A 57671-nucleotide genomic window follows, 5' to 3' on the forward strand; every position below is an offset into this window, starting at 1 on the left:
CCGTGTTCGGGGCGGCGTCTTCTGTGATGCTGGCGCTGTCGTTCACCGCCACTGGGCTGCTGTCGGTAGCTATTTCAGCAGCATCTTCCTGATTAATCACATCTGCAAAACTATTGCCCGACACCGCCGTATCACCAGGCGTCACAGAACCAAACTCATAAGCAAATCTAAAATTGTTAAGGTCATCGTTAATTCTGACGAGGTCAACAAAGCTAAAACCATAACTATTAGAAGATCCACCAGGACCTGCGGCAGTCTCCTCTAACACCTCACTAATATCTTTACCGTCTTCTATCGCTTTAACAACAGTATCTATCGTCGCAACATCCACCGAAGCATCTAACGAAGCAGGAATAAATGCATCTACAAGTTCATCAGCAAAAGCAATTAACTGCTCAGCGCCAATGTGGATCACCTGACCATTGGCTAACTGCAAATCAACCTCAACACCAGCACCTGTTTTGATCGTGTCTGCAGTCTGAATGTTGTCACCTAGTTTCAAATCACGTTGATTACCATTATTTGAAATCAATGACGCTGTACCTGTCATTGCGATGATTTTGCCGATTAATGCCATGTTAATATCCTAAGAAATATTAGATGTTACGGTTAAACTTTTATGAATTACTTAGCATTAAATACCCTAATATAATTAAAGCATATTGTACTGATGGCCAATAAAGCGTTAATCGGGCTAGAACAGTATTAAGCCACCTATAAATTTTCAAAAATCGAGTTTAGTTAAGGTATGATATTTCAGGGCATTAATGTCAATATGACATTAAATTTTGGAGCATGAGTGGCAACTATCCTTAACAAAACATTGAACACACAAAAGTTGCGATTATGCACCCTTGTGATCATGATGTTTTTGTCATTATTTTTTAGCTATCTCGCAGCAGAAGGCTATGACGCTAACAAACTAGCAACATTAGCCAAACAGAAATATGGGGATGAAGCACATAATGACTTCCTCGAGCTTCAACAACTCATCACAAATCTAAAAAACTCAACCGACTCAGAGAAACTGTCGCAAATTAATAGTTTCTTCAACCAAAAAGTCATGTTTGCAGACGACATTCATGTTTGGGGCCAATCAGACTACTGGGCAACACCACTTGAACTGATAGGCTTACACGCCGGAGACTGTGAAGACTTTAGTATTGCTAAATATGTATTTTTGAAGGCAGTTAATATTCCCAATGATAAGTTAAGACTCACCTATGTAAGGGCAGAGCTTTTAGAAAACAATAGAAAAGTCATTAAAGCGCACATGGTGCTGAGCTATTATGCGACACCTCAATCAGAACCACTTATTTTGGATAACCTGATACCTCAGATATCACCAGCATCTAGCAGAAGAGATTTGTCACCGGTATTTAGCTTTAACGATAAGGGGCTTTGGGTTGGTAATAGCACTAAACCAAAATCTGACTCACTATCAAACCTATCAAGATGGCGTGATGTATTGGCACGTATGCGTGCGGATGGAATTGAATAAATGAAAGTAAGGATGAATTTATGTCACTAATTAAGCAATTATGGTTAGCTATTATTCTAATTCTAGCGTTGGCTTCTAGCGGTAGTTTTATTTTAAGTACCTTGTCTGGCAAGCAATATCTAGAAAAACAATTGCAGATGAAAAACAATGATAATGCAGTGACGCTTGCTTTATCGATGACTCAATTACCTAAAGACCCAGTGACACTAGACTTATTGCTCTCAGCGCAATTTGATTCTGGTTATTACCAACACATCGCACTAACAGACACCAATGGAAAAGTACTCAGTGAGCGTATTAACAAATCCAACAAAACCTATGCACCTCAATGGTTTGTCAATGCAATCCCTTTACAAGTAGATGCTGGTGTTGCTGAAATACAGGAAGGCTGGTCACAATTTGGTACCTTAAAAGTTGAAAGCAACACTTCATTTGCCTATAACAAACTCTGGGATGCCACCATACAAATTGCATTATGGGTGTTATTGATTGGCCTCATCAGTTGCTATTTAGCTGGGCAATTATTGAAAAAAATACTCAAACCACTTGATGAGGTGGTAGACCAAGCAAAGGCGATTGGTGACAGTAAGTTCATTATGATTAAAGTACCAAAAACTAAAGAGTTTAAGGCTGTCGTCAATGCAATGAACACACTCTCAAACAGAGTTAAAAAAACAGTCAGTGAAGAGTCTGCAAGACTTGATCAGCTCAGGTTTGATAATAACTTTGATCATGTCACAGGCCTAATGAACCATGATTACTTTGTTAAAAAAGTGAATGCTAGCATCAGCCATGAGGAGTATTTTAATGAAGGTGTGATGGTCATCACCAGAATTCTTAACATTGCAGAAATCGATCAAAAACTAGGCTACAAAGAAACCAATCAACTTCTAAAAACGATAGGTGATATGCTACAACACCTTTGCAATCAAGGCCCGGCGCTTTCTGCTGGCCGACTGAGTGGCGCTGACTTTTCAGTATTTTCTAACCAACCAGCAGACTGCTACAGCCTAGGCACCACCATTAACAGCGCATTTGAAAAAGTAAGCAACATCACTGGACAAGATATTTTAGTCAATTTTCTTACTATATCAACGCGCGTAACCAAGTCAGACACTGCCGAAAACATCATCAACTCAGTACACCACGTACTAGACGACATCGGCAATGAAAGTAGCAACAGTTTACATGTCATTAACTCTGGCGAACTTCATCAATATCAAGATCACAATCTACAAGAGTGGAAGAACTTACTCACTTCAGCTTTAGATCACAATAGAATCAAGCTTGAAAGCTACCCAGTCATTAATCAAGTCGGTGAATTAATCCACTACGAATCCCCAGTAAGGTTACAACTTGCAACTGATGGAAAATGGTTTTGTGCAGGTGAGTTCATTACATGGGCAGATAAGCTAAATTTAATTAATCGTGTAGATGAACTCGTATTACAAACTGCTATCAACTCACTCGCTAATGGTGCAATGCCGATTGGGCTAAACATATCAGCCAGTGCAATTTGCAACCCTGCATTTATTGACATAGCAATGGCAAGTATTAAGAATCAAGCGCAAGTCGCTAATAAACTTTATTTTGAAGTTCCGGAACAAAGTGCTTTTGATCATTTTCCAGAGTTCCGTCAATTCTGCATTGCAGTTAAAGCATTGGGATGCAAAGTGGGTATCGAGCACGTGGGCACACGTATCTCACGCTTAGGCGAGTTACATGATATTGGCTTAGACTATATTAAAATTGACGCTTCAGTTATTCGCGACATCAATAAGAACGAAGCTAATAAAACACTACTCAGAGGCTTATGCATGATTGCACATTCGATAGGAGTAATTGCAATTGCCGAAGGCGTGCAAAATGATGATGAGATTAGTACACTAAAATTAATTGGAATTGATGGAATGACTGGACCAGGTATTTCACTTTAGCCCCATAAAACCTAGACTATCTGACAATAAAACCATTAGCGCTAATTTGTCCAAGAGTATTTAAAGCCCTTAAAAATACGAATTTGAGCAATTAGCGCTTATTGAGCATCAATGCCAACTGCAACCGATCTTTAGCGCCTAAACGCTCAAAGGTTGCAGCTAAATGCGCCTTCACTGTACGTTCTGTAATATTAAGTACTCTTGCCACCTCTTTGTTGCTCAACCCCTTGGCCACCTCGACAGCCACATCTCTTTCTCGGCTCGTTAATTGGGCAAGTAATCCATCCACATAGTCTGGCTGATTACCCGCTAACTTAGTGGATGTTTCTATTAATCGCTGAAGCAACTCTTGCCCCAACCATAAACCACCGTGCCCGATCACTGTTTTAATTTCGTTCAACATTGCAGCTGGTGAATACGCGTGTGCATATCCAACAGCACCAGCGCTTAATGCAGCAAAACAGTCGGCCTGATTAGGTGTATTGGCAAGCACAACAATTTTTGCGAATTTAAACTGATTAATAATATTGGTCACCGTAGCACTTAATCGGCTGGGGTTTTCTTCATTAACATGTAACCAAAATACCAACTCGCCATTGTCAGCAGTAGCGCTATCAAGTTTCTTAGGAATATTTGAAAGGTCTGCGACTATTTTTGATTCTGGAAAAGCATCAACCCAATGACTGAGACGTTCAGGTAAGGTACTAACAAATATATCCTGCATCTATCTCTCACTGAAAGCGTAAGACTTCGCTTTTAAAACTGGTTTTAATAAATAAGAAAGTATGGTTTTTTTACCAGTCATAATATCAACCTGTGCCACCATGCCAGGAATAATCGGCAGCCCTGTACCTAAGTTAGATTTAAGCGTGCGCACACGTACAATATAATAAGCATTACCTTTTTCATCGACAATAGAATCTGGCGCAATATTTTCTACGATGGCATCCAATGCACCATAGACCGTGTAGTCATATGCAGTCAACTTAACAACAGCAGGCTGTAATAAACTAATAAAAGCAATATCTCTAATTTGGATTTTGGTTTCCAATATTAAAGCATCATCAGTCGGCACAACCTCAAGTACCTCTTTACCTGGCTGAATTACGCCACCAACCGTGTTGTAGAAAAGACGGCTTACCTTACCATTGACAGGCGACTTCAACGTGGACTGATTCACTTTGTCTTTCAATGAAACACTCACTTCAGAGACACTATTCAAACGTGCAGTAATGTCGTTTAATTCAGTACGCACTTTACTCTGAAAGGTTTGCTGTACCTCTGAAACTTTACGCCTTGCCTCACCAATAGAGCTCTCGATTCGACTAATCTGAGCACGCGCTTGATCAATATCACCTTTAGCTTTATTAGTTTCTCGCTCTAGTTTCAGTATATCAATCTCAGAGACAGCGCCACTGGATAACAAAGGTTTATTAGCAGCCAGCTCTTTCTTTGCTGATTCATAATTTTTTTCGGCAATTTCTTTTCGAAACTGCACTTCAAGCAGCTCTTTCTCACGCTGAACCACCTGATCACGCGCAATCTCAATTGCGGACTGCAACTCTTCCTTGCTTGAATTATAAAGTGCGTATTCTTGATCGTATGTCTCTGGCACCTCTTTACGCACCTCGTCAGGCGGATTAAAGCTTGTCCCTTCAGCTAAAGCCCTGAGCCGATATTGTTTAGCTAAGTAAGCTAAATATTGTGACTGATTCTCTCTCAATGAAGATATTGCACGTGTCTCATCAATGCGAATCAGCGGGGTTCCCACAGCGACAGACTCACCCTCGCTCACTAGAATCTCTGAAACGATCCCGCCGTCGAGTGATTGAATCACTTGTACCTGTTTAGATGGAATAACACGCCCATCACCACGCACAACTTCATCAACCTTAGCAAAGAAAGCCCATAAGACTAACAACAACATTGTCACTGCAATTGTATACAGCAACAACCTAGCCCTCACTGGCGTTTGCTCAAGAATGACTAAGTCGGATTCTTCATACCATGGCAAATCTTCTTTAGTTTCAGTCGGCGTCCATTTATCCAAAAAGTAATAAATAGGCTTAGTTAACCACGACTGACTTTTAAGAAATTGGTTAATTGTTTCTAGCTTTTTGAACAGATTTTCACTCATAGCGCTTTACCTATCTTGCCATTTCTCAATGCATCTGTCACTTGCTCTTTCGGGCCATCTGCAACAATTCTGCCTGAATCAATCACGATAATTCTATTCACTAAAGCATAAAGAGATGATCTGTGTGAAATTAACAACAATGTTTTGTTTTGGGTATTCTCAACCAAACGAGTCCTAATTGCATCCTCGCCAGAGTGATCCATCGCACTGGTAGGCTCATCTAATAACAATATGGTAGGTTTGTTAATGAAAGCACGCGCGACACCAACGCCTTGACGCTGTCCTCCAGACAATGTTTCACCACGCTCGCCAATCAGCATATCAAAACCTTTGGGGTGTGAGTTTACGAATTCATCAATACCACCAACCCGTGCAGCTGCAATCACAGCAGCATCATCCACATGTGGGGCAGAAATCGTTAAATTATCGCGCATCGAGCCATAAAATAACTGTGTATCTTGCTGCACATAGCCAACACTGCGACGTAATTCTGCAGGGTCAATTTGTCGCGCATCGATACCATCAATCAGTACTGCACCTTCTGTCGGTTGATAAAGGCCAAGAATCAATTTATGTATCGTTGACTTACCTGAACCCATGCGTCCAAGTATCGCAACATGTTCCCCTGCTTTAATTTTAAAAGACACTTTAGTGAGCGCATTGGTCTCAGCGCCAGGGTAACTGAAAGATACTTCTCTAAACTCAATATCTCCGTTAAAAATGGGCCTAGATAGAAACGTACTATCTGCCGGACGCTCCACTGGCCTTTGCATAATTTCATCAAGAGAATTGAGAGACGTTGCTGCATTATGGTACTGCGTCAGTAATCCAGCAGTTTGTGCAATAGGCACTAATGCGCGCGAAGCAAGCATCGTACAAGCAATTAAACCACCCATGGTCAATTCACCGTTAATCACCAGATAAACACCAAGAATCACCAAACTGACAGCAATTAACTGCTGCATCGTGGTTGCACCATTATTAATGGATGACGATAACAAACGTAACTTACTAGAAACCTCTGTCAGAAAATGTGCACTATGCTCCCACTTGCGTTGCATTTGCCCCTCAATACCTAACGCCTTCACCGTTTCTAATCCGACTAAACTCTCAATCAATGTAGCATTTCTGATTGCACTGGCGCGATACATGGTTTCTGACAAATCATGCATTTTGGTTTGCACGCTAAATGAATAGATAAGAATAACTACCGCCCCTAACAACACCGGAATAATCATCGGCCAAGCAATCCATGCAATCACACCAATAAAAATCAGTGCAAACGGAATGTCTATCAGGGTAGTAATGGTTGCTGAAGTAATAAAATCGCGTACCGTTTCAAACGAACGCAAATTGGAAGCAAAAGACCCGACGGAGTTTGGTCGTTGCTCTAAACGAATGCCCAACACCTGCTCCATGATACGTGCGGTGAGCTTGATGTCAATTCTAGTACTCGCCCAATCAAGAAAGTAACCACGCATCGTACGCAGGATTAGATCACCAATAAATATCAAAGACACACCTAGTGATAATACCCACAAGGTTTCTGTTGCCTGATTAGGTAACACGCGATCATAAACATTCATGGTGAACAAAGGCATCGCTAATGCAAACACATTCACAACAAATGCTGCCACCATAATATCTCGGTAAATACGGCTATTTTCGGCTAAAGAACCCCAAAACCAATGCCGCACGGAAACCTCACCAACACTAGGCGCACGCTGGTCAAAAGTAAACCTGAGCTTAGCAACAATAAAGTAGCCCGCACTTCTCGCCATTAAGTCTTCTAATGGCACTGAAACTTCGGCATCACCTAACTCAGGATAAATGACACCAACTAATTTAGCTTCAAGATTAATGTTGGTAATGACGCAAGCTTCATCGTCTTTTAGTAACAAAATCGCCGGTAAGAACTCTTGCCTAGTTTTATCTAGTGATTTTTTTAAAATGGTGGTTGCTAAATGCACACGACTAGCTGACCGTTTGACTAATGCTGGCGTCATTTTTCCATCACGCAATGGCAATCCAGCGACAAGTGCATCACGAGATGTCGCTACGCCATGCAGACGACAAACCAAAAGCAAACTCTCTAATAGAGTATCAACAACATCTTCATTAGCTAACTGGCTCACATCATCCTGACGCATCGATTTACCTTCTTAGAATCAACTTTGACTATATTATGCTATGAATATGCATATGGTACTTAGTATAAGTCGACTACTACAATATAAACAATGTTAAATACTATTAACTTTTGAGGAAATTAGCACCTAGCCATTTGGATGATTGACATTACTATAATATTTATATGATAGAAGTCATAAGTAAAACACTCACGCTACAAAATCTACGTTATCAGCCCACTAACGGCATATTCTCCGACTTTTTCCCTTACAGCCCTCAAACAACCAAGCCTCATCTTTTTCTATGTAATAGGCATCCGCATTAAGCATGACATATCGACTATTATGAATAATTGAGGTTGAAACTAGTAACTCAACACCAGTTTCCCCTGGATTAACTGCTTTATATCCATCATACGCACCAGCTACTGCAACTGAACCAACAGCAAATGCTGTGCTACTGCCATATTTTAATGCATCACGTAGCACCCAGAATCCCGTAACGCCGCCTGTCGCCATTCCAGGTTGATAGCCTAATGTTTTAGGGTCAAAAGATGATCCATGGCGAATCACCTGTGCCTCATAGCCAACTTCAATTGCACCCTCCTTTGTTGCAGAGACAGCATAACCAGCATCAATCAACCCGGCAATCATGTACTTTCGAAATGCGCGACCAAAGTCACTATTGCTATTATCAGAAACGTATAAAGGGCTACCAGCTAAAGGTGCTTGTTTCGCCAATGCTAACTTAGTCCTCTCAACAGCATCGGTAGCAATCATGCCCCAATGTTGCACCGCCATTGCTTTTCTTTGTGCCATAGATTCAAAGTTTTTTGCTTGTGGAATATTTGTAGCACAAGCTGTTAAAAAAACTGATAAAACGATCAAAAACAAACCAGTTAATTTCATATTCTGTCTTTCAAATTTTGTGTTAAGTTCATCATTACCACGCTTGCTCGGTCATTGGCTCCACGACATCTCGGGTAATATCATCAGACTCAGCAGCAGTGCTAATAATATGTGGCGTAATCAGTAGCACCATTTCCGTACGGCTACTCACGTCTTTTTTACCTTTAAAAAGCTCTCCTAACAAAGGGATACTGCTAAATACAGGCACTCTTGTATCAACCTTACTATCACTGTTTTTAATTAACCCACCAATCGCAACAGTCAGTCCATCTTTAGCTGTGACAATCCCATTAATCGTTGCAACATTTAAACCATCAACAAACTGCTGTGTAAGGTTACCTGTCGCATCGGGCACGAGAACCTGAGATAAGTCACGAATGATACTTGTCACAGCTTGATCAATTTCTATTGTTACTGTTTTATCTGCGTTAATCTTTGGTGTAATGGTCAACTTAGGCCCTACATCCTGTAATTCAGTAATAGGAGTAGGTGCGACGGTTACTGGTGAACCATTCGCTGGTGTTACCACTGTGCCTGGATTAAAACCAGTTGTGATTAAGTTCTGTGTACCTACAAACAACTCTGACTTACGGTTATTCGATGCCAACAGAACAGGAGAACTAATTGTTTTTACTTTATTCTTTGTTTCAAGTAACTGTATTTTTGCGCTGATTTTGTCGCTCAAGAATTGGTAAACAAGTGAACCCGCACCAAGCGTTAAATTATTTTGATTGCTTAGCGTACCTATAGGCAAAGTTGGTGTCGCTGTTGAAAAAACACCTGGTCCTTTTGTTGTAGTACCAGCTTGATAATTTAAGTCGAACAACTGCTCAAAACTATCCCCCATTGTTAATTCTAGTATTTTCATTTCCAATAATACTTGGGGTACAGGCCTATCCATTTCCTTAATCAGATGCTCTATATCTTTAATCGCAGCATTATCACTAGTGCGTAAGATAATTAAATTATGCTCACAATTTACACTCAAATAAATTAAAGGATCACTACTACCAACTTTATTTAAATCCTCTGACCTAACAAAATTGGTGCTCCCATTCTCGGTAACCTCCTCAAGCGCTTGCAATTGATCAGGTGTCAACTGTTCATTTACACGGCTAGAAAATTGATTATTTATTCCTTGGTTACGATTATTCTGACCTAAGTTGTTACGGTTAATCTGATTGCCTACACCCCGATTGATTCCACCATTAAATCCCCCTGTAGCGCCTCTATTCCCAACACCAGAAATACCACCCTGGCCGCCAGCAATGCCTGTATTACTGCCGCCTAATTTCCTTACCGCTCCAGCATCACATAACTGTGAAACAATAACGCGTTGGTTATAAATATCACGAATAACAGTTGCAACCTCTGTTGGGTTCGGATGCAATAGATTAAAGATTCTTGTTGTATCCTCTCTATATACAACAACATCCCGCTGATACTCATCAGTAGTCATAATTCTAAATGTCTTGCTAACTTTATCTTGCCTGTACCAAAGGCCACTATTTTTAGTAATAGTATCTAGCGCATCTTTAACTGAGATATTTTGCAAAAACACGGTGACTACTTTTTTTGTTGCAGCTTCAGTAGCCACAATATTCAAACCCGACATATCTGCAAGCGCACGAACTACATCAACAATATTAGCTTGCTTAAATTCAAGCTTACTGATGATGGCATCCTCCCCTGAAGAAGAGCTTTTCTTAGTTGTAGCAACCTTATTGCTAGATTGCACAAGTGAATTAAGTGCTGAAGAGTTCACTGGAACAACCTTCTCAGAATCAGTTAAGGCTAACCCAGTATCATCAGCAGCATACAAATACGACATGTACATCATGCCTAACAACATTGCATTTAAGAGCAAGCTTAAACACCTAATCATCGCAGCCTCTAAAGTTTTATATTGCATTATTTGATTCATACTTATTTTGTCCAAAATTTGGTATATCACTAACGTGCTCATCGAACCAGAATCACTTGATTCACCCGACCGGCTTGGACTCTAACGCCATTAATATCAATTTTAACGACCTTAATGACTGAATTCTGACCAAGTGCCTGTAAACCGATTTCATCACCTTCACTGACTAAGTAGACGCCCGCGCCCTCTACTTCTAGTAATGCAACCATTTTTTTTGCACCTCTATTCATAAAGCCTTTAAGGCGCATTTTGGGTGCAGTCTGCGGACCATACCCAGGCACAAACCCTTGTGCACCGCCTGCACGTTGAGGGTTGCCTACCTCTGAATACATCAAGTCGCTAGTGGTAAATGGATCTCTTTGCGGTAATGCACCTGACTGAGTACTTTCAGGATAATTACTTGTAGCCGCATAAGAAAACGTTATATTCATGGCAGTAAGTAGCGACACTGCTGCAAAAACACATGGTTTGTATAAGTTGTATAAATATGCTCTTAATCGAGATAAGTTATTGTTACCAATTTTCAAAATAAGCTTAGCCTTTCGCCAATGAAAACATTGCTTGAAAAAATGCATAATAGACAAAACCAACAATCCCACCGATAACCAAAATTAGGGCTGGTTCGATCATCGCACTTAAACGTTTAATACCTACCTGCAGCTGCGCCTCGTAAAAAACGCCTAACTCCATTAACACATGATCTAAAGTACCGGTGCGCTCACCAATTGAGACCATTTGCGTGACAAGCTCGGGAATGGCAGGGTTACGGATACTAGATGCCATATCTTTACCCGTTAAAATCATTTCGGAGGCGGATTTTAGTTTCGTAGAAATCAAGCGGTTTGCAATTACATTTGCACTGATTTTTAGGGCATCAAACACTGTTAAACCACTTCGTAGCATCATAGAAAGTGACCAAGTCAATTCAGCAATTGCGCCGCAGGTTAACAACTTACCTATGATGGGAATTCGCAATAAAAACCCGTCAATTTTCAGGCGCCCATTGGGGGTGTTGTAGGTAATAACAATTGCAACCACTAGTGCAACCAATACTCCAATGATGTGTAGACCATATTTCAATGCGAAATTTGAAGCATCGATTAAGAACTGTGTAGATGGTGGCAAAGCGTTACCCTTACCAGCTAAGAATTTTGCAAATGTTGGGATAATTTTAACGACCAAGAATGTCACAACACCCAACGCCACTAGCACTACCACGCCTGGGTAAATTAATGCGTTAATCGTTTGAGATTTTAGTGCCACACGCTTTTCAAGATGGGTTGCTAAACGGTCTGCAATTGCATCGATATCTCCGGTAAATTCTCCAGCCACCATTAAATTGACAGCAATAAGCGGGAACACACCAGGATGCTTACCCATCGCCTGCGATAGCTGACTACCTGTTTCAATATCTGTAATCATTCGGCCAATCACGTTACGTAAGCGCCCAGCAGACACTTGCGTATGCGAAAGTTGCAAGGCTTGCAAAACAGGCAAACCCGCACGTAACATAAAGGATAACTGCTTAAAAAAGAACACCAAATCACGTGTTGGCACAGAACGCAAATCACTTAAACCAGCAAAACTTATTTCCTTAGATAACCCACCAGAGCCAGCAGATGCTGCTGATACGCTTTCATCAATCTTTACTACAAATAAATTTTGTTGCCGTAATTGTGCAATAGCAGAACGAGAGTCAGCCGCTTGTACAGCTCCTTTACTCTCTTTACCTTTTGCATCCACCGCAATATATTTAAACGTAGGCATCGTTAATCTCGTTTAATCGCTACGGTTTGTATTTCAGCTAATGTGGTGGCGCCACTTAAAACCTTAGTACAGCCATCGTTCCACATTGATCTCAAGCGACTTCCTGCGCACGACACCAACTCCTCCTCAGTGCAATTGCGTGAAACCAACTTACTTAACTCTTCGTCAAACCATAAAGTCTCAAATAGACCTAGACGTCCACGATAACCAGTCCCTTGGCAATAAGCACAACCCTTTGGCTCATAGACGTTGACCTTTTTCTCCGTCACGCATAATAAATGGCGCTCTTCTTCAGTTGCTGTCCGCTCTAACCTACAATGTGGACATAAGCGACGCACCAAACGTTGGGCAATTACTGCATTCATGGTTGAACCAATCAAAAATGGCTCGCAACCAATATCAATCAAACGCGCTACCGTGCCAGCAGCAGTATTGGTATGCAATGTTGAAAACACTAAATGTCCTGTCATCGCTGCTTTTAGCGCAACATCAGCAGTTTCTTCATCTCTAATCTCACCTACCATCAATACATCTGGGTCATGACGCAACAGCGAACGCAATGCCCCTGCAAAACTAATCTTAGGTCCCGTTTGTATTTGCGAAACGCCCTCCATGACATACTCGATGGGGTTTTCCACCGTCATAATATTCAGGTCTGGGGAGTTAATTTCTTGCAGTGCTGCAAATAGTGTTGTGGACTTACCGCTACCTGTAGGTCCTGTAAGCAATATCATGCCAAAAGGCTTACGGATTGCTTGGCGAAACATCACCAAGTCATCCGCAGACATTCCTAATTTTTCTAAGGTTAAATTCTGTGCTTCTTGCCCTAAAATACGCATAGTAACGCGCTCACCCAAGCGCGTAGGTGCAGTTGCAACACGTATATTAAACTCACTGTCTATAGGTGGAGGTAAGTAATACGACATGCCGCCATCTTGTGGCTCACGCTGTTCAGCAATATCTAAGTTAGACAGTACTTTAATCCGTGAAATCAAACCATTCGCCACGGTATTATTGCCATCAGTATTTAAGTTATAGTCTTGAAGTGCGCCATCTACACGCAAACGCACACGCAGCCCAAACTCTTCTTGAACGATGTGTACATCAGAGGCACGTCGCAAAAATGCTTCTTTTAACACATCATTCAACAAAGCTACTAAATCCACCTCAGCAGCCTGAGATACTGCAGTGGCTGCTTGACCCTGACTAGTAGCAGCTAAGCTACGGCTAATCATCGCGTTAAGTGTATTAGGATCCGCCACAGCTAAACGTACGTTCCGCCCTAATAAACGTTGGATGCTATCGATGGTTGCTCGATCGTCTGGGTCAGCAACAGCAAGCAATATGCCCTCAGTATTTTCTGATAATGGGAGGATTGCTTTACGTCTCAACAATGCTTGCGGGATTTTTTTTAGTAAATCAGGAGGAGGCGTTGTGCCAGTTGGGTCAACAAATGGCAAACCTCTTAGCTCAGCAACTGCCCTATAAAACGCAGAAACTGGCAGCCGGTAATGTGCAGTGACTGCATCCAGCAAGTCAACACGCTTGCGGCGTGCCTCTGTACGCAAATGCGCCAAAATTTCCGCGTCAATAAGACGCTGCCTAACAGCAGCATCAATCAGTTGTTCAATCGCAATCGACATTTATAATTTCAAAGCGCTAAAATCATGGTAACTAATAGGGGCTGGGGATAACCAGCAGGCGGGGTTTGTGCTGAGAGCTCTACTTGAATTTGTGTCACAGTCACCATTGAAGGCAACTTACCAAGCTCATCAATAAAGCGTTGTAGCTGATAAAAATTCCCCTCCAAACTAACTCTTTGAAATGGTCTTGGTGAATCCAAGTCATTCACTAACCTATAGCTCAATTCTCCTGGCAAAGGTGCAGTGCCCATGACAGCATCAGCACCTACTCCACCAAGCCTTCCACCAGCAGCTTTTCTTGCTGCCTTTTGTGCACGTCTGGTTAAATTAGCCTTTGGTGAGGCTTGGCTTTTTACACCAGCAGCACTAGGGATTACGTAAGGAATATTTTCGCGGATTCTCACGCCAACATTATTGGCTAAATTAGAAATACTTAGCCTGAGCTCTTGAGACTCTTCAGGTGCTAAGCGCTGTTCCAATTGAGTAAACCTTGCGTTCATGGTCTCTAATGTTTTATCTGCATAGGCAATGTCAGCCTCTAATTCCTCTGGGTTATCATTTGGCTCATCTGGAATCACAGCTTTTTTAGTACGCTCTGCCGTTTCTACATTAGTAGCTTGCAACTTGGCAAGCTCTGCTAACGCTGGACGATAACGTAACAACCCATAACCACCGCCAATAAAAACGAGTGCCACCACAAAAATCAGGATTTGTTCGCGTGTGGAAATGTTGCGTAAATTCATTATTTATACCAGTATCTTTATACTTAAGTTATTTTGAGCGACTAAGCACTATGTCTTACCAACAGCCACATCAGTTGCTGTTGGTGCTGGTTGTTTATCTAACCTTAATCTCAAAATATATCCAGTCAGACCAAGCCTACCTACCTGACTGCCAACGCTAACCTCTACGACTTTTAATCCATATGGATCCATTGCAGACTGAAAGCTTTTTACAAACTGTTGTGCAGACTTTTCACTCAATGACCAAGCTGTAAACCTAAATCCATCTCTAGGCGTTTCTTCAATGCGTTCAAGCACCATGTCATCTGGCGTGACACTACTTAGTTCGATTAATAAAGCCTGCAAAAAGGCAGAACGCTTAGGTGCATCTACAGCCAATAAATCAGTGCGTGTTTTTAATAAATCTATCTCATCATTTTTAGCTTTTAAAGACTCTTTTAATTTATTAATTGCATCAATTTGTACCTGTACACGGCCAACTGCCTCATCCATCACTGCAGCCTGCGCTGTTATTTCTTCATGTGCTTGCTCGGCTAAGTTTTGGCGTAATTGCAGTATTGTTTCCGCTGCTCCAACACCTAGCAACAATAACAGCGCGGCTGCAATGGCACGCGCTTCTACACTTTGCCAAATTGGCACTGAAGGACCTAACACAGAAACACCACAACAACGTGCTGCACCTTCCATCTCTAGTAAATGACGCGCAGCCCCTAACATGCCTGGGGTCACTTGACTACTAATCGAACTTAGTTGGTTCACCGGGCGACCCAGCATGCTAGTTAAGCTAATCTCAAGGCCATCAGATTCGCCAATCGCACTACCTAACCAAATCGCTTTGACATCTGGCGGTGTTAATACATGAAAAGCCTCTAAACATGCATCTAAGGTATTTTTTAACGTACTTTGTTGTAGATTAATAGCAGAAACTGAACCCGATACAACCCTAATAGCAGCAACCAATCCAGCATGCGCCTCTATTAATAATTGATCACCTGCTTCACTCGCGGATAGCTCAAATGACGTTGCAGCACACCCAACCAATGGGTAAACACGCTGCAATATAACGTGACTCTCTGCAAAGGCAGCAGACCACTGTTGCATCATGCCTTGATTAATGCCGCACACCAGCCAAGGGTATTGGCCTTCATCAGTAGTTTGTCCTTTTGCAACAGGCTGTGCAGACCAGCCACACGCAATTTCATCTCCACTACCTTGTAGCCATGCCTGACGTGTTAAACACTCTTCCATTTGGCGATGCGTGATGTACCCCATTTCAATCGCCATTTCGCCATAGCGTTTAAAAGAATATACATCTAATGCAGAAGCATCTTCTACGCCTTTACGACCTTGCTGGCGGTCAAGCACCTCTGTTGCTTGTGCTTCAGTGAGATACCCTAACCCCACTAAAATCCTACCAACAGACCATAAGGTCGTATGTTGCATTAGCAGTGGCTCAAGCTCCCAACGCACCAGCTCCAGCATTTGCTCAGGTGGTCGCTTACTATTTGGCGCAACGGGAAGATCAACCAATGTAGAAAGTGCGCCCGGGGTGAGTAAAATGGCTGTTTTTCCCTGCCATCCCTGTGCTTTTACATTAGTCACAATTTCAGCAACAGCATCTTTAAACTCGAGCGCTTCCGAGCGTGACGAATACGACACCACCAAACCATCACCGCTACGGCTGACAATAGCCCCTCGCAACGTAAATCCATCGGTCTCACAGACGAGAACAGAAGATATGCGCCGAGAAAAAGGGAGTAATTGAGCAATACTTTTCAAACTCATTGGATATTCCATTGAATATTAATTGGCGGTGCAAACGCACGTGGTAACAAAGGAAAGTAGAACGGTGAAATATCAACATCACTATCACAGTTACCATCGAAAATATGGCCATCTTCACACACAAGAACGGCAGCCAACTTACCGATAGGTAGTACGCTGGTACCACTCTCATGAGCCACATCAAACACTTGTGCAGGCACGCCTGAAACAGCAGTCATTGCATTACTCACAAACGCTTCAGAGTAACTAGAGGCCGCGTTGCTTTTCATAAAGAAAACATATAAACGCAAGTTAGGAAAATTTTGGTTGAGCAGTCCGTTAATCGTGACTCTAAAAGCAGGATCTATCGCAGAAAAATCAACTTGCCAGTCTTTAGGCTCCACTAAATTTCCAGAAGCTGGGTAATCTTCCTCATACACACTAGTACCTGTCCCGGTAGGACCATCTGATCCATAACTTTTAATACTAAGCGCACTATGGTTGGGTGATGTACCACTGATAGCGACAGCCCAACCAAAATTATCAGTGCCATCGTCATTAGCCCATCCATCACGAAAAGCACGCACAGCGGATGCACCAGCACTTGGCATCACATCAAGGTAAGGGCCACGCCACCCAGCATATACTTCACCAACTGCCGATGCTGAAGAGGTGGCGATAGGGAAACCCTGCCAAACATTAGCACCAGTGGGCAGTTCAACCAACTCGTTAATATTGGTTGGTAAGCGCCCCATATCTATGGCAAACCCGCTTAACACAGGCTCACCATTGAATGTGCGCGATGTATCACCAATAATCGCCGTTCTTATTTGCTGCAAACGTGTGCGTGTTAACTCAAAGCGCTGTTGGTCATCAGTGTTATCTACCATCACCGTTGTAGCAAGTGCCAACATACCAAGCAGAGAGACCACCACCAAAAGTTCCAGCAGTGAAAATCCACCGACAAAAGGCTTTTGCTTATTCAAACACCTAGATTGATTAAACTTAGCTCCAATCAGGGCTCTAGTGTGAGCAAGCAATCCAGCGCCACCCATTGATGACATTAGATTTACATAAGTAGACATAGCACCAAATCATCCTTGCCTGAAGCTGAAGCATCGTTCGCTTTACAAATGTCTACAGGGTCAACAACCGCATGGTCTCCGCCATAAGCGCCATCTGCACCAAAACTGATGATGCGGATATCACTACTAGAGCCTCTCAACACATAGGCGTTACCCCAAGGGTCATTCACAAACACCGTATTACCATCACGCGATAAATACGGCCCATGCCAACCACGCGCAGTGTCTATATTCCAATCTTTACAATGCACATCATAAGTAGGCTCAGCGAGCGTCACTTTTCCAATGTCTGTTGCTTGGCAAGTTCTTAATAAATTTAACTTAGCCGCCTCATATTTCATCTCTTCAATGGGGTCTGGAGTGCCCACGTACTTAATCTCATCATCAGCATCAGGGAAATGTCCAACATCGCGCTTAAACAGCTTTAATGCTTTGCTGATTTCAACCATTTCGCTGCGCGCTACTTGAACAGCCGCAGTATCATCCACATTATCTAGTGACATCACCGCAGCAACCGCCACCACAGACATCAATGCAACCACTACCAACAGCTCAAGCAAAGTAAAACCCCCATTGCGTTGATTCGCATGAATGACTTGCCTACGGTTAACACTTAATTTACCGCAAGCACTAGATAAAAACAGACGTAATACCTTAGAAAAAACACACCCAACCCGATGCGCAAAGCACAAGGCAGCTACTAACATCGTGTGTTTTTTCTGAAATATCACCAACATAAAATCAATCATTAGGCCTAATGTTGAATACACAAAAAGGCAGGGTTCTTAGAACCCTGCCATGCTTTATTACATTAAGATAGTTCTAAAATCTTATTGCGCAGCAGCGATAGCATCATCAATCACTCTGCCATCTGGTGTAATTACAGCTACTAAACGAGCTTTATCTAAGAACCCTTCAGTTGCAGTACCAGCATCATTTGAGCCAGCCACTTGGAATAAACCAATGTAGCGTGCGTAGTCTGTTGCTGGATTTACACTATTAACTCTAGTGTATGTAGGCGCTTGTGAAATAGCCACTTTTGAACTTGTTGTGCTTGCAGCAGCATCACTACCGAAACCTAACGCAACCACTAGGTGGCATTCATCCGCTTCCATAGAATCGTTAAATTTATTTTGAATGGTGTTTGCATCAGACGCAGTTAAAGTACGACTGAATGCGCTAGCCAAAGAAACGCCTGTAGCACCAACTTGGCATGCACCACCAGCACCACCAGATGGAACGATAGAGATAAATGGAACATCCGCTTGCGTATCAACATCACGCTCTGTTGCATCTGGGTTCACACTCTCGTTGTGCGCACGGTTTGGATTAATACCTGGTTGCAAAACAGCTGTCATATATTGAAGCTCATCAATACCTGCTGCTAACAAGGCATTACTTACACCAGCATAAACTGTAGCATCAGCTAAAGACAATGCACCAAAGATACCAGAAGCTGCGCTTGGCAATGTTGAGATTGCAGAACCAGTTGTTGTAGCAAGCACGTCCCATTGGTTTGGATAAACCTTCTCAACTGCACGGTAAGTACGAATCGCGCTATCTAATGTCACGTTTGCATTCGCAGCCGCTGCAGCTTCCGCATTGTCACCCACATCTTCATAAGCCACTAAAGCGCCAACAGCTAACACTGCCAGTAAAGTAATCACCACCAGCAACTCAAGCAAGGTGAAACCTTGTTGTTTTGATTTCATCATAAACATTTAAAACTCCTTGGTTTTGAAATTTAATTTTAAAAAATTTTATTTACTTAATTTAATTAAAAACTTCACGTTACTCCCCATGCTGTATTCAAGTGATCACTTAAACCTAGCTTTTTAACTAACGCTTTTTTCAACTAAACAAAACCTGACTCAATCAATAGCTGCTTTATATATACAGCAACCAATGATTAAGGGCGGGAGGAACAGGCAGTCCCGACACACGGCTGGCCTGGCTCCCAGCGCATACCCCTTGTGTGCGGGTCTATATAAGCAACGAATATGCCAACAAATTGAAAAAAATTGTAACTATATGTAAATTATGAGTAATTCCTGAAATATATCCAGAAAACATCACAACGATTATTAGGATAATTGGTGGTTATTATGAATAGTGGTGGTTGTTAACAACCACCACCTTACTTATTTACACCCAATTATTTTCTACACCACCACTAAGCTAATAGATTTAATTACTTAATAAGAATTTATTATTAGTTGAGGGTTGTTAGCTGGATTTCTTGTCGGCTAGCGCCTGTCTTTTTAGTTTGCCAGCGTTTTGCAGGACCGAAGCAATTAAAGGCATGGTACGTGCATCACCCTGCCTTAATAATTGCACGGCATATTGATTGGCATATTGAGGATATCTGATTAACGCAAGCTTCAGCTGCTGCTGCGCTGCAGGTAATTGCCCGCTCATGGCTAGCAAAGTGGCATGCTGGTAAACTTCTTTATCGCCTGGAATAAACTTAACCACTTGCGAACTTATGGCAAGCTTGTGTGGCAGTATTTCGCTCACATTAGGGAGTATTCTTAGCACGACAAAATCGATATGCGGCGCCAACAGCGATTTGTTGCGAATCACCAGCATTTCATCCAGCATACGATCTACCTCGGCAGGCTTCACCTGCTTAGCCTGACCACGGGTAAACCAATCTTCTAGTTTGTAATAATGCATGCCAATATTCACCAAACTAATTGCACCAAACAAAATGAGCGCACCCATGGCAATTGGCCCAAGCTCCATCTTCCACTCAATAAACTTTTCATCTCCCAAGCCTAAGGCAATTGCAGCAATACCAAGAAAATAAGCATACCAAAGTGGATACTCTAACGAGCTATGAATGGCTAATACTGCAAGCAACGCATATACCAAAAATCGCTCTGGCGTGAGTGAATTACGCCATGCATTCACCAAAAAATAGATGAATCCAGCCAGTATTAATAAAGCACCAACCACACCTGCCTCAACCATTAAATTCATCACGATGTTATGGGTATGGTGATACCAACCCATATGTTGGTCAAAAGACTCTGCTAAGAGAAAGTCTTGCCAGCCAAATTGCGAGAAGCCGATACCCAACCATGGCTGCTGCAAGAATACTTGCCAAGCCTCAGTAATTAATTCCAAACGAATAGAGGAGCCTTGCATACCAACCACTACTTTTTCGGTAGGCATGGCAGGCAGCCCTGAAATAGGCAACATGGGGATAATTAATTGCACAACAACAAAAGCCGGCACCAGTAAAAGCAATACCCACGGACGCAGATATTCTGAATTTTTACTAAACTTTCTAACGGCCCACCAACCGCCAATAGAAAGGATAAGGATATAAAGCCACCCCATACGCTGGCCAGTCATCGCAATTGGGAATAATAATAATATTGCGAATGTCAGCGCAAACTTTGGTTTAATTTTTGCTGTGACATATAAATAAATAAGCGAGCCAAGCGCCAATGCAAGATAATTTGCTAGGTGATTTACTTGGCTAAGATTAGCGCCATTTCTAGCCTGGTTATGTGGAACAATTACATTAGCTAACTCAACGCCAGAAATCTGTAAAACGACTATCAGTATATTAAGCAAACCGCCGATAATAACCGCCCAAGCCATTACAGAGACAACTTTTGGCATACCAAACTCACGCTTAAGCTCCGCGCCAAGCGAAATCAACAGCACAGCCCAAAGTAAGTACAAACCTAGTAAAAAATTCTGTTGCCAATAGTTCACCAAACCCAAGGGCACCTGTATTGCAAATATAGCGATTAAACCCAACGGCACTAAAGCCACTACAGGCAACCTAAATGATTGCCAAGTGATTGGGCGTAACAACAACATTGAAGCTAACAAACCCAATACGGCAGCCGACCATTCACCATAGAAAGTAGTGAGTGGGAATCGATGATGTGGGATTAAAAACGGCACTACGCACATGAGCGCAATCAATAACAAACTAAGATCAGGAAGCCTATAAGACTGAAAATACTTATTTATCATAAAAATCCGAAAGAATATCGAGTGATTTAAGTTGCAAGTAATATAGAAATACTACCCACATGCTTTACTATCAAATTGATAAAAGCTAATGCAAAAAAGATAGGGTGATTAAGTCAAACCATGCTAACCAGTTAGTGTTACGCAAACACAATTTGACCATCACCCATCATTAAAAGATTAAAGTTGTGCTGTACAACGCTCAGTTAAATTGAAGCAAATCTAGACAGCACATTTTTATATATTTCTTTTATTAAGCATCAACCAAAAATTGATTTGCTTATTTGCCAGCACTATTTATGCCACAGATATAAATATAATGAATAACCATTTAAAAACAATAAGATAAAGATTATCAGCATTAATTATTTCAGTTCATTCATATAAAATTGGCTGTAATCAACCAGAAATAAGGCTGATTTAAACCAAAACAACGCTAAGTTCTTTACTCATAAATTTATAATCGTTTTGAAGAATGCTATAATGCGCCCGCCTGTGCCTAGGCAGGTGGCTAAACTGGTTGCCAAAATCAGTGGTCATCTTAGAAAGGAAGTAAAATGAAAAAACTCGCAATGTTATCTATTATTGTTGGCGCATTTGCTGCAACTAACGCTCAAGCGGCAGAGACCGTTTTCCCTAAATCAAAAGCTGGTGTTGAAAAGTGCTTAAGCGCTGCGCTTGCTGCAAAACCTGGCAATGTCGTTAAAGTAGAATACAAACTTGAAGACAAAGTACCTGTTTATGAGTTTGATATTGAAACAGCAGACGGTAAAGCTTGGGATGTTGAGTGCAACAGCAAAACTGGCAAAATCACTGAAATTGAAGAAGAAGTGGCTAATGCAGATGCTGCAGCATTTAAGGCTAAAGTGAAAGTTTCAGAAGCAGATGCTAAGAAAACAGCCCTTGCTGCATTTCCTGGTGAAGTCGTTGAAACAGAATTTGAAATTGAGCCAGATGGTGCAGCTTCATATGAATTCGACATCAAAACTAAAGATGGTGAAATGAAGGTTGAAGTCGATGCTACCAGCGGTAAAATTGTTGAAAGTAGCAAAGAGCTATATCAAATCGGGAAAGAGTAATTAACGCGCTTACCTGTTAATGCAATGCAAAAGCCCTCGGTGATGAGGGCTTTTTTACATCTTAATCAAGCCTAGCCAGCACTCAAAGTTAGCATATTCATAATACAAATATAGAACTTATCAAACAAAGTCCCTTGCCTACATAAACCTAATGATAGTGTGCATTTCTGCAGCACTATCTGCTCCCCCATTGCGGCTAAGCCAATACTAGGCATTACCAAAGAAATAATCAGCCTAATCAAATGATGATGGTGAGAGTCTTGTCTATATATGTTCGACACCCAAACAACATGTTATTTCGTTAATTGTTTGACAAAGTCAGGAGCATAAGTAGCTGTGAATGTTCTCAGACGCCATTATTGAAGCTATTCAAGGATTATCTGAGCGCCATCTTAAAAATTGGCTGTAAACAACCAAGTGGTTCTTTAAAAGCAACCAAATCCACTTTCAATCAAACCATACAGATAAAAATTAAATAATAATCAATGGGTTAATCATAGATTTTGCTTTGGCATAGCTTTTGCTATATTAATTTAGCGCAACTATGCGTTATGGGAGGGTGCTGGACCTAGGCCATGCAAAGTATTGTAAAGATATCAGCATGTTCAGTTGCCCTCCCGCCCAACCATAGGGCTAAAGTGTTTCTTGTCTCGTTGCTTTAGCAATGACAATTTCAAGTAATACGAGTTTAGGTAATACCAATTCAGGTTGAAGTTTGATATGTTGATTGCGAGTTAGCCCGAGGTGTTTTACGCCTCGGGCTTTTTTTATGATCATCAATATAGTGGTTGGCAATATTCAAGAACAATCATTACAAATTGACTGATTGATTAACTACATTAAAACCTAGATCAGTTTAGTGAGAATAAAGCTATCTAATAGAAAGTCGATGGTTAATGAATCACTACCCCCCAAGGTAATTGCCCAACAGGAATGTCTTTAATCAGTTTGTTTTGATCGGTATCAATCACAGAAACACTGTTACTACGGCCATTGGCGACATAAAGCTTTTTACCGTCAGGTGTGATTGCCATATTCCACGGACGCTTACCTACAGGAATTGTTGCAATCACTTTTTGTGTTTTTGCATCAATGACACTCACATTACCATCGCCACCGTTACTCACATAAACACGGCTTCCATCAGCGCTAACTTTTACGCCATTTGAACGCAAACCTACTGGTATTTTTTTAATCACTTTCCAGTCAGCCACATTCACAACCTCTAAGATATTGGCAGCCTCGTTAGCAATGTATGCTAGTTTACTATCTGGTGAGAAGCCGATACCACGAGGGTGCTTGGTAGATTTAATCAGTGCGATTGATGCATGTTTAGCGGTATCAATCACATCCACATCACCGCTTTCTTCATTGCTTGCTAACAGCCATTTACCGTCTGGTGAATAGACACAGTGCTCTGGGTTTTTACCTTGTGTTTTTGCCGTGTGCGTTAATTTAAACGTGGTTAAATCTACAAAAGAAACTGCGTTTTCTTCCTCTAGGCATGCAGCTAATGTTTTGCCATCTGGCGATACGCTAATACCTTCAGGTTCATCACCAACTTGAATACGAAACTGCTCTTTCTTAGAGATTAAATCTATCATAGCGACAGCATTATCATCACGCACGACGACATATAGTTTTTGTCCTGCTGGATCCATGGCAACCGCCTGAATTTTATTACCTAACTTCCCTTTTGCGGGTAAGTTGTACAACACTTTATCTGACTGAGTGTCTATCACAGATACATTGCCGTCCTTCTCGTTTGGTACGTAGGCTAAGGGAGAAGCAATTGCCATTTGGGCAATGCTGCTTAATGTAACGAGCAAAAGACTTGGTGCTGAGATTAACTTAATCATAATTTACCTTTAATAAATTGGGCTTGTAATCGCGTGAACACACGTATTACAGTAATTACGATTTTAGTTTGCACTGGACATATGCCCTATTCCTAAACTCCCGAATAGTATCGGGAGTTATTCCCGTTCATGGCTTTAAGTTAATCGTATAACTAAAAGATTTACGCTCATTATCTAATAACTGAATGTGCACTTGATTCACATTGGTTTGATGATGTGTTGCTGGTAAATCAAAATTAAATGTTAAATGCGGGTTCTCAGCTGTACCCACGTTAAAATCCACCTGCATGACGCTAGACTCTTCAAACATGATGTTAGCGTGCTGTATATAAAATGCTGGCTTTAATTGCTTGGTTTTAGCATCGATTTGCAAGCCTGTGTACATCGGATGCTTGATTTGTAAGGTGGCAGAGGCTGTTTTTTGTGGTTTATAAGGCGGGTTTAGTTGAAATTTAATTTTGCCTGCATTTTCCCTGACAATGGCTTCATCTTCAGCAACAGTGCCAGCACAACCACCACCAGCATTCACTATTGTACTTGCCATCAAAAGTGCACCGCTCTCGGTTTCTGCAATGGCACGAATGTGCGAATCATTCTGCATACGGATTCTGGTACTAAGCGCTAATGTATTAAAACTGAGTGGAAATTGATAGTGAGCAACTATTGGCACTGGGTTAGCATCAACCAGTAAATAAATGCTTTTGATAGGGTCTTGCTGCTGATTGCTAACTTTAAGCATCACTGGCACCTGTGCTGCATTTTCAGCGCCTAATGGTGCAATCACTTGTATTAAATTGGTTGGGTTAATTGGCCGATGATTAAAAAAACGTTCTTTAATCATCGGCCAATTTTGCGCTGATAGCTCAGCATTGACAGTACCAGATAGCAGCACAAGGCTACATAGCAGAACTTTTAAAATCAATGCTTTGATACGCGTAACCATCACGTTGGTAAATAGTCTCTTAAAAAATTGATGTTCTTCACCTAATTTTCTAGGGATTTTTTCAAACCTACCATGGCTGCGTCATAAAGTTCGTTAATTGCTTTATTTGCAGTAGGATTATCTAACCCTGGTGGTGCCTCCATACTGTTCGCTTTGTTATAAAAGCGTGCTGTAATGGTAAGTATTGATTCTTGTGGCGTTGTACCTGCTTTCACTTGCATCACAGTACGATAATTACTCACAGGGATTGTGCTTTCTTTGGATTCCAACATTTTGTAATCAACTTTCATGCTGGCATCATTCACCTCACGCAGTTTTTCTAGGAAACCATTTCCGTTTTTTAGTATTACCTCACGGTGCAATAGCTCTGCTCCTGTTTCTGCATCTGGTCTAGTATCTATTTTCACACTGACAACATCAGGATGCCATTTTCCAATCGCAGCAAAGTCTTTCACTAGGCTCCAAACCTTTGCAGGCTCTGATTTAATGACGATTTCTTTTACTACTTTTTGCGGGCTTGGTCCATGTGCGAAAGCACTCATTGGTATTAAACTCAAACCCACAAATAACAACAAAAACTTTTTCATTGATATATCCTTAACAATCTACAACGCTCAGTTAGCGACTACTGAGCCTCAAGTACTTTTTTTAGATTATGTAGGCCCGTGTCATAAACGCCCTCGATAGCTTTCACAGCGGTAGCGTTATCTTCACCTGCTGGCGCATCCACTTTATTGGCTTTGTTATAAAAACGACCGGTCCATGTGACTGTGGCTTCATCAGCATTAGGGCCTGCTTTGACTTGCATAATTGCACGATAACCACTGACAGGCAGCACACCTTCTACAATTCGGTATTCAATTTTCATCGTGCTATCAGTCACACCAATTAGTTTTTCAAGTAATGTACCGCCACCATTTAGGGTAAGCAAACGATGCTGTGCTTCCGCACCAGCGTCATCTTTACGTGTTTCTAGCTTTGTTTCTGCCACGGCTGGGTGCCATTGATGAATAGCACCAAAATCTTTTACTAGGGTCCAAACTTTTTCTGGACTTGCTTTGATCACTACTTCACGAATCACTTTTTGCTGGCTTGGCGCGTTGGCAGCTGTAGCCGTTAACGGAATCGTGCAGATTGCTAATAACGCTAATAAATATTTCATATTTTTCCTTTAAAATCAAATATCAATATAAAAGCAGAGATGTCTGCCATCTATTGTAAAAAATTAATGTTGTATTACTTTTTGCTCGGTGCTTTTTCAGTTAACAAGTAGGCAATATAGTTAGCTTTCTCTTGTGGTGAGCAATCACTGCCTACGACTTCATTACAATGTTTAGTAAAATTTTTTTCTACATCACGCGTTGATTGGAAACGCTTTTTATTGATATGTGGTGATAGTGGTTTAATCAATTTACCTGTCACAATGTGCTTGCCAGCATCGGCTGGATTTGCTGTATGGCATGACGCGCATGCAATTGCCTTACCTGGCGCGTTGACATCACCCTTGAACTGAATCACCTCACGGTTGAAAAATACTTTACCCTCTTCCGCAGATGGGCCTGCGTAGGTTGGGTCTATCGCTTTGGCTGCTGCTGCGTATTTATCTGCTATTTTTTGTGCAGTGGCTACATCGGCAGACGCACTAACAGAAAATATTGTTAATAGCGCAGCTAGCAAGCAATGGCTAGATTTCATAGAATGACTTAACTTCATGGAATGCTCCTTGATTTTAAAATATGATTAATTGGTAATGTTGCCAATAAACTGACCAAAAGCGCGACTTTGTGAGCCTGTGGGAATTGAGCTTATTTTTTTGTTTGTTTTTGCGTCAATGACAGAGACTGCGTTATCCATCCAACTTGCAACATACACACGGCTACTCTTTGCATCAAAAGCAACGCCTTCTGGAAAACCATCAACAGAGATGGTCGCGATGACTTTTTTTGCCACTGTATCAATCACGGAAACGGTGTCGGCACCAGTATTAGTGACATAAGCTCGGGTGCCATCTGCATTAGTCGTCACGCAATAGGGGTGCTCACCTACTGATATGGTTGCAACGACTATGTCTTTTCTTGTATCAATCATGCTGACTGAGTTACTCTCAACATTGACGACATAAAGCGTTTTTCCATCACCGCCGAGTGCAACGCCAAATGGATGTTTACCCACTGAAATTTTATTCACAAGCTTTTGACTACGGATATCAATCACACCGACATCATCACTATCACGGTTTGCAACATATAAGGTTGCACCCTCGTGGCTGACGACCATGCCTGATGGCGCTTTGCCTATTGCAACAGCGCCTGTTTGATTAAGCGTGGTTGTGTCAAATACAAGTACCTGATCATGAAACCAATCTGCAACAAAAAGTTGTCTGCCACTTTTACTTAAGGTAATACCAACAGGGGCTATCTTAAGTTTTATTTCGCTCATCACTGCATTGGTTTTCATGTTAATGACTGAAATAGATCGACTTTCAACATTTGACACATAAAGCTTGTGTTCAATATCATCAATCGCCACCCCAACTGGGGCTTTAGCTGTCACGATTGTTGAAATTACCTGATTAGTCATCAGTGAGATGACAGACACTGAATTTTCGCCCTGATTAGTAATATAAGCACGAGGTTCAGCATCTGCCGTATTCATGACACATAAAAAAAGACCGCCGGTGATCACTGGCAAGCTTTTGATTAACACCCTAAAGATTGGCATGAATTCAATTACCAATCAGCTCTTGATGGGTCACCGCGATAGATAGAGCGCAAGAATGTCACGATTCTCCACACTTCATCATCTGTTTTGATAATGCCGCCGAAAGCGGGCATTGGGCCAACAACGTTTTCACGGCCTTTGCGTGTTTTACCTGTTTGTTTCATATACTCATCACTACCTAATGCAATGAGGCGGAACAAAGTATCATCATCACTACCATATACCCAAGTTTCGTTGGAGATTGGTGGGCACATACCACCGCCACCCGTGCCGCCGTGGCAACCATTACAGCTGTTGCCCATGTAGCGCTTTTGACCCCATTTCACCATATCAGCATTATCTTTGTAAGGATTTTTCAACTCGCCAATCGGCGTGATCTTCACGCGCTCTAGTGGGGACATCGCATCAGCAGGTGGTGGCGGTGCATCACCTAACTTTTTCTTCTGCTGAGGAATCGCAAAGCCATCAGCACCAATCGCCTGTTCGGCCGCTACTGGCTCATCTGCGGCTTTGGCAGTAGCAGATAACAGGCCAAAACTGAGGGACAGAATCAACAATAAATGATGCAACTTCATATACTACCTTTCAAAAAATAATCTACTTCAAAATGTTATTGCGACTAACATGCCATTTAACGATGAATAGCTAACTTTCATTCACGGACTAAATCCTAATAAGCATTGGGATTTAATCCTTACACTTAATCACTACCGTTTTAAATTGATTTTTCTAACTGTATGATGGCTTTAGCAGCATCGCTTTCTTTAGCAAGCATGAGTGCTGTTTTTCCATGGTCATCTTTAAACTTAGGATTAGCGCCTGCCTTTAATAGCAATGACACAATCATGTCGTGATTAGAAAATGCTGCAATCATCAGTGGTGTTAATCCACCTGTATTTTTAGCATTTGGGTTAGCTTTATATTGCAATAAGGTTTGTGCCATTTGCTGATTGCCTTTTTTAACAGCCAGCATCAATGCATTGTACTTAGCCGCGCCCATTGCAAAGTCTGGTTTTGCGCCGTTGTCTAACATAGCGACTGCTGCATTGGCTTTGTTATTCATCACAGCCATGGCTAATGCGGTCATGTCATCACTATTCACTAAGTTGTAGTTAGCTTTATATTGCCCCATTAAGCGAAATATTTTTGGCTCGTTTGAACGCACCGCATGCATGGCTGCGGTCCAACCATCATGATCTTGCGCGTTTGGATCTGCGCCATAAGCAAGTAAACCACTGATTAAACTAATATCTCCACTTGCTACTGCGACTATTAGAGGTGTCTTACCTTCATCATCTCTAGCATTTACTTTTGCACCACGCTTTAACAAATACTCAACCCTTGTTGCATCACGTGCAATTGTGGCGTTATGTAGCTCTTTATCTAAGGTAGAACCCTGCTTTAACGCTTCATCTATCAATGCTGGTAATGTTGAAATGTCAGAACTTTTAGGCACATAAGTTTTTCTTACCAAAGCCTGATATGGGCCATGTGATGGAATATCACCTGAAATGACACATTCATTACATTCGACTAACGGCACACCGTATTCATCAAATATCTGTTTGATTTTATCTTTCTCTTTGAGCATCACTGATTCAATTTGCACTTTTAAATCTTTAGCGTTTTTACGCATACCAATCGCTAGTGGAAACTCCATAGGTGTTTTATCTTCTAGACGATTGAGCGGTAAAATTGTGACTGGCTCTTTTTTAATGGTTCTGTACCAACCAGCCATCGGCCCCCATATAGCAGCAACATCAAATTGACCATCGAGCATTAACTGCACATCCATATGCGGCTGCCTTTCTGGTCTTAAATCAGCATCATGCGCAATGGTGCGTACTATCGTGTTTGCACGATTCATACCATTCTCTTGTAGCACGGTACGAATTGCAGAGTGTTGAAATACGCCCACTTTGTAATCATTTAACAACTTAGGGTCTGATAGATCTTTAATATCGATGCCTTTGTCACTTCTGTAAGCCAACACAAAGGTACTTTTATAAAGCGGTTTAGTGGTTAGCATGCGCTCATCGTCTGGCGTCATATCCATCAGAACATCACACTCGTTATTATCAAAAGTTTGGCGAGTTAACCCTCTATTTAAGTAAGGTCGATAAAAGTAAGTCACACTTTTACCCATACCCTCTGCAATCACTTTGGCAATTTTGTTAGAAAAACCTTCTCCCTTATCGTTTGACATGGGCATGTTACCTGGGTCTGCACATACTCTTAAAATACTATCATTGTTAGCAAATACTGTAGAGCTTGATGCCATTCCAAGCGTTAACAACGTAAGGATTGGGATGACTTTTTTAGGCGCTAAATGCTTTAACATTGCTTGATAACCTCTAAAATAAAATGGTATTGGAAGATATTGCTAAAATTTTGACGATGATATTGGTGATAAATAGACTTGTTTGCGCAAGCTGGTTTGTAATGAACGTATCGTTATATTCATTACAAACAAACCTAAGAAACATTTGATCAATGAAAAAATCAGCAGGCAATGCTTAAGCACCACCTACTGATTTATTTAGATAAACTTCTGTTTAACTAACCATTAATCAACACGGAAAGTGAACAATGTGCCGCCTTGAGGAATCTTATCAAGACCAGTTGCTTTAGCCATTGCTGTTGCACCAATTGCACCGTACTTATCATCCATATCTAGGCCAGCAGTGACAGGTAAACCAATCCAGCCACCGATACCTGTCCATACAGACACATATTGTTTGCCTTTTACTTTGTAAGTGATTGGGTTGCCGATAATGCCTGATGCCAATTTACGTTGCCATAACACTTTGCCTGTTTTACGATCAACAGCACGGAAATCACCGCCTAATGAACCGTAGAATGCTAAGCCACCATCAGTCACTAACACACCACTCCAGTTTGGATATGGATCTGATACTTCCCAGATTGTTTTACCAGTCACGACGTCGAATTTTTTCAACTTACCAGTCACACCTGGTTTTTCTGGGTACATATACACGTTAGCAAATACATAAACAGTACCTTGTTGTGTATGCGTACGTTCTTGTGGTTCATCTTCCATACACCAGTTATTTGTTGGTACATAGAACAAGTTTGGTTCTTTTGGATCAACTGCTGCTGGTTGTTGATCTTTACCACCCATTGCAGATGGACAAGCTTGTGTATTTACATCACGATCAAATGGTGAATGCTCTTTCACTTTAACGGGACGACCTGATTTCAAGTCAACTTTTTCAGCCCAGTTTACAGTCACAAATTTATGCGCACGTAACAATGTACCGTCTTTACGATCTAACACATACGCAAAACCATTACGGTCGAAGTTCACTAAAGCATCATGTTTTTTACCATCAACAACCAAGTTGTCTACCAAGATGTTTTCGTTTACACCGTCATAATCCCATTGGTCAAATGGTGTTTTTTGGTATGCCCACACCATTTCACCAGTGTCTACCTTACGCGCCATAATGGTCATAGACCATTTATTGTCGTATTTACCTACATTCGTTTTTGGATCAGGTGTGTTACATTTTTCATGCGTTAAATTTGCACCTGTTTCACCGCAACGATAAGCTGGAGACCAGTGACCTGGATTGCCTGTACCTGCATACATAATGCGTAATTTTGGGTCATAGCTAAACCATGCCCAAGGTGCACCGCCACCAATTTTCCACTCATCACCTGGGTAAGTTAAACCAGTGTTTTGGCCATATAAACCATAATGTGGGTTCGCTTTGTTAGTTTCCGGTGTCATACAGAGGTCTTTATCTGAACCTGTGCTGTGACATTTCCACACTTCTTTACCTGTTTTTAGATCATAGGCAACAGTACGACCGCGCGCAGCAAACTCATCGCCGCCAAAACCAGCAATCACCAAACCTTCAGCCACCATTGCAGGGCCTGAGTGTGTTTCACCTTTTTCTGGAAAAGCATGCTTAGTGACCCAAATTTCTTTACCTGTGGCAGCATCGAGTGCAATCAAGAAGCCATCCAAGGTATGGAACACCACTTTACCATCAGCGTAGTTCAAACCACGGTTGATCGTATCGCAACATGCACGTGGCACAGCTGATTCATCACGGTCAGTTTTTTTGGTGTAGTTCCAAATTTGTTTTGGATGATCAGGATCAGATAAGTCTAGCGCTTGCACAATATTTGGCCAACCTGAAACCATATACATCATGGTTTTACCATTATGCTCAACAACGACTGGCTGACCTTCATGACCACGTAATGTGCCTGAAGATTGTGACCAGATCATTTGTAGGTCTTTTACGTTTTTAGTATTGATATCTTTTAACTGGCTATGACGATGCAAAGCCAAGTTTTGGCCTGGTGCAGCCCACATATTGTGATCTTTACTGCGTTTGATGATTTCCTCATTCGCAGACGCCTGACCTACCATCCCTATAAATGCCAAAGCACCTAAAGCTAGTAAACCTGAGCGTAATGTAAAGTTTGGTTGTTTCATACATCCCCCATTGATTCGGTTATTAGGAACTACTGCATACCCAACGTGTTACATCTAGTTACATGTTGATTACGTGTTAGCACTATAGGCAAAGTTGCATTGCACTACATGAGAAGAGTTCCTGCGTATGGTCGGGATAAAATCCTGCGTGGATCGGGATATTAAAATAAAAAAAGCCATCGTTAGATGGCCTTAATATGGAGACTATAAAGATATTAATTATTTTAATTTCAATGGGTTAGCATCTGATATTATGATGGGGCTAGCTTTAACCCATTGAGAAGCAAGCAACTTACCTTGTGCAATTTGCTCTGGCGTCGCGACCTTAAGTAACGCATCACGCTCTTGAACTGCCGCGCCATGTCCATCACGCCCTGCAACATCAAACAAGGCATATGAAAGTGCATTATTCTTTATGACGCCACGGCCATCTCTATACATTTGTGCAAGGGCATATTGCGCTTTCATGTGGCCCTGCTCTGCGGATTTTTGGGTCCATTTAGCCGCTTCTTTTTCACTTTTAGGTACACCCCGTCCTTCAGCGCATATCTGTCCATAAACCAACTGGGCTTTAAAGTGATTTTGTTCAGCCGCCTTGCGATACCACTTTGCTGCTACCTTATCATCCTGCTTTACGCCCCGACCTATGGTATAGATTCTACCCAAGGCAAATTGGGAAAGTACATGTCCTTTTTCAGCCGCTTTGTTAAACCATGAAGCAGACTTCTCATCACTTCTTGCAACTCCTTGTCCCTGTGCGTACATCACACCCAAGTTATACTGAGAGTCTAAGTCACCTTGCAACGCAGCTTTTTCATACCAAAGCGCTGCATCTACATAACTTTGCTTCACTCCCTGACCTTCGTCATACATCATGCCTACAATGTGTTGCGACTTAACATCACCATTTTTAGCTAATGGCAAAAACTCTTGCATCGCTTTAGTGTAATCATGGCTTAGCATCGCAGCCTTACCTTCATCAAACCCAGCGAAGGTAAGATGACTAGAGAATAAAAAGAGCAATATCAGAGGTAATTTCCGCAACGAAAAAGATTGATTCATGTAACGTCCTTATACAAAATTAGGGTAACTGCCGAAACTTAATCGGTAAAACTTGTGATGGTGGTGGTAACTCAAGGGATCAATCTAAAAATATCTTAGCTTAACTCTCTATCACGCCATGACGCATTGCCAATCTGACCAACTCTACTGGACTGGATATTCCGAGCTTTTGCTTTAATAAGGTTTGATAGTTTGCCACTGTTTTTTGGCTAATTTTGAGCGTTAACGCGATATCTTCAACATTGCTACCTTCTGCTAGCATCCGAAAAACCTCAAACTCTCTAGCAGATAAGCGCTGTGTAGGATTTTCGCCACCAGACATTGTTTGTAATACGATATTTTGTGCAACTGACGGACTTAGGTAACCTCTACCAGCAAAAGCCTCTTTAACTGCACGGACCAAATCATCAGCTGCGCCAGACTTTGCAACATAACAACGCGCACCAGCAGATAATGCCTGTGATGCAAATGCAGCGTTCTCATGCATCGAAAAAATAACAATTCGTGCTGATGGGTAACGCGTCAGAATTCTTCTTAACGACTCTAGCCCTCCCATCCCTGGCATCGACATGTCCATCACTAAAACATCCGGCAAATGCTCACCATACAACTGATATGCTTGCTCCCCACTATCTGCCTCTGCAATGACTTGCATCCCTGTGTTTTGCTCTAACAAACGTCTCAAGCCAGAACGCACCACGGCATGATCGTCAACTAGCACAATACGAATACCAATACTCATTGAATCACTTTCTTTTTAAATGGCAGGCTTGCTTGAATTTGCACGCCAAAACCAACACGGCTGTTCAGTTCAAAATGACCACCCAACCCTTGCACGCGCTCTCGCATACCAGCAACCCCAAATCCAGATGAAACTAATCTAGGATCGAACCCCTTACCATTATCTTCAACACTCAATATCAGTTCATCAGACTTTCGGTGGAGAGTAACAATTACTTTATTAGCATCTGAATGTCGCGCAATATTCGTTAAACACTCTTGCACAATACGATATATAGCAATTGCTACTGTTTCATCCACACCCACAAAATCACCTAAGAGTGACACATCCGCAATGACACTGCTGTTTCTTTGTAGCCACGTATCAATTAAATCTTGCAAGGCGGCCTTAAGCCCAAGCTCGTCTAAGCTACCAGGCCTTAAGCGTTGCAACATACCGTGGACGATATTCATCATTTGCCTTGCTACCACATCAATGGCTTTAGCACTCTCACGTGCGTCAGCAATCGTCTTGGCATGTAAAATTGTAGAGGCATCAATATGAATAGCGGTTAAATGCTGCCCAACTTCATCATGCAAATCTCGAGCGAGGCTTTTTCTTTCATCCTCTTGCAAGCTAATCATTTGTTGGGTTAATTGATGGTTACTTTTAATGCTATTTTGTAACGTCTCTGCCATTGCGTTAAATTTACTACTGATACCTGTCAATTCAGGTAATGTAAAACTTGGTAAGCGTGAATCTAAGTTACCTTGTTCTAATTCTGACAAAGCAACTAGGACACGATTAACTGGGCGAAGCGCTCGCCCAACTGCCCAATAAATCATTGCGTTTACCACGACAAAAAAGATGGACACCAATACCAGTATTCCTAGTATGTCACTCCAGATTTCTGCAATCTCATAAGATGGGTCAGGCGTAACAACTAACTCACCTAATATTCTTCCATTCGCAAATATTTGTCTTTTAATGGGAGGCATCGTCTCAGAAACGGCATCCATTGCGTTCAAAAACCATGGGGGGGCAGGCCACTCATCTACTTTAGCTACAGGGCGATTACTATCTCTAAGGTTCCCTCTGGCATCAAAAAAGTCAATGCGCAAATGACGCACATTCTCTAGACTCTGCAATCTAAATATTGATGCCCTGTTAGGATTAACGCCGTTTAACCACACATAATCTGAGGTGTAGTGCAGAATCTCCGCATCTAACAAATGTAATGCTAGCAATGCAGTTGACTCCACCTCAGCACGCACATCATCTCGTGCATTACGAATCATCAACAAAGCACCAATCAACATCACTATTAAAAGCAATGCTGTAATAATTAAATTGAGTCGGAATTTAAGGTTCATGAAGAATGACGATTAAGTAACCAATGCATTTTAATGAGTTTTTCAAAAACAGATACAGGAGAAACTCCCGACCTAGGCAAAAAAAAACCATGCAGGGTTAGCTGCATGGTTAAGAGAGGTACTTATCTAGCTAATTTGGAGATTAACTGTTGACCAGTTTAGCAATAACAACATCAATGCTCCTAGGGAGTTATGCCACTTTAAACTTGGGATTTTATCCCTTCATGCTTCATGCACATATTGCATCTCGCTAGATACAGCATAGACGCTTTATCGATAAAGTTTCAACTATTTAACAAAGTCGGGAAAACTTCCCTATCCAATTACCTAAGTAGAAGATTCTAATAGCGCTTAACTCTACTTTGGCAATTTCAATATTGCCAGTTATCAATAAAATAATTTAAGGAGCGCTATGTCAGAAGTAGCCTTGCAACAATGGCGTAATCACGCGCTTGCTTTAGAACAAGCATTAAACCATGTAGTTCTGGGTTTAAAACCAGCTGTACGTTTACTGATTATTTCCATTTTCTCCCGTGGTCATGTTTTGTTAGAAGGTAATGTTGGTGTAGGAAAAACCACACTACTAAGAGCTGCAGCTAGGGGCATTGGTGGTGGCTATCAACGCGTTGAAGGTACGATTGATTTAATGCCACAAGATTTGATATACCACACTTACATTAGTAGCGAGGGTAAACCGAAAGTAGATCCTGGTCCATTGTTAATGCAAGGTGAAAATTTATCTGTTTTCTTTTTTAATGAGATTAATCGTGCCCGACCGCAAGTACACTCACTATTGCTACGCGTCATGGCTGAGCGTTCGGTAAGCGCATTTAACCGCGAATATCAATTTCCGCATTTACAAGTATTTGCAGATAGAAATGCCGTTGAAAAAGAGGAAACCTTCGAGCTACCAGGTGCCGCACGTGACCGGTTCTTGATGGAGATTGAAATCGCACCAGAAAATGATACTGATATCCATAAGGCACTCACTTTTGACAGTCGCTTTCACGATACTGATCAACTGATAGAATCAGTCACCGAGAATAGCCTTAACTTTTCCGAACTCTCCGCACTTGCACCTATCATTCAAAACGCGGTAGTTGCTGGCAGCTCTGTTCAAGATTTTGTAGAACACTTAAGGCGAGCGACGCATCGTCCACAAGATTACGGCATTCATTTGCCTGATGTAGAGATGGATGAACTTATGATTGCAGGCATTGGGCCACGCGGTAGCAGTATGCTGGTACGTGCCGCAAAAGTATCGGCATGGCTCAATGGGCGCGCTCACTTAACACCCGAAGATATTGCGAGTGTATTTCATGAAGTTGTCGCACATCGTGTGTTTTTCAGACCAATCTATGAACTACAACGCACTTGGCTTGCTCGTGCTTATACACAGGCTATTTTGAACAACGTGCCAACACCGTAAATATCTCTTAAAACATTGTCTATCAAGATGTCAGCATGACTAAGAACGCACTTATTCACTATCGTATTCTATGGAAACCAACAGGAAACCAGCCTGGTGCTAAACGTGGCTCATCTGCGGGGATAGGTGATCAATTACGTGCACTAGTATTGCTACGTGACCATCCTGACCCAAGGCGTACAGACTTACGCGCTAGTATGCGCGACCCTTTTGAACAAATATGGGTGAGAGACTTTAACCTAAATGCGTCACTAAAAGTGATTGTGTTGGCTGATGCGTCAGCATCCATGGGCTACCAAGGCACTGTGAACCGCTTAGCTGTGACTGAGGACATCACCTCACAGTTGGCGCTATCTGCTTATCGCTCTGGTGATGCTTTTGGTTTCTATGCGGCTAACAGTGAAATGATTAATAAATTAACATTACCTACCAGAATTAACCGCTCCGCATGGTTATGGGTAAAACAACATTTATCAACACTTGAGCCATCAGGTAATAATGCAGATGGATTACTTAAGGTTTCATCGTTATTACCTAAGCAGCGTTGTCTGGTGTTTGTGATTTCAGACTTCAGATGGACTAAAGATAAAACCGCAAAATTATTTAAAGCACTCAATCATCATGATGTTGTACCTATTGTGCTACAAGACCCCAGCGAAATTGATCAAATACCGAACCGCGGCATTGCCACTTTACAAGACATGGAAACTGGTAGAACACAATTTGTGTGGATGAGACCTGCCTTAAAAACACAAATAGCTAAAGCCAGAATTGAGCATATTAAAACCCTGCAAGACACTAGTCGAATATACGGCTACAAGCCATTTCTAGTGAAAGGGAAATTTAAACCAGAGTCTTTAACACAGTACTTTATGGATAGAAGCGTATGATTCGACAACGCATCAAAGTATTCATGTTGCTCGTGATGATTTGCCAGATTGTAATTGCCAAACCAGCTAATGTGGATAATGAGTTGAAGGTGAGCGTTCGTATGAGAGACAGCGGCTACACCATGGGTGACTATATCAAGATGCATGTAGAAATTCCTACACAAAATAAATTATCTATAGACCCTGAAAGCTTACCTCTGATTGGCCGTGTAAAACCTTGGTTAGACTTACAGGATCTAAAGGTTGATACTCAACAAGATAAACTCAGCTTAGATGTTACTTGGCAAATTTTCGCGACTGTAGAGATTGCGCAAGCACTTAAAACACCCAAGCTATTATTAAAAACACTTGATAACCCAAAACAAAACATTACGATACCAGCACAAATATTTTACTATTCGCCAGTATTACCTTATCCATTGGGTGAAGTAAAACGTCATCAGAATATTCCCCCGCCAAAATTTGATATGCAGACCCCACTCGCCATTGTCGGCATATGCCTAGCCATGGCAACTATCTTGTGTGGAGTTTTATTATGGATTAAAGATTTAATTCCTTGGCTACCTCATCAACCTGGGCCAATGACAATATTAGCGCGCCATTTAAAAAAATTAGACAATGAAACCATGCAATATGATCAATTGCTAAAAGTTCATCATGCTTTAAACAGCACAGCAAAACAAAGCTTGTATCCAAACACGTTAGATATCTTATTTAAAAATGCACCCTACTTAAAAAACGAACGCGATGCTATTCATCAATTTTTTAATGATTCATGGAGCAATATTTATGAAAGCCCATCCCACACACATCCAATAACTGTAGCGCAAACGCTTGCTTGGGTTAATCGTGCCGCAGTGGCTGAGCGAATTTTTAGAAATCGTTCTAAAGCTAAAGCTGTTCATAAAAGAACTTAGCTCATGAACACCCTACATTTTTTTAAACCTGAGTTACTATGGTTAATGCCTATTGCTGGCTTACCTTTTATCTCCCATGGTATTAAACAATTTAAGTTTCCAGGCTTAGAGGATTGGCCTATAGATAAAACCTCTCAATATCTACGCTGGGGACTACGTGGCCTTGCCAGCCTAACTATTGCTTGCTTAATTATTGCATCAGCGGCACCTTTTACAGAAGGTGGAACTACCAGCAGAGTGGGTGAAGGTGCTGAAATTGTCGTGGTGCTGGATCGTAGCGGAAGTATGTCAGAAGGCATAAAAGGCAGAGACTACAATCGACAATCGGCAGAGGCTGGAGAGTCTTCGAACCATTTTTTGAGCAAAATTGAGGCTGCTCGCCAAGTGCTACTAAAGTTCATGCAGCAAAGACCTGCTGACACGTTTGGGATGGTTGCTTTTAATGCATCATCCATTAGTGTTGCACCGCTATCGTCTGATAGAGCATTAGCAGAAGCAGCTTTATTAAGTGCCCAAAGCCAAAGTACTGGGTTTACCGCATTAGGGCGTGCTTTAGCACTTGCATTGGATTACTTTGAAGGCAGACCATATACCGCAACTAGACTAATTTTATTAGTTTCTGATGGTGATGCGATTATTGAAGGTGAAGATCAGGCGATTCTCAAACAGGAGTTTATTAGACAGCGTGCGCAATTAATGTGGATTTACGTTCGGGGCGAACGAGAAATGAGTATTTTAGACTCTGTCATCGCTGGTGATAATGAGATTGAAACACAAGCAGATATTGCTTATGCAGCAACAAAGCAATCAGCTTCTATGCATGAAGTTTTTCAACAACTTGGCATGCCTTATCAAGCATTTGAAGTTGAAAGCGAAGAAGGGCTACAAACGGCAATTAAAGCAATTAGCCAAGCGACCAACAAACCCACAAGATATGAGTTACGTTTACCGCGCAAAGATTATGGTGTCTATTTCTACATGCTCACTATGTTGCTACTAACAACACTCATTTTTATTAAACGCTTAGAAATAAAAGTATGGAAGCCATGACCTTTCAATTAAAGTCAATCAACGCTTTTAAATACGCATGGGTCCAATATTTACCCAATGTCTTAGTTTGTACAATCATCCTGCTATTAAGTTTAGCAAGCTACCAAACTTATGTATATTGGAAAGCCTACCAGCTAAATACAGAGTACATCAGTGGCTCTATCGTTAAACAAGCGCTTAACCCTGATGAGCATTTGCATGCTTACAGCATTGCTTATCGATTATCTCAACAAAAGAAATCTACATTACAACTGGCACAAACTGCCAAAGCTTTTACTTTAGCAGAAGCATCGAAAGATACTCAAATACGCGCACTTGCTAAATTTGGTCTGGGTAATTTATATTTTGATTTAGCGTTAAGCGCTGCCAATGTTGAAGCGGGAGGCTCACACCAGCAAGCGGTTGCACAGATTGAACTTGCCAGAGAAGCCTACAAAGGCGCTTTAAGGCTCAAACCTGATTTATCTCAGGCTAAATTTAACTTAGAGCTATTAGATCGATTAAGCCCAGAAAAACGGACTGAGGCATGGCTAACAGAAACAGACGGTGTAACGCTTCAACCATTTAAGCGTAATGGAACAGCAATGATGCGAGACAACAAGCGCAGAGGCTTACCATAATGCATCACGCTCTTAAATATCACTGGTATCAGCTACTGATTGCATTACGTCATGCTTGGCAAAACGGCTCTATATTTTTCATGCTAGCAGGTTTTGTATTGCTACCTGTTTGGTTTTATCCCCATATTCAATTAAAAAGCACGGTACAAGATACACTATTTGTGATTGATATTAGCGAAAGTATGAATGTGCGTGATGTTGATTATCCTAGCCCGCAAACATCGCGTATTGAGTTAGCCAAACTTTCTGTTAGAGATGCCATGGCATCTTTACCTTGTGGTTCCCGTGTATCTATTGGGCTATTTGCAGGCGACGAAGTCACCGTGTTATTTGAGCCATTAGAAGTATGTCAACATTTTCCAGCCATTGAACAAGTCATTTCAAAAATAAACACCAATATGCGCTGGGTTGGCGACTCATGGATAATTAGAGCATTAATCTCTGCTATCAAAGAGGCTCATAAAAGAAAATTAAATCTCGTCATGGTGACAGATGCGGATGAAATGCCACATCGCAGCGCTCCAAGGCTCACAGAATTACTCGAACTCAAGGAAAAAGTAAATGGTTTGTTACTAGGTGTAGGGAACGAAGCACCGCAACCTATCCCAAAACTTGATGGAAATCATCAAATTATTGCTTACTGGACTCGAGAAGAAGCCGTTTTAGAGGGTAACCACCCTAATTTACTCGCTTATGTTAAGGCACTTACGCCAGGAGAAGCTATTCCAGAGGGTTTGTTAGATGAAGTAGGCGAGCATTTATCTGCATTTAATCAATCCCTCATGTTCAGTGTCGCACAATCTGCAGCAATGCAAGCCGCCCATATAAAAACGCCAAATGATGCGATCAAATCATTAAATATCAATGACTTTAAGAAAGAAGCAATTGCTGAGCGCGATGCTAGATGGCTGTTTGGCTTAACCTCTGCGATATTGGTATTAATTGGATGGTTTTGGAAACCTATTTCAATATTATTAAAAACGAAGCATAGTTAAACATCGGGAATTTATCCCATATCGTTACGTGAATTAGCTCACGTATTGGCGTGACTTTTTAACATGATAATTGAGCCTCTAAAGTAAATCCGAGGTTTGATATGATGTTTAAAAAGAAAGTATTAGCTACCCTAATTCCGCTTGTATTTATACAACCAGTATACGCGGACGAAACTAAAGAAGCGATTAAGTTAGATAAAGTGGAAGTGACTGGCATTTTGCCTGAAAAATTGGAGTCAGTGCCCGGTTCTTTCGATATTGTTACCGAAAAAGAGTTAGAAGCTAGCCGCCCTTTCTCAATTAAAGAAGCATTAGGTAATGTACCTGGTGTGAATGTAGTACAAAATGAAGACCCACTGGGTTTAGCACAAAACATCGGTATCCGTGGTATGGATCCTCGCCGTACGTCACGCACACTCTTACTTGAAGACGGAATGCCGTTATTCTTAGCCCCTTATGGTGACCCTTCTTCACATTATGTGCCTATGCTTGAACGTGTTGGTCGTATTGAAGTCGTTAAAGGCTCAGGCCAAGTGCTTTATGGCCCACAAACAGTAGGTGGCATGATTAACTTTGTTAGCAAACCAGTACCAAAAGATGGTTTTGCAGGTAGCGTATCTGCGGTTGGTGGTAATAACGACTTTTATGGCTTACATGCCAATGTTGGTTACGGTACTGACCTAGGTGGATTCATGGTCGACGCCATTAAAAAAGAAGGCGATGGCATTCGTGAGAATCACGAGTTTGATGTAGAAGAATACACGTTAAAGGGTCAATTAAACATCACAGACCGTCAAACACTGATTGCTAAAGTTGGTTACTACAAAGAAGACTCAAACGTATCTGAAACTGGCCTAGGTGAAGTAGACTACATCAACGATAAGTTTCAAGCACCATCTGGCAAGAATGACTTTTTTGAGCATGAACGTAAGTCTGCACAGTTACAGCATATTTTCCAAATTGATGACAAAATGAAGTTATCGACCCAAGCCTACTATGCTGATTCATATCGTACTTCGTTCCGTCAAACAGATGCACCTGGTGGCTACGATGAAGCAAACAATGCGACTGGTATTACTGTTTTAGAAAGATGTGACACACCTGGTGTGCCATTTACTGAAGCGCAGGCGAATGCATGTGGTGGCCGCCATCGCCCAAGAAGCTATAACTACTGGGGCATTGAGCCACGTTTAGACGTAAGCCATAATCTGTTTGGTGTAGACAGTGATGCAGTACTTGGCTTCCGCTACCATGAAGAGGATATCAGACGTGAACAATACCGTGGAGATACAGCAGACTTTCAAAGCCTCTCTTTTGCTAAAGCTAACTCATTATCCCGTGAAGATATTGGAATCAAGGTTGAAGCTAAATCTTATTATGCCCAAAACACGTTTCACGTAAACGACTGGGCTATCACACCTGGTGTGCGAGTTGAAGACATCCAAATTAAAACGGATATTCGTCGCGCAGGCAATGCTGTGCAAAATAATCCTGAATCAAACTCAACCAATAACCAAACAGAAGTATTGCCTGGATTTGGTGTCGCTTGGAATGGCATTGCCAACACCACACTCTTTGGTGGCGTGCATAAAGGCTTTGCACCACCTCGTCCAGACAGAGATTTACGTGTAGCTGGTGCAAATACTGCCGTAGTAGATAAAACTAAGCCTGAAACCAGCACTAATTGGGAAATCGGCGTGCGTTCTAACTATTTCAAAGGTGTAAACTTTTCATCGACACTATTTCATACTAAGTTTGATGATATCGTCGTCAATAATGGTGCTGGCAACTTTGTGAATGGTGGCGAATCAGCCATGTCTGGTTTGGAATTAGGCGGCCGTATTGATTTTGGTACGATTTATAACACCTCGCATAACATCTATTTGTTGGGTTCATATACCAATACGTTCACAGCGGAATTTAAGAAAGATGGTCAGGTGGCAAGTAGCGGTATTCAAAGTGGTTCACGTTTACCCTATGCACCTCGTCATTTAGCTTCTGTGAGTTTAGGCTACCAACATTCTGTTGGTCTTGACGCTCGTGTTGGTGTGACATATACCAGTCAACAAGAAGTTGATGCTTTTGCTAGAGCACTTGGTCCAGTGGATGCAGCGCTCTCTGGTCTTGCTGGCAACATTCCTGCATACACACTTCTTAACGCATCTGTGAATTTTAAACCAGTAGGTTCTAAAGTGACGTATTTCGCAAGTGGTCATAACTTGGCAGACCGTGAATATTTGGCAAGCCGTGTTGATGGTATGTCTGTAGGACGTGGGCGTCAGGTGTTTGGTGGTATTCGCTACGATTTCTAAGTTTAAAAATTCGGCCACTTAATACAATTAACAGCCGATCTTTCAATGGGCGTCTAAACCCTTTAAAAGTTTAGACGCTCAACATTCACAACTATGGTGCATTAAAACGCTAGACATTCAAATAATATTGTAATAACAGCTAAAAATCATCACTACTTTTACACTATCGTCCGAGCAACTTTTCACCACAGCAAACTATCGCTTTATAAAACTTGGGATGTAGGTAGATAAGATCAATATTATTGCGAGTAATAAATATATCCAACGCACTGAATAAGCCGTCACAAAACTAGCAGCAGGTTTTTGCTCCTGCACGTACTCATAAAACTGTGGCGTATTGCTACCTTCTATATAACTGGCTTTAATTTCCGCTGCTAACTCTTTAAGGTGCTCATCCTCAAGCTTCGATAAGTAACGATCATATTCTGCGGAAGCAACTTGAGGGTCAGGCTCATCCTGACTAGTATCTGTGTAGTTCACACCACCACCTGTACTATTATTCTCCCCTGATGGCCAAAACCCCACCCATTTATTTAAGGAATTATAGCGTGGCACAGCGACATGTTCTTTGCCCCCAACACCAACGAACAGAACGTGTTTACCTATTTGTACGCCATCTAGGTTCTGCCTAATGGTTACATTAAGCTTTGGCGCTTCGTCACCATCAGTAAAGAAAAGTAGCTTTGCTGGTGTGTTTAAAGAGTCGAATAAAGTTGCAGCGGCGCGCACACCAATCGTTAGTCGACTATCACCTTTCCACGCCATACGCCATTCAATATGGTCGATGGTGTCATTAAGCACATCATAGTTTTCACACACCTCTAAAGGGTTTATCAACAAAGCAACATTGTCTGATGCAAAAACTCCGACACTGATATGTGTACCACATGGTGATGATTCTACAGTTTTAGTCATTAAGTGCTTTGTATATGCCATACGGCTGACATTTTGGTTGTTGAGTTTCACATCCTCAGCATTCATACTTTGTGAAACATCTGCCAATAACAGGTAATTATGCACTTCCTGCTTTAATTGAATTTCAGGCTTAATTAAAGCAAGCAATAATAGTGCTGATGCCGCTATGTAGAGAGCCGTTTCGTAGTTAGTTTTAAACCAAGTGAATAGCTTATTCATGGCAATCCAATCGGTAGGTTGCTAAGTTCCATTGCAGACTGTTCCTTAAGCGCTATTTTTGTATTTTGGGCTAAAGTGGATTGCAACAAACTAAGGTTAAACCTTGCTGAGCCCAAGGTTGGATCTAAACGTAACGATTGCTCGTAGGCCATTTTGGCTTGCGTATAAGCATACCTTGCATCATCTTGCAGCGAACCATCCTCATTCACTCGGCGAATAAGACCTAATATAAATAAATTGTTCGCGATGTTAAATTGTATTTTGGCCTGCTCAGTCATAGAGGGGTTTGTTTCCAACAGTTGCCCATAAGTCTGAACTGCATGCTTATAATCTTGCTTGCTCCCCTGACCATAAGCTGCTGCAAACTTTTGTTGATATGGGAAGGCATTGTCATTAATTTGTTGATTAGTCGCAATTGCTTGATTGACCAATAAAATTTTTCTATATTGGTAAGCTTCATATATGGTCCCAATCAGACCTGCAACAAGAAGCAGCCCAAATATAACGTTGCTGTGTTTTATGTATTTTGCCATGAATGTACCCTTAAATTTTTAATGATTAATATAATTAAGGCAAGTACCAATGCCATGATAATTAAGTTTTTTGAGTAATCATGCCCCGGGACAGTCACTGTATATTGGATGACATTTTTCTCTTTTGAATCGATATACTGCAAAGCAGTTTGTAGTGTCGTTGGGTTATCTGCCTCAAATGCCTTGTACTTAATTTTAAGGCTACTAAAGTATTTATGTAGCTCAAGGCTTGTGACCTCGCCCTCTCTAAATTTTTGCTTGGTGAAAATACTGACTTGGTCTGGCTCATGCAACACTATCCAATACAAATTTATTTTTTTATCCGTCAGTTGCTCTGCAATTTTTTGCTTAACACGAGGGCTAATTTTCCCTGCACCATCCGACAACAAAATCACTGCACGAGAGCCTGAGCTTTGAATCTTATCGAACATAGCAATACCCTCCGTTACTCCAGAGCCGATATTAGTTTGATTCAATGCCGAACTAGTAGCCGCTTTGATAGCGGAGTGAATTGCCTCTCGATTATTTGTGATTTTCACGTTATACAAAGCTGAGTTTGTAAAACTCACTACCCCCATCATATCGTCTGGGCGTTCATTAATAAACTTGGTGATAAGGCGCCTAGCAGCAGCCGACTTAATTTCAGTCGCCACACCGCTAGTAGGGTCCCCAGCAAATGGTTTGTCCATACTTACGCTGCGATCAATCACTAATACAGTCTGTGCACCTTTACCAATTTTTTGTATTTTTCTTTCAGCACCTTGAGGTGACGCAAGTGCAAAAATAATAGTCAATATGAGTAAGGCAATCATTGCTTTAAGCATATAGTTGGCAATTTCAGAAAATTTATCTTCTGGTGCTAAGGCTAGCCAAGAGTACATCTGACCTTGATGGCTCTTAAGCCAAAATGGCACAAATGCGAGTGGAAGTAGCAGAAGAAACCATGGATTAAGTAATGTCATCAAACGCCCCGTTCACAATCACGTAAGCGACGACTTAATACCATTAAGTCAGCCATCAGCTGGTCACTACTTTGAGTTTTCTGTGCAAATAGCGCTTGATTAGACTGCTCAAAGAACGCTTCAATTTCTTTTGTGAGCTTCACAAATGCTGGATGTTTAGTCAAAAATATATTCAATTCATTTGCAAAGAGATTGCTACCATGCAGTTGATTAAATGCTTGGTGCATATCACTTAGTGCCTGCTTCTCACCCTCGGCATTTTTAGGTAGTTTCTTCAGTTTTCGATGTGCTTTAGCAAAAGCGCCATTCATAAACGGCAACCAGCGCTTATCTGCGTTGATGTAAACCAAGCCTAGTAAACCAACTATTAGGATTCCAGTAAAAACAATCAGCTTATTTTTATGTTGCTGCAAATCAATTTGGGTAGGTTTAAACTGCATATGCATGTTTTCTCTTGCTTTAGTCATCCCTTTCGGGGCTAAAGGAGAAAACCAGAATTTCCAAGCAGGAAGATTAACCGACAATGCCTGCGGACCCCCAGTAAGTGCAAATCTTTCTGCTGGTAATTGCAGCACACTGGGCACAAATACTGCACTAAACACCTGGTACCGCAAATCAATGTTGTACTGTACTCCCTCTTTAGAGGCTGACTGAGTAATGCTGATCTGGCTTAACTCAACGTCGTCATGTCTTACTCCCTTCATTGGCAATGTTTGTAGTGATAACTGATAAGGTGCCTTAACGTCTAATATAATTTTTCTAGACAATACATCACCGACTTGAATATTGTGGCTCTGCAATGGATTAATAACACTAATGATTTTAGCTTCAGATATTTTCGATTCCTGCGCGATAGCACCGTTAAAAATCGCAAACATCCCTAATAAAACATAACACTTGGTTTTAAAATTTTTCATAGATTCTTAATATCTTTTTTAAGGTGTGTGCAAAAGCCTTACTTAGCCCATAAATTGTTCGAAATACTCAGACATCAATTCAGCATTAAAGGACTCTTTCATGTAAATTGGCTGGTAATCAAAACTTGCGAAGATGTTTTCCAACTGTTCTTTACGTTTCATAAAAACTGCTTCAAATTGCTTTCTCACTGAATCTCTAAAGAAAATGCTGCGACTCATTCCTGTTTCGGGGTCTAGCATGTTGCCAAACCCAAACTTAGGCAGCTTTTTATACTCCTGATCATCCCAAAGCACTACCGGAACAATTTGATGCACAGACATCGCGTTGAGTGCCTGCTCAAGCAGTTCTAATGGCATGTGAAAATCAGAAATCCAAAATACCAAACCTCGATGCTGACTAAGATATTGCGGCACTTCTAGAATGCCATCAGCATCAATATGCATCTGTTTATAATTTTTTAACTGATCAATCAATTCAAAAGATTGATAGACGTGATGACTTAAAGGCAAAGTAAAATCTTCAAGTACTTCATGGTTGTAGCCTATCAAGCTAAACACATCCCCAGCATTAAAAGCTGAATAAGCGACAGATGCAGCGACTTCCATAGCCAAATCAAGCTTACGCACATATCCCTTATACTGCATTGAGCTGGAGCAGTCGCATACGGCAAAAATAGGCGTCGTATTATCCTGATTGAACAACTTAACTTGTATCTGCTCATAAGGGTCTCGCAAGGTCTGACGTAAATCCATGCGCCTAGCATCTGGATGATCAATCAGCGAAACGTTACCCCTGTATTCAAACCCTAATCCGCGCTGGGAGCCTCGGTGGTCACCAGCATGAATGCTGCTGGACTTCCAGGGGATTTGATATGAGAATGATTTGGCGTATGCTGGAATCATGCTGCTTTAGCCTGTGCTGGTACAGCAACAGTGTTTAATATCTGTGTTGTAAACTCACGCGCCAACTGAGTTCTGCGATTCTCATACATAGAGTTAAATACTAGTCTATGTGCAATTAACTCATGAAACACGGCATGAATATCTTCAGGATACAAACTATCTCGATTCATCAACCATGCATTGACACGAGCCGCCTTAAGCAGCATACCCATGCCACGAGGACTAGCACCCGTATGGACTAAACGATTCACATCAACGCTGTCCATTTTTATGCCAAATTTGGCTGGCGACTGAGTGGATTCCCATAAGTCGATTGCGTAATCTTCCAGCGTTGGGCTTGATTTGATGTGGCTTTGTAGCGTATCTGAAAATTGATTGAGTTGATCAAACTGCAGTACATTAGACTCTACTTGCTTGGTCAGATTTTCAGCATGTTGGAACTTCACATTGAACATGAGTGATTTTCTTAATTCGCGATCCTCTGGAATCTCAATCGGTATTTCCATCATAAATCTGTCACGTGCTGCTGATGGGATTTCAAAGGTTTCATTTTTTTCAACCTGATTTCTATCTGCAAACACCACCATATGTGGCAGCCGGTATTCTTTTTTGAAGGCACTAATATGTCGCTCTGCCATCACGCGCAACATTAGGGCATGTACTTGCGGTCTGGCCCGATTGATTTCATTAAAAAAGAAAACAGATAAATTTTCACCTGCGCGTAATAAAGGACCTTCATCAATTTTCGGCCTACCATCTTCACCTAAATATGTGTGATAAATTAAATCGTTCGGCATTAAGTCTACCGTACCTTCAATTCGCTCGTAAGCACCGCCAATACATCGTGCAATAGACTGTAACAATGTGGTTTTGCCCACACCTACGCCACCTTCCAGCAATACATGGCCACGCGCAAAAATGGCAATATTCATTAACCTAATGGCTTTATCTTGGCCTACGATAACTTTTTTAACTTCATTTTCTAACTTTAAAGCATGATTACGCCAGTCTGTTAATTGATGATCTAGTGGTGGTGACATGAGTATTCCTTTACTAACCATTGTTGTTAAAAGGTTCAATGAGTGGAACCAAGTTAAGCGTTACAAAACTTTCAATTTCGTTGTAACAAGTAGTGAATGCAATGTAACAGAATGTAAAAACCAAAGAACCATCCAGTTTAAATAAGCTAACTGGTCCAGCAGAATTTAGAGTTACAATATGGTTTACATCAGCCAGTTTTATGTAAATTTCGGTTGATTACAGCCGTTTTTTGTTTTTCTAATGCGTTTTATCAGCTAAATAATGTTGTAAAGGATAAGAAATGCTTCGCTCATGGAGTCTCAACTTAACGATTACGCACACTTCTGGATTAGCTGTGTATTTGCAAATTGCACAACAAATCATTGATGAAATTCAAAGAGGTCGGCTTGCACCGTCAACTGCAATGCCGGGCACAAGGGATTTATCTGAAAAACTCAAGGTAAATAGAAAAACCGTTGTACTGGCATATGATGAACTGATTGCTCAAGGCTGGCTTACCACACAAAGCAGAAGAGGTACTTTTGTTTCTGCTGACTTACCTAACTTCACTGCCTTGGAAAGTGCCAGCCAAGTAAACGACAAGCTAGCTTCTAGCTCAGAAGATACAACAGGTGCGCAAACTTTATATCAAACATCTTCTGCTAGTACGATTGATTTCAACGACGGGATTCCAGATACACGTTTGATTCCTTGCGATACACTTTCGCGTGCATTTAGGCATATATTACTCGGCCCAAAAAAAGCCAATAAGCTTGGGTATGGTGACCCAAGAGGCTCCATAGCTTTACGTCAAGCCATTGCGACCATGCTCAATATGGAAAGAGGTCTTAATGTTGATGAAAATAAAGTTTGTACTACACGCGGTAGCCAAATGGGGATTTTTTTGGCTGCTCGCGTTTTAACCAAGCATGATGATTATGTCGTTGTGGAAGATTTAAGTTACCCACCTGCAAGGGAAGCATTCCAGTCATGTGGTGCAAAAATCCTGACCGTAGGTCAGGATAAATATGGCATAGATGTGGTCGCACTTGAAAAACTGTGCAGAAAATACCCCATTAAAGCCATTTACGTCACACCTCACCATCAGTTTCCTACCACCGTCATTATGACTGCAGAACGTAGACTAAAACTACTCATGCTTGCCAAGAAATATGATTTCACCATTGTAGAAGATGACTACGACCACGAGTTTCACTTTTCGCATCGCCCAGTATTTCCACTGGCAAGCACCAATCATGGTGATAGAGTTGTCTATGTAGGATCACTATCCAAGGTTCTCGCACCTGGGCTGCGCGTTGGTTATCTCGTTGCATCAAAAGCATTTATTGATCAGTGTGCGCATGAGGTGATGTTAATTGATAGACAAGGTAACTCAATCACTGAGTTAGCGGTTGCAGAGTTGATGATCTCTGGCGAGATTAAACGGCATATTCGCAGAACATTTAAAATTTATAATGAACGTCGGAATGTCTTAATGAATCTAGTGAATAGCCAGTTAAGTGATTTTGTAAATTTTGATGAGCCTAGCGGAGGGCTTGCATTCTGGTTACGCCTTAATCACGGAATAAATATAAATGAGATAGAGAAAAATGCGCTAAATAAGAACGTACGCATTCTACCAGGTACGCTTTTCTCAGCCTCATCTCAAGAAGTCCATGCAATTAGACTTGGTTTTGGTAGTCTAGATGTTAAGGAGCTAACGCTAGGTATTAGAAAATTACGTGATGCCTTTTGTGAGAAAGGCTAATCTGATAGCCCTAAGATATTAGAGGCTATCAGCTCAGATGCACTAGCTAAAATTTCAGCTAATGTTAAGGAAAGATTAAATGCAGGCATCAAATTGGTAATGCGCATTTCACTCACTCATGTTACATATTGTTGTTAAACAACTTTAACTAAATAAGCGCTTAAATTTCCCCCACCAAGAATCCTGCCCTTTTGTTGATTCTTTAGGGGGTTTCACTTTTTTGGCACAGGCTTTTCTAAACCAAGTAAAGCTGCTTTCACGTAAGCGTTGACGGCATTTAATGCAGATTCATCATCCAGACCTTTTGGGGGTTCGTTCGTTGTGTCAGCACGATAATAACGTGCCACCCACACTACTTTAGAACTGGTGCCATCCGCAGTGACTTTAAGTCGACCTGTCAATGAACTAACAGGTAGTGCTTTAATATCAATATCTCCTAGGCGATATGAAATACTCATTTCGCTAGGTAATATCTCATCAATTTCCTCGTTAATTTTGCTACCATTTTTTAGTACTAATGTACGCTTAAGTGGAGTTATTGACTCACATCCAACGACATCAGGATGCCAATCTTTAATCGCACATGGTTCACTTAGTAGTTTCCAAACCGCATCAGGTGCTGCGCCAATCAGCACAGACTGATCAGTTTTTTGTGGAGTTGGTCCGTGTGCAATCGCTGGTGCTGCAACGGCCATCAATATCAGTGCGTATATTTTCTTCATTTTCTCTTTCTCTTAATCACACGTTGAAATAACTGGTTTAAAAAGGTAGCTGGTATAAAAAATAAAATAATCAGGCACATCGCTGGTATAGCAAACCATGGACTTAAATCAGTATCAGCCATGCGCCATACCGATGTTTTTCTGCTAGAAAATGCATCGTTAAGTTGATTAACCTCTTGGAGATTTAGGTAGTTAAGCCTTGTTTCGTTTGCCAATTTTTTTAAACTAGCCTGATCTTGTCCCGAAAGATTGGCATGATTCACTTCTGTCGGGGCACTACCATGAGGTGCATTTCTTCCATGCATTCCATCTGCTTGCTGTTGTTCCATTTCCAATGCTGATTGCACTCTTGCCATGCCAAAAGTTGCATATCGTTGCACGTCATCTAACTCCCAATAGCCAGTAATATTATCTTTGTCATCTAACTTAGGAATTAAACTTGGCTTTAATCCACCAACCCCTACGATTAAACCTTTTACCTGCCCGGCTTTACCTTCAAACTTAGGCATATAGTCAGGGTTTCCTGGTGGAGCCTGATGGCCGTCAGTGATGAATGCAATATTCATTTGGTCATCAATTTTTGCAGTTTTTGCAATTCCATCAAATAGGCCATGGCTAATAAAAGAGTCTGCAGCCCAAGCCATACGCCAATCTACACGTGAGACAGTTTCATCTATTGCACTAAAGTGTGTACAGACTTCTAATGGATGTGTAATGGTGGTTGTGTTTCGCTCTGTAAATAAGCCTAACGCGACCCGCGAGCCACATGGTAATGCCCGCAATGACTCACGAATACTTGCTTTAGAAAACGCTAGGCGGCTTATCGAGCGATCATTTATGCTCATGTCACGCACATTCATGCTTTGTGTAATATCAATGACAATCAACCAGTCATAGACGCGTTTAGGTAACTTCATATGTGGCTGAAATAAGCAAATCATCAACAAAATGATTGCCAGTAATAATGCTTTACCACGTGTATCTAGCTTACGCCACCAACTTATCATGGCATACCACGTGGGAACCCAGGAATTGATGGCCAACCATCGGGAGGAACGCCCATGTCTTTCTCTTCCTCATCTTCTTTAGATGCTTTTCCACCCTGACTCTCTATGATGGGAGATAGCCTGAGAGCTAGTTCATAGTTGTACTTAGCATCCATCCAGTCTGGTTTAAGGCGTAATGCGTCGCGGTAACTTTCTTTAGCCAACGATAATAGTGGCATGGCTTTATCCCATGCTTCTAGCCCATGCTCATCGAGTAGACTAAGGGCTTGTTTTAAATAAATATTAGCGCTGTTGTAATGTGCTGATTGTGCAATGCTCGCATCTTTTGAGTTTGTAATACTGGCATATAAAGCTAATGACTTTTGGTCGTTCACTTTTTGTTTCCAAAGGTAAGCATCTGCAAAAACAGCCTCATGTAGCGTGCTGTTATGTAGTCGATTGCTATTGAGGTTGTCGTTATAGCGATTGGCTAAATAAAGACCTCTAGCACTCATCACGAGTGTTATCACAGATGCTATCAATACAACCATCATCAATGGCATAATATTTAGGCGGCGCGCCATTGCTTAACCTCCGTTAAATGTAATGCAAACAAACCACAGCCACACAACAGTGCTAGTAGATAAAACACACTAGATAAATTGTGCCTAGGGGCCGTCTCAAAATAGCGTACAGGTTGGTTTTTTAAACGCGCAATATCTGCGATGGCAGTCTCAACAGCGCTAGGGCTTTCAGCCTCATAAGCTTTGTATGGCACCCCTAATGTGCTAAAAAATTGATGTAAGTGATACTCTGGATAGGCGTCCTCACGCCCCTCTTCTGGTGGCGCAGATATGCTGGCACCATTGGCTGACCGCATAAAAATCCAATAAAGTGAGGCGTGTTGCCTAATAAACATCGCTCGTAGCATATCTTGCGTTTTGCTATCTAAATGTGCACCGCCATCAGAGACTAATAAAACAACGCGTGAACCTGTCATAGGTTTTCCTTCAAAATAATCCAGCGCTAATCCCAACCCTCGCGCAATCGCAGTAAACCCCATCCCACCAGCGTCAGTTGCCTTTAAGGCAGACTTCACAGCCTCTCTGTCCCCACCTAACGGTGCGACTAAAATGGGTGATGTGCTGAATGTCACCATGCCGATTAAATCTTCATGGCCTTTATCTACAAATGTTTGTAATACACGTCGCGCCGCAGCCATTTTAGAGGCACTACCTTCTGCTGGTTTATCTGCAAAGTCATCATTCATACTCGCGCTTCTATCAAGCACCATCATGATGTGAGCACCACGACCGACCCTTTCAACCACTGGTTCGCCCCAGTAAATACCAGCAAGAGCAAGTACAATAAACATGATGAGTAGCGAGCCGAGCAAACGCCATACGCGCTCTACCCAAATTGAAAGCGTATCTTTAGGTAGGCTCATCATAGATGGATGTGGGAATGACTCATGTCCGCTTGCAAACCAAGGGAATAATCCCAAAAAAAGCAGCATCAGCAGCCAAGGACACTCAATACCTGAATGATGAAAAAAATCGCTCATTTAAACAATAATCATATATTTTAAGATTTAGATAGACTCTAAACGCATCAGTTGATGACTCAATTTTTTGAGTTGTATCAGACTTAACTTTGGCTGTTCTCCTGCAAAGAATGCAAGCTCAGAAACCAAATAAAAACGCTCAATGTCCTGCTGCTTAGGTAGTAACCATGCGCAATGTTGATAGAGTAGTGACAAACGCTCTATCGTGAGTGTGAATTCTGCACTGTCATCAAAAGCGCTACGCAAAATCCCCATTGCTTTAAAGGTATTTGCAATCTCTGCACTGTTGGCTTTGCTCAATCTTTTAATATCACGGTAAGCTCGTCTAAATGGCTGAGCCTTACGCACTCGCAAATGAAACCAATCAAAGTGCCAAATAAAATAGACGAGTGTCAATAAAAACGTAAATGAGGATAGCCAGAGCATTGCTACATAGATTGATATATTGCGTAGTTTAGGTTTAATATCCGCACGCAGCGTCATCGTTTCTTTATTCATCTGCGAAGGTAATACAGATGAAACCAACACTTGCGCTGGTTGAATATCAATCGCTATAGCTCGTTTCTTTTGTTTGAACTGTAAATGCAATGGTCTTAAAGCGTAGTATCTTGCCTCCTGCATCACTCTAAATACCTGCCATTCCAAAGTAACGAAGTGACGAGTCTTGTTACTAAAATCGGTTTGTTTCCAATCTGCATGCCGTAACTCTATATTGGCAGCCCCCTTACCTATGGCTGGTATTGAGGTTTCATCTAAGCGATACCCTTTCGGTGTAATCACTTCAACGGTCTGATGCGCAATATCACCAACACGGTAGCCAAGCTCTTCAACGTTGGACTTCACTAAAACTGCACGATCTTGAAGCGCTACATTGATGACTTTATTTTGCGCATCTGAGGCATAAGCGAATGAAGTGATTAAAATAAAAAGTGAGCCATATAAAGGCATACAAGCGTTCGACATTGTTAACTAGCCTCCAACATATGACGTGTCAAAGCTTCTACATCAAAGTGATCTTCAATAAAAAATGGCATGCGTGTCCCAGCCAATAAACAGCTAGAAATAATCTCTGCACGTCGGCTTGCATAAGATTCCTTAATGCGCTTCACCAAGCTTGGCCTAAGGAATAAAGACTGATAATCACCTGTCTCTAAGTCACGCACGCGTGCCCACCCCCAGTTAGGAATATCACGATACTCTGCGCTATCCCATAGCACGATTGGCACAACATCATGTGGTGATAGTGAGGCTAATGTCTCTTTTAGTAAGCGCTCATCTAAATGAAAGTCTGAAATTAAAAAGACTAAAGACCGTTTTTTCCTAAGTTGTTTCACTGCGCGAGGCAGAGCACTGGCGCCCACTTGGGCTAAACTACTGATGTTGATTAGTTTTTCATACACCTCGTCTGCAATGCCTCGTCGATACGAAGGCGCTTCAAACAAATCACTTCTCATCTCATCATCACAAGCAACCATGCCAAAGCCATCTCCATTGCGCTGTGCAGACCAAGCAATAGATGCTGTGATATCAGCCATCAACTGAGTTTTATTGGATTTGCCTGAAAACCGCATGGATGCAGACAAATCAAGTATGGCATACACCGCAATCGCACCACGCTCATAGTAAGCACGCACCATCAGTTGCTGAGGAAATGTGCGTAAACTTGCACGTAAATCAATGCGCCTTGGATTAGTATTTTCTAAAAATGGTACATACCCACGAAAATCAGCACTTCCACCAGACGTGCGTGTAGCATGGCTACCTGGCTGTACGCTTCTAGAGCGCCACCCTAGCCGATAGTAAAATTCACTGGATAAAAAACGACTCAATTGAATGATGAAACCGATTGATGAATAAAAAATACTTAAGGGGCAGATACTTGATCTAACACGCAATTAAGTAAACGTGGCGCAATACTTTCACGGCGTAACTCATAAGCTGGCGTGAAAAATATGCGATGCGCTACCGTTTCATAAAACACCGCTCTAATATCATCAGGTGTTAGATAGTCTCTCCCCTCTAGCCATGCTCTGCTCCTCGCAGCACGCATCAGCATCGCCATTCCTCTGGGGCTTGCACCTCCAGCCACTAATCTAGAGACATCAACATCTTCTAGCACGACACCGAACTCACTTGGCGCGCGTAATGCACGCCACAAGTTAACGGCATAATCCTGCAAAGCTAACTCCGCACGAACGCTAGACTGAATTGCATCAGACACCTCATTAAGTGCAGCATATGGCACTAACCCAGCAGGTAAGCTATCAATCAAAACATCTACATTGTGAAAACGTGCGTTAAACATCAACTCACGCTGTAAGTCTCTATCATTCGGCGCTTCAACTGAGATTTCCATAAAGAAGCGATCTCTTGCAGCGGCAGGCAGCTCAAATGTTTCTTCTCGCTCTAAGCGATTTCTATCGGCAAATACAGTGAGATGAGGAAATGAGTATTCACGATTAAATGCCTGCGTGCTACGCTCAGCCATTAAGCGCAATAACAAGCTATGCGCTTGTGGCCTAGCGCGGTTAATTTCGTTAAAGAAAAATACAGCTAAATTCTCTTCATGCTGTAATAAAGGGCCTGGCGAAACTGCTGGCTGCCCTTTTTCATCAAGATACGCATGATATAAAAAGTCACTAGGCATTAAATCAATAGCGCCTTCAATACGCTGATATTCGCCACCAAGCAAATGCGCCGCCGCGCGTAATAAAGTTGTTTTACCTACCCCTACATCGCCTTCTAACAGGACATGTCCACGAGAAAAAATACTAATTGTCAACGCACGGACTTGATGATCTAACCCAAGCACAACACTATTAAGTGACTGTTCAAATTGAATCGCACGTTCACGCCACTCTGGTAAATTAATATGATTGTTAAGCATCATGTTGATTGAATATCGCTCTAAAGTTAAATAATGCTATGAATAAATGCAAAGGTGATTTCGGTAGCTTCTATCATTGTTATGTTTGCTCAGGCTCTACTGAAATAACCCTCAAAAAAGCCGATGCCATAAGACATCGGCCCGCAATCAATATTGATTAATCTACATCGTAATCAAATTTACCAGTGGCTTTTGCATTAGCAATCCGTTTGGCATTGCGTGCATCCATTGCCTGAATAGATGCTTGTTGTTTACCTACTTCTTTAGGGTCATGTTTTGGGTCGTATTTAGAACCAGCGAT

Annotated in this window: 52 protein-coding genes (1 of these 52 cut by a window edge); 11 read left to right on the forward strand and 41 right to left on the reverse strand. The window is 41.6% G+C overall.

Annotated features, from left to right (window positions below):
* Window positions 1–577: retention module-containing protein (locus A391_RS13935; protein WP_036316773.1), on the reverse strand; the 577-nt coding region annotated here is incomplete at its 3' end.
* A 222-nt stretch (window positions 578–799) separates the two neighbouring features.
* Here A391_RS13935 and A391_RS0110015 point away from each other — a divergent pair.
* Window positions 800–1501, forward strand: coding sequence for a transglutaminase-like cysteine peptidase (locus tag A391_RS0110015; protein WP_019899129.1), 702 nt, complete (start codon window positions 800–802; stop codon window positions 1499–1501).
* Between the two features lie 20 nt (window positions 1502–1521).
* On the forward strand, window positions 1522–3438 hold the full coding sequence (locus A391_RS0110020; protein WP_019899130.1) for a bifunctional diguanylate cyclase/phosphodiesterase: 1917 nt from the start codon (window positions 1522–1524) through the stop codon (window positions 3436–3438).
* 91 nt (window positions 3439–3529) lie between these two features.
* Here the strand turns inward: A391_RS0110020 and A391_RS0110025 are convergent, their stop codons facing one another.
* From A391_RS0110025 to A391_RS0110090, 14 genes are all read right to left on the reverse strand, one after another.
* Window positions 3530–4162 carry a response regulator transcription factor gene (locus A391_RS0110025; RefSeq protein WP_019899131.1) on the reverse strand — a complete coding sequence of 211 codons (633 nt, stop codon included), beginning with the start codon at window positions 4160–4162 and terminating at the stop codon, window positions 3530–3532.
* Window positions 4163–5575 carry an HlyD family type I secretion periplasmic adaptor subunit gene (locus A391_RS0110030; protein ID WP_019899132.1) on the reverse strand — a complete coding sequence of 471 codons (1413 nt, stop codon included), beginning with the start codon at window positions 5573–5575 and terminating at the stop codon, window positions 4163–4165. It lies immediately after the preceding gene.
* The gene (locus A391_RS0110035; protein ID WP_019899133.1) at window positions 5572–7725 is read right to left on the reverse strand and encodes a type I secretion system permease/ATPase; all 2154 of its coding nucleotides are present in this window, start codon (window positions 7723–7725) and stop codon (window positions 5572–5574) included. The genes A391_RS0110030 and A391_RS0110035 overlap by 4 nt, the downstream gene beginning before the upstream one ends.
* 219 nt (window positions 7726–7944) lie before the next feature.
* Window positions 7945–8613 (reverse strand): hypothetical protein, encoded by a 669-nt coding sequence (locus A391_RS0110040; RefSeq protein ID WP_019899134.1) that lies wholly within the window; start codon window positions 8611–8613, stop codon window positions 7945–7947.
* Between the two features lie 34 nt (window positions 8614–8647).
* Window positions 8648–10525 carry a type II secretion system protein GspD gene (locus A391_RS0110045; protein ID WP_157261348.1) on the reverse strand — a complete coding sequence of 626 codons (1878 nt, stop codon included), beginning with the start codon at window positions 10523–10525 and terminating at the stop codon, window positions 8648–8650.
* Window positions 10526–10575: 50 nt separating this feature from the next.
* The gene (locus A391_RS14190) at window positions 10576–11064 is read right to left on the reverse strand and encodes a hypothetical protein (RefSeq protein WP_019899136.1); all 489 of its coding nucleotides are present in this window, start codon (window positions 11062–11064) and stop codon (window positions 10576–10578) included.
* 7 nt (window positions 11065–11071) lie between these two features.
* Complete coding sequence (locus tag A391_RS0110055; RefSeq protein WP_019899137.1) at window positions 11072–12304, reverse strand: type II secretion system F family protein; 1233 nt, start codon at window positions 12302–12304, stop codon at window positions 11072–11074.
* 2 nt (window positions 12305–12306) lie between these two features.
* On the reverse strand, window positions 12307–13947 hold the full coding sequence (locus A391_RS0110060) for a GspE/PulE family protein (RefSeq protein WP_019899138.1): 1641 nt from the start codon (window positions 13945–13947) through the stop codon (window positions 12307–12309).
* 8 nt (window positions 13948–13955) lie between these two features.
* The gene (locus A391_RS0110065; RefSeq protein ID WP_019899139.1) at window positions 13956–14690 is read right to left on the reverse strand and encodes a hypothetical protein; all 735 of its coding nucleotides are present in this window, start codon (window positions 14688–14690) and stop codon (window positions 13956–13958) included.
* Between the two features lie 48 nt (window positions 14691–14738).
* Entirely contained in the window at window positions 14739–16475 is a 1737-nt protein-coding gene (locus A391_RS0110070; RefSeq protein ID WP_019899141.1) for a hypothetical protein, read from the reverse strand.
* Complete coding sequence (locus A391_RS0110075) at window positions 16472–17539, reverse strand: prepilin-type N-terminal cleavage/methylation domain-containing protein (protein WP_019899142.1); 1068 nt, start codon at window positions 17537–17539, stop codon at window positions 16472–16474. Before A391_RS0110075 ends, A391_RS0110070 begins: the two co-directional genes overlap by 4 nt.
* Window positions 17524–18276 carry a type II secretion system protein GspG gene (locus A391_RS0110080; RefSeq protein WP_198291936.1) on the reverse strand — a complete coding sequence of 251 codons (753 nt, stop codon included), beginning with the start codon at window positions 18274–18276 and terminating at the stop codon, window positions 17524–17526. The genes A391_RS0110075 and A391_RS0110080 overlap by 16 nt, the downstream gene beginning before the upstream one ends.
* 93 nt (window positions 18277–18369) lie before the next feature.
* Window positions 18370–19254: a type II secretion system protein gene (locus A391_RS13950; protein WP_157261350.1), complete on the reverse strand. Its 885-nt coding sequence runs from the start codon at window positions 19252–19254 to the stop codon at window positions 18370–18372.
* Window positions 19255–19765: 511 nt separating this feature from the next.
* Window positions 19766–21535 carry a PglL family O-oligosaccharyltransferase gene (locus A391_RS0110090; RefSeq protein ID WP_081621931.1) on the reverse strand — a complete coding sequence of 590 codons (1770 nt, stop codon included), beginning with the start codon at window positions 21533–21535 and terminating at the stop codon, window positions 19766–19768.
* A gap of 554 nt (window positions 21536–22089) precedes the next feature.
* On the opposite strand from A391_RS0110090, the gene A391_RS0110095 reads away from it, so the two are divergent.
* On the forward strand, window positions 22090–22611 hold the full coding sequence (locus A391_RS0110095) for a PepSY domain-containing protein (protein WP_019899147.1): 522 nt from the start codon (window positions 22090–22092) through the stop codon (window positions 22609–22611).
* 893 nt (window positions 22612–23504) lie between these two features.
* Here A391_RS0110095 and A391_RS0110100 read toward each other — a convergent pair.
* From A391_RS0110100 to A391_RS0110155, 12 genes are all read right to left on the reverse strand, one after another.
* Window positions 23505–24470 (reverse strand): beta-propeller fold lactonase family protein, encoded by a 966-nt coding sequence (locus A391_RS0110100; protein WP_019899148.1) that lies wholly within the window; start codon window positions 24468–24470, stop codon window positions 23505–23507.
* A gap of 127 nt (window positions 24471–24597) precedes the next feature.
* The gene (locus A391_RS0110105; RefSeq protein ID WP_019899149.1) at window positions 24598–25413 is read right to left on the reverse strand and encodes a quinoprotein dehydrogenase-associated SoxYZ-like carrier; all 816 of its coding nucleotides are present in this window, start codon (window positions 25411–25413) and stop codon (window positions 24598–24600) included.
* Between the two features lie 41 nt (window positions 25414–25454).
* Window positions 25455–26000, reverse strand: coding sequence for an SRPBCC family protein (locus tag A391_RS0110110; protein ID WP_019899150.1), 546 nt, complete (start codon window positions 25998–26000; stop codon window positions 25455–25457).
* A gap of 38 nt (window positions 26001–26038) precedes the next feature.
* Window positions 26039–26575, reverse strand: a complete 537-nt coding sequence (locus A391_RS0110115) for an SRPBCC family protein (RefSeq protein ID WP_019899151.1) — start codon at window positions 26573–26575, stop codon at window positions 26039–26041.
* 74 nt (window positions 26576–26649) lie between these two features.
* The gene (locus A391_RS0110120) at window positions 26650–27126 is read right to left on the reverse strand and encodes a DUF1924 domain-containing protein (protein WP_019899153.1); all 477 of its coding nucleotides are present in this window, start codon (window positions 27124–27126) and stop codon (window positions 26650–26652) included.
* A gap of 27 nt (window positions 27127–27153) precedes the next feature.
* Window positions 27154–28134, reverse strand: a complete 981-nt coding sequence (locus tag A391_RS0110125; RefSeq protein WP_232416173.1) for a beta-propeller fold lactonase family protein — start codon at window positions 28132–28134, stop codon at window positions 27154–27156.
* 8 nt (window positions 28135–28142) lie between these two features.
* A complete protein-coding gene (locus A391_RS0110130; RefSeq protein WP_019899157.1) occupies window positions 28143–28709 on the reverse strand; it encodes a c-type cytochrome in 567 nt (188 codons plus the stop codon).
* Window positions 28710–28849: 140 nt separating this feature from the next.
* Window positions 28850–30475, reverse strand: a complete 1626-nt coding sequence (locus A391_RS0110135; RefSeq protein WP_019899158.1) for a quinoprotein dehydrogenase-associated putative ABC transporter substrate-binding protein — start codon at window positions 30473–30475, stop codon at window positions 28850–28852.
* Between the two features lie 225 nt (window positions 30476–30700).
* The gene (locus A391_RS0110140; RefSeq protein ID WP_019899159.1) at window positions 30701–32605 is read right to left on the reverse strand and encodes a PQQ-dependent dehydrogenase, methanol/ethanol family; all 1905 of its coding nucleotides are present in this window, start codon (window positions 32603–32605) and stop codon (window positions 30701–30703) included.
* A gap of 219 nt (window positions 32606–32824) precedes the next feature.
* Entirely contained in the window at window positions 32825–33667 is an 843-nt protein-coding gene (locus A391_RS13955) for a tetratricopeptide repeat protein (protein WP_019899160.1), read from the reverse strand.
* 100 nt (window positions 33668–33767) lie between these two features.
* Window positions 33768–34409 (reverse strand): response regulator, encoded by a 642-nt coding sequence (locus A391_RS0110150; protein WP_019899161.1) that lies wholly within the window; start codon window positions 34407–34409, stop codon window positions 33768–33770.
* Window positions 34406–35761, reverse strand: coding sequence for a sensor histidine kinase (locus A391_RS0110155; RefSeq protein WP_019899162.1), 1356 nt, complete (start codon window positions 35759–35761; stop codon window positions 34406–34408). Before A391_RS0110155 ends, A391_RS0110150 begins: the two co-directional genes overlap by 4 nt.
* Window positions 35762–36173: 412 nt before the next feature.
* Between A391_RS0110155 and A391_RS0110160 the strand changes: the two genes are divergently transcribed.
* From A391_RS0110160 to A391_RS0110190, 7 genes are all read left to right on the forward strand, one after another.
* On the forward strand, window positions 36174–37190 hold the full coding sequence (locus A391_RS0110160) for an AAA family ATPase (RefSeq protein ID WP_019899163.1): 1017 nt from the start codon (window positions 36174–36176) through the stop codon (window positions 37188–37190).
* Between the two features lie 35 nt (window positions 37191–37225).
* A complete protein-coding gene (locus A391_RS0110165) occupies window positions 37226–38080 on the forward strand; it encodes a DUF58 domain-containing protein (RefSeq protein ID WP_019899164.1) in 855 nt (284 codons plus the stop codon).
* The gene (locus A391_RS0110170) at window positions 38077–38997 is read left to right on the forward strand and encodes a hypothetical protein (RefSeq protein ID WP_019899165.1); all 921 of its coding nucleotides are present in this window, start codon (window positions 38077–38079) and stop codon (window positions 38995–38997) included. Before A391_RS0110165 ends, A391_RS0110170 begins: the two co-directional genes overlap by 4 nt.
* Window positions 38998–39000: 3 nt before the next feature.
* Window positions 39001–40047, forward strand: coding sequence for a vWA domain-containing protein (locus A391_RS0110175; protein ID WP_019899167.1), 1047 nt, complete (start codon window positions 39001–39003; stop codon window positions 40045–40047).
* Entirely contained in the window at window positions 40044–40667 is a 624-nt protein-coding gene (locus tag A391_RS0110180; RefSeq protein ID WP_157261351.1) for a hypothetical protein, read from the forward strand. The genes A391_RS0110175 and A391_RS0110180 overlap by 4 nt, the downstream gene beginning before the upstream one ends.
* Window positions 40667–41662: a vWA domain-containing protein gene (locus A391_RS14195; RefSeq protein WP_019899171.1), complete on the forward strand. Its 996-nt coding sequence runs from the start codon at window positions 40667–40669 to the stop codon at window positions 41660–41662. The genes A391_RS0110180 and A391_RS14195 overlap by 1 nt, the downstream gene beginning before the upstream one ends.
* A gap of 101 nt (window positions 41663–41763) precedes the next feature.
* Complete coding sequence (locus A391_RS0110190; protein WP_232416174.1) at window positions 41764–43974, forward strand: TonB-dependent receptor family protein; 2211 nt, start codon at window positions 41764–41766, stop codon at window positions 43972–43974.
* A 195-nt stretch (window positions 43975–44169) separates the two neighbouring features.
* On the opposite strand, the gene A391_RS0110195 is transcribed toward A391_RS0110190, so the two are convergent.
* The 6 genes from A391_RS0110195 to A391_RS0110220 are packed head-to-tail and all read right to left on the reverse strand — an operon-like array spanning window position 44170 to window position 49463.
* Entirely contained in the window at window positions 44170–45108 is a 939-nt protein-coding gene (locus tag A391_RS0110195; RefSeq protein ID WP_019899174.1) for a vWA domain-containing protein, read from the reverse strand.
* The gene (locus A391_RS0110200) at window positions 45105–45641 is read right to left on the reverse strand and encodes a hypothetical protein (RefSeq protein WP_019899176.1); all 537 of its coding nucleotides are present in this window, start codon (window positions 45639–45641) and stop codon (window positions 45105–45107) included. Before A391_RS0110200 ends, A391_RS0110195 begins: the two co-directional genes overlap by 4 nt.
* A complete protein-coding gene (locus A391_RS0110205; protein WP_019899177.1) occupies window positions 45626–46603 on the reverse strand; it encodes a vWA domain-containing protein in 978 nt (325 codons plus the stop codon). Before A391_RS0110205 ends, A391_RS0110200 begins: the two co-directional genes overlap by 16 nt.
* Window positions 46603–47520 carry a hypothetical protein gene (locus tag A391_RS0110210; protein ID WP_019899178.1) on the reverse strand — a complete coding sequence of 306 codons (918 nt, stop codon included), beginning with the start codon at window positions 47518–47520 and terminating at the stop codon, window positions 46603–46605. Before A391_RS0110210 ends, A391_RS0110205 begins: the two co-directional genes overlap by 1 nt.
* A 42-nt stretch (window positions 47521–47562) precedes the next feature.
* Window positions 47563–48423, reverse strand: coding sequence for a DUF58 domain-containing protein (locus tag A391_RS0110215; RefSeq protein ID WP_019899179.1), 861 nt, complete (start codon window positions 48421–48423; stop codon window positions 47563–47565).
* Window positions 48420–49463: an AAA family ATPase gene (locus A391_RS0110220; protein ID WP_019899180.1), complete on the reverse strand. Its 1044-nt coding sequence runs from the start codon at window positions 49461–49463 to the stop codon at window positions 48420–48422. The genes A391_RS0110215 and A391_RS0110220 overlap by 4 nt, the downstream gene beginning before the upstream one ends.
* Before the next feature lie 281 nt (window positions 49464–49744).
* Here A391_RS0110220 and A391_RS0110225 point away from each other — a divergent pair, with 281 nt between their 5' ends.
* Window positions 49745–51211 carry a PLP-dependent aminotransferase family protein gene (locus A391_RS0110225; RefSeq protein WP_019899181.1) on the forward strand — a complete coding sequence of 489 codons (1467 nt, stop codon included), beginning with the start codon at window positions 49745–49747 and terminating at the stop codon, window positions 51209–51211.
* A 212-nt stretch (window positions 51212–51423) separates the two neighbouring features.
* Here the strand turns inward: A391_RS0110225 and A391_RS0110235 are convergent, their stop codons facing one another.
* From A391_RS0110235 to A391_RS0110270, 8 genes are all read right to left on the reverse strand, one after another.
* Window positions 51424–51933: an SRPBCC family protein gene (locus A391_RS0110235; protein WP_019899183.1), complete on the reverse strand. Its 510-nt coding sequence runs from the start codon at window positions 51931–51933 to the stop codon at window positions 51424–51426.
* Window positions 51930–52940 (reverse strand): VWA domain-containing protein, encoded by a 1011-nt coding sequence (locus A391_RS0110240; protein ID WP_019899184.1) that lies wholly within the window; start codon window positions 52938–52940, stop codon window positions 51930–51932. The genes A391_RS0110235 and A391_RS0110240 overlap by 4 nt, the downstream gene beginning before the upstream one ends.
* On the reverse strand, window positions 52937–53503 hold the full coding sequence (locus tag A391_RS0110245) for a hypothetical protein (protein WP_019899186.1): 567 nt from the start codon (window positions 53501–53503) through the stop codon (window positions 52937–52939). The genes A391_RS0110240 and A391_RS0110245 overlap by 4 nt, the downstream gene beginning before the upstream one ends.
* Window positions 53488–54483, reverse strand: coding sequence for a vWA domain-containing protein (locus A391_RS0110250; protein ID WP_036316779.1), 996 nt, complete (start codon window positions 54481–54483; stop codon window positions 53488–53490). The genes A391_RS0110245 and A391_RS0110250 overlap by 16 nt, the downstream gene beginning before the upstream one ends.
* Before the next feature lie 27 nt (window positions 54484–54510).
* Complete coding sequence (locus A391_RS0110255) at window positions 54511–55446, reverse strand: hypothetical protein (protein WP_051089076.1); 936 nt, start codon at window positions 55444–55446, stop codon at window positions 54511–54513.
* 2 nt (window positions 55447–55448) lie between these two features.
* On the reverse strand, window positions 55449–56312 hold the full coding sequence (locus A391_RS0110260; protein ID WP_019899190.1) for a DUF58 domain-containing protein: 864 nt from the start codon (window positions 56310–56312) through the stop codon (window positions 55449–55451).
* Between the two features lie 35 nt (window positions 56313–56347).
* Window positions 56348–57373 carry an AAA family ATPase gene (locus tag A391_RS0110265; RefSeq protein WP_019899191.1) on the reverse strand — a complete coding sequence of 342 codons (1026 nt, stop codon included), beginning with the start codon at window positions 57371–57373 and terminating at the stop codon, window positions 56348–56350.
* A 154-nt stretch (window positions 57374–57527) separates the two neighbouring features.
* Window positions 57528–57671, reverse strand: partial view of a methanol dehydrogenase [cytochrome c] subunit gene (locus A391_RS0110270; protein ID WP_019899192.1) — the 3' portion only. The gene runs 132 nt beyond the window's last position; 144 of the gene's 276 nt are visible here — the last part of the coding sequence; its start codon lies off the right edge, out of view — the gene reads right to left on this strand; it ends in the stop codon at window positions 57528–57530.

The organism is Methylotenera mobilis 13, from assembly GCF_000384255.1.
GTDB classification, from domain to species: Bacteria; Pseudomonadota; Gammaproteobacteria; order Burkholderiales; family Methylophilaceae; genus Methylotenera; species Methylotenera mobilis_B.

What these genes read in the sequence shown, in the direction of transcription:
- A391_RS0110065 (WP_019899139.1), bottom strand. Translation starts at nt 14,690, where the DNA reads ATGAATTTACGCAACATTTCCACACGCGAACAAATCCTGATTTTTGTG.
- A391_RS0110090 (WP_081621931.1), bottom strand. Translation starts at nt 21,535, where the DNA reads ATGATAAATAAGTATTTTCAGTCTTATAGGCTTCCTGATCTTAGTTTG.
- A391_RS13955 (WP_019899160.1), bottom strand. Translation starts at nt 33,667, where the DNA reads ATGAATCAATCTTTTTCGTTGCGGAAATTACCTCTGATATTGCTCTTT.
- A391_RS0110220 (WP_019899180.1), bottom strand. Translation starts at nt 49,463, where the DNA reads ATGTCACCACCACTAGATCATCAATTAACAGACTGGCGTAATCATGCT.
- A391_RS0110150 (WP_019899161.1), bottom strand. Translation starts at nt 34,409, where the DNA reads ATGAGTATTGGTATTCGTATTGTGCTAGTTGACGATCATGCCGTGGTG.
- A391_RS0110205 (WP_019899177.1), bottom strand. Translation starts at nt 46,603, where the DNA reads ATGACATTACTTAATCCATGGTTTCTTCTGCTACTTCCACTCGCATTT.
- A391_RS0110170 (WP_019899165.1), top strand. Translation starts at nt 38,077, where the DNA reads ATGATTCGACAACGCATCAAAGTATTCATGTTGCTCGTGATGATTTGC.
- A391_RS0110060 (WP_019899138.1), bottom strand. Translation starts at nt 13,947, where the DNA reads ATGTCGATTGCGATTGAACAACTGATTGATGCTGCTGTTAGGCAGCGT.
- A391_RS0110110 (WP_019899150.1), bottom strand. Translation starts at nt 26,000, where the DNA reads ATGAAAAAGTTTTTGTTGTTATTTGTGGGTTTGAGTTTAATACCAATG.
- A391_RS14195 (WP_019899171.1), top strand. Translation starts at nt 40,667, where the DNA reads ATGCATCACGCTCTTAAATATCACTGGTATCAGCTACTGATTGCATTA.
- A391_RS0110200 (WP_019899176.1), bottom strand. Translation starts at nt 45,641, where the DNA reads ATGGCAAAATACATAAAACACAGCAACGTTATATTTGGGCTGCTTCTT.
- A391_RS0110070 (WP_019899141.1), bottom strand. Translation starts at nt 16,475, where the DNA reads ATGAGTTTGAAAAGTATTGCTCAATTACTCCCTTTTTCTCGGCGCATA.
- A391_RS0110040 (WP_019899134.1), bottom strand. Translation starts at nt 8,613, where the DNA reads ATGAAATTAACTGGTTTGTTTTTGATCGTTTTATCAGTTTTTTTAACA.
- A391_RS0110130 (WP_019899157.1), bottom strand. Translation starts at nt 28,709, where the DNA reads ATGAAGTTGCATCATTTATTGTTGATTCTGTCCCTCAGTTTTGGCCTG.
- A391_RS0110115 (WP_019899151.1), bottom strand. Translation starts at nt 26,575, where the DNA reads ATGAAATATTTATTAGCGTTATTAGCAATCTGCACGATTCCGTTAACG.
- A391_RS0110235 (WP_019899183.1), bottom strand. Translation starts at nt 51,933, where the DNA reads ATGAAGAAAATATACGCACTGATATTGATGGCCGTTGCAGCACCAGCG.
- A391_RS0110035 (WP_019899133.1), bottom strand. Translation starts at nt 7,725, where the DNA reads ATGCGTCAGGATGATGTGAGCCAGTTAGCTAATGAAGATGTTGTTGAT.
- A391_RS0110075 (WP_019899142.1), bottom strand. Translation starts at nt 17,539, where the DNA reads ATGTCTACTTATGTAAATCTAATGTCATCAATGGGTGGCGCTGGATTG.
- A391_RS0110095 (WP_019899147.1), top strand. Translation starts at nt 22,090, where the DNA reads ATGAAAAAACTCGCAATGTTATCTATTATTGTTGGCGCATTTGCTGCA.
- A391_RS0110245 (WP_019899186.1), bottom strand. Translation starts at nt 53,503, where the DNA reads ATGGCGCGCCGCCTAAATATTATGCCATTGATGATGGTTGTATTGATA.
- A391_RS0110225 (WP_019899181.1), top strand. Translation starts at nt 49,745, where the DNA reads ATGCTTCGCTCATGGAGTCTCAACTTAACGATTACGCACACTTCTGGA.
- A391_RS0110210 (WP_019899178.1), bottom strand. Translation starts at nt 47,520, where the DNA reads ATGAAAAATTTTAAAACCAAGTGTTATGTTTTATTAGGGATGTTTGCG.
- A391_RS0110045 (WP_157261348.1), bottom strand. Translation starts at nt 10,525, where the DNA reads ATGCAATATAAAACTTTAGAGGCTGCGATGATTAGGTGTTTAAGCTTG.
- A391_RS0110120 (WP_019899153.1), bottom strand. Translation starts at nt 27,126, where the DNA reads ATGAAGTTAAGTCATTCTATGAAATCTAGCCATTGCTTGCTAGCTGCG.
- A391_RS0110265 (WP_019899191.1), bottom strand. Translation starts at nt 57,373, where the DNA reads ATGATGCTTAACAATCATATTAATTTACCAGAGTGGCGTGAACGTGCG.
- A391_RS0110155 (WP_019899162.1), bottom strand. Translation starts at nt 35,761, where the DNA reads ATGAACCTTAAATTCCGACTCAATTTAATTATTACAGCATTGCTTTTA.
- A391_RS0110105 (WP_019899149.1), bottom strand. Translation starts at nt 25,413, where the DNA reads ATGGTTACGCGTATCAAAGCATTGATTTTAAAAGTTCTGCTATGTAGC.
- A391_RS0110055 (WP_019899137.1), bottom strand. Translation starts at nt 12,304, where the DNA reads ATGCCTACGTTTAAATATATTGCGGTGGATGCAAAAGGTAAAGAGAGT.
- A391_RS0110160 (WP_019899163.1), top strand. Translation starts at nt 36,174, where the DNA reads ATGTCAGAAGTAGCCTTGCAACAATGGCGTAATCACGCGCTTGCTTTA.
- A391_RS0110140 (WP_019899159.1), bottom strand. Translation starts at nt 32,605, where the DNA reads ATGAAACAACCAAACTTTACATTACGCTCAGGTTTACTAGCTTTAGGT.
- A391_RS0110020 (WP_019899130.1), top strand. Translation starts at nt 1,522, where the DNA reads ATGTCACTAATTAAGCAATTATGGTTAGCTATTATTCTAATTCTAGCG.
- A391_RS0110255 (WP_051089076.1), bottom strand. Translation starts at nt 55,446, where the DNA reads ATGTCGAACGCTTGTATGCCTTTATATGGCTCACTTTTTATTTTAATC.
- A391_RS13950 (WP_157261350.1), bottom strand. Translation starts at nt 19,254, where the DNA reads ATGATGAAATCAAAACAACAAGGTTTCACCTTGCTTGAGTTGCTGGTG.
- A391_RS0110250 (WP_036316779.1), bottom strand. Translation starts at nt 54,483, where the DNA reads ATGAGCGATTTTTTTCATCATTCAGGTATTGAGTGTCCTTGGCTGCTG.
- A391_RS0110080 (WP_198291936.1), bottom strand. Translation starts at nt 18,276, where the DNA reads ATGTTGGTGATATTTCAGAAAAAACACACGATGTTAGTAGCTGCCTTG.
- A391_RS0110135 (WP_019899158.1), bottom strand. Translation starts at nt 30,475, where the DNA reads ATGTTAAAGCATTTAGCGCCTAAAAAAGTCATCCCAATCCTTACGTTG.
- A391_RS0110240 (WP_019899184.1), bottom strand. Translation starts at nt 52,940, where the DNA reads ATGATAAGTTGGTGGCGTAAGCTAGATACACGTGGTAAAGCATTATTA.
- A391_RS0110195 (WP_019899174.1), bottom strand. Translation starts at nt 45,108, where the DNA reads ATGAATAAGCTATTCACTTGGTTTAAAACTAACTACGAAACGGCTCTC.
- A391_RS0110215 (WP_019899179.1), bottom strand. Translation starts at nt 48,423, where the DNA reads ATGATTCCAGCATACGCCAAATCATTCTCATATCAAATCCCCTGGAAG.
- A391_RS0110175 (WP_019899167.1), top strand. Translation starts at nt 39,001, where the DNA reads ATGAACACCCTACATTTTTTTAAACCTGAGTTACTATGGTTAATGCCT.
- A391_RS0110165 (WP_019899164.1), top strand. Translation starts at nt 37,226, where the DNA reads ATGACTAAGAACGCACTTATTCACTATCGTATTCTATGGAAACCAACA.
- A391_RS0110025 (WP_019899131.1), bottom strand. Translation starts at nt 4,162, where the DNA reads ATGCAGGATATATTTGTTAGTACCTTACCTGAACGTCTCAGTCATTGG.
- A391_RS0110125 (WP_232416173.1), bottom strand. Translation starts at nt 28,134, where the DNA reads ATGCCAATCTTTAGGGTGTTAATCAAAAGCTTGCCAGTGATCACCGGC.
- A391_RS0110100 (WP_019899148.1), bottom strand. Translation starts at nt 24,470, where the DNA reads ATGATTAAGTTAATCTCAGCACCAAGTCTTTTGCTCGTTACATTAAGC.
- A391_RS0110030 (WP_019899132.1), bottom strand. Translation starts at nt 5,575, where the DNA reads ATGAGTGAAAATCTGTTCAAAAAGCTAGAAACAATTAACCAATTTCTT.
- A391_RS0110190 (WP_232416174.1), top strand. Translation starts at nt 41,764, where the DNA reads ATGATGTTTAAAAAGAAAGTATTAGCTACCCTAATTCCGCTTGTATTT.
- A391_RS0110180 (WP_157261351.1), top strand. Translation starts at nt 40,044, where the DNA reads ATGACCTTTCAATTAAAGTCAATCAACGCTTTTAAATACGCATGGGTC.